Consider the following 57,671-nt stretch of genomic DNA (forward strand, 5'->3'; position numbering starts at 1 on the left):
TTGTGGATCTGCAGATGATAGCAGAGTTGGCGAAAGAGAATAATATTATTACTGCCATTGATAATACATGGGCTACGCCACTCTTCCAAAAGCCATTGACTCTTGGTTTCGATTTAGTGCTCCACTCTTGTACTAAATATATCGGCGGTCACAGTGATTTAACGGCGGGTGCTGTGGTAGGCGCAAAAGTCTATCTTGATATTATTCGTGATTTTTCACATCAGCTTCTTGGCGCAGTGCTGGCCCCGGATAGTGCATGGCTAGTGATTCGCGGTTTACGAACGTTGCCGCTGCGCATGAGACAACATCAGAATAATACCTATGCAATTCTTACTTTTCTCAATAGCAGAGCAGAGGTTGAGAATATCTGTCACCCTCTTATGGCTGATGCAAAACAACGTGAAATTGTTTCACAACAAATGTTTGGTACTTCTGGTCTCATTAGTTTTGAACTTAAAGATGGCAGTTTTGAAAAAGTAAAAGCCATTATTGATAGTTGTAGAATTTTCAAACCGGGATGCAGTTGGGGGGGATATGAAAGCCTGATTATTTCTCCAAATCGCGGTTATAACCAGGATGTAATATGCAAAGATGGGATGGCGCCTGGTTTAATTAGGATTTCAATTGGACAGGAATCTCCAGAGATGTTAATTGCGGACTTAGAGAATGCGTTTGATTCTATAAAAACATATTAATAGCGGGAAAATAACATGGTAAGCACAAATAAGCAACCGAGCTTTTATGCAGCATTGATGTTATTAGTGGCTATTTTCCTGGTTTTCTTTATAGGTATTGGGGTTTTAAATTACCCAGTTGAATTTATCTTAATTGTTATTACGATTATTACAGGTTTTTTTGCCAGATACTATGGCGCGGGCTGTAAGGAAATTCTACAGACTTTTATAGAAAAAATTAAAGATGCCGTCCCTGCGATGTTAATTTTACTGTCGATCGGTATGTTGATTGGATGCTGGATGGTTAGTGGTACCATTCCGTTAATGGTCTATTATGGCCTGGAAATTATCAACCCAGCTTACTTATATCTTACAGCTTTTTTAGTGACGGTTTGCATCTCGACATTTACAGGCACTTCATGGGGTTCCGCAGGAACAATTGGTGTGGCGTTGGTTGCCGTTGCTGCGGCGATGAATGTGTCATTGCCGATTACTGCTGGAGCCGTTATCTCCGGTGCCTACTTTGGTGATAAATTATCTCCTTTATCAGATACCACAAACATGGCCGCGTTAGCTGCGGGGGCTGAACTTTATCAAAGTATTAGAAATATGTTGTATACATCGGTTCCTGCTTTTTTGTTTGCCTGCCTGGGGTTTTATATCGCGGGGTTGGATTTAAATGTGGTAAATTCAATCCAACTAGATACTATCCCGGTCATGAAAAAAGCGCTAAACTCATTATTCTGGCTTAACCCCTTATTAATATTACCGACATTGCTGGTCTTTATTGGTGCGATAAAAAAATGGGATACCATTATTGTCTTGATCGCATCTTCTTTTTTTGCTCTGGCAATATGCGCAATTTTTCAGCCGTTTACCATGATGGACCTCGTTCAAGCATCGATTAATGGCTTTAATACCAATATGATCAGCAATTTTTCAGATGTCGCGATGAATGAATCTACGACTAAAAATATTAATATATTGCTTAATCGTGGCGGTATGTATTCAATGGTTAGCCCGATTGTGGTTATGCTTTGTGCATTTATGTTCGCTTCGGCACTTGATGTTTCTGGTGGCCTTAATGTACTGCTTGGGCGACTGGTTCAGAAATTAAAAACGGTGACCAGTACTCTGTTGGCGACAATGTTCACAAGTTCTTTATTAGTTGCCTGCACTGGCAATGCAGTCATCAGTTTCTTTCTGGTGAAGAATATTTATGATCCTTGTTTTAAAAACAAAAAATTGCATATGGTTAATATGTCCCGATCAATGGAGTCTGGAGCCACGCTACTTGAAGGACTTTTCCCTTGGACAATATCTGGTATGTTCATGGCGAAGACGCTGGGGGTAGCGACGCTGGATTATGCACCCTGGGTTTTGTTCAATTTAAGTTGCCTGGTTATGGCCGTATTCTTTGCCATTCTTGCCCGGTGGTCTAATTTTGGCACAAGATACGAAGAGCCAATATCCGCCGAGCAGGTACCTGTGCTGAGAGGTTAATGCAGTAAGCCATAAGTACAATCCTCATTACGATGAGGATTGTATGCTAATCACGCGCTTGGTATCACCCCAGAGCCTGTACCGCTTTCTCCAGCGCGTAATGCAATAGCTGGCGGTCATGGCGGTAGGGAATGTCGCTGGCTTCCAGCACTTCCTGAATAACAACGCGGTCGGTAACGGTGGATACATCCACTTTCGGGCCCACAACCACCGCATCAATCACTTTCCTGCCAACGTACTGTTCAATGATTGCCAGCTTATCGTTAAGCGTCAGGCTGGCTGCTGGCAGGCTTAACTCACGACCCAGATTGCCGATGTAGACCATCGGGGCAGGTGTGCGACGTAATGCCTGCGCCAATTCGTCGAGTAGCAGGAGCGGCATCAAGCTGGTGTAAAAACTGCCGGGTCCGATCAAAATCAAATCCGCTTCGGCGATAGCTTCAACTGCCTCCCGCGTGGTGGGGACTTTTGGCGACAGCATCAGTTCCTGAGGCGGGATGGTGAGCTGATCGATATTCACTTCGCCATAGACTTCATGTCCCTGATCGTCGATAGCCATCAGATCCACCGGCAGCTCCGACATCGGAATTAAATGCGCGTCAACTTTCAGCAGACTACGAATTAAATTGATGGCTTCCAGAGGCCGCACACTGAGGTGATCGAGCGCCTTTAACATCAGATTTCCGAGGTTATGCCCGGAAAGCTCACCATTACCGCCAAAACGATACTCAAACATGGCGGATGCAACGCTGGGTTGAGTAATTAACTGGTTCAGACAGTTACGCATGTCTCCCCAGGCAATGCCTCCTTCAGAGCGACGAATACGACCTGTCGACCCGCCGTTATCGGTCGTGGTGACGATCCCTGTCAGGCGTGAACCTAAAGGGGAAAGAGAGGAGAGAACGCGTCCCAGTCCATGCCCTCCGCCGAGAGCGACAACGCGGTCCAGATCTGCCAGCGTGCGAGTGCGCATATATTTTCCTGATATCAATTGATCGGCGCTACAGTAACGTAAATAGTGTGTTTTCAGCAATTATCCAGGCGGAATCTGGCGTAATTTTTTTCTGCGATCTACTCCTTTCTGACGAGATTCACCTGCCGGCAAGATGATGTATATCAATGCAAAACTGTGGTTTTTGCTTATTCTGTAGCGAAATTGCACGATCATGTCGCTATGTATGTGTTTATACAGCGAAAGTGTACATGGCAAAAGCGTCATTTACACGCTAGTATCGGCATAACCACAATGTACTCTGAATAATTTGAGTTGCAGGAAGGCAGTGAGGGAGAAAATCCCCCGTAAGCGGACATAAGTACGTGACTGGGGTGAACGAATAAAGCCCACGCTTCTGCAATTTGAAGTATGACGAGAATAAACACTCTAGCCTCTGCACCTGGGTCAAATGATACGGTGCTTTGGCCGTGACAATACTTGAATAAGTTTGTCACCAGGGCGTAAGAAGAAATGACTACGTCTCCCGTATTTGGAAAGGTGTACATGGGCTCTCAACTTACCGATGCTTTCGCACGTAAGTTTTACTACTTACGTTTGTCGATTACCGATGTGTGTAACTTTCGTTGCACCTACTGCCTGCCGGATGGCTATAAGCCCGGCGGTGTCACCAATAACGGCTTTTTGACCGTTGATGAAATTCGCCGCGTTACGCGCGCGTTCGCCAGTCTGGGAACGGAAAAAGTGCGTCTGACAGGGGGCGAACCTTCATTGCGTCGCGACTTTACCGACATTATCGCCGCCGTGCGCGAAAACCACGCCATCCGTCAGATTGCGGTGACCACTAATGGTTATCGTCTGGCGCGTGATGCTGCTGCCTGGCGCGATGCCGGACTGACCGCACTTAACGTCAGCGTCGACAGCCTCGATGCCCGTCAGTTTCACGCCATTACCGGGCAGGACAAATTTCAGCAGGTGATGGCAGGCATTGACGCCGCCTTCGATGCGGGTTTTGAAAAAGTGAAAGTCAATACCGTGCTGATGCGCGACGTAAACCATCATCAACTGGACACCTTCCTGGCGTGGGTTCAGCCCCGTCCTATCCAACTACGCTTTATTGAACTGATGGAAACGGGTGAGGGCAGCTCTCTCTTCCGTAAACACCATATCTCAGGCCAGGTCCTGCGCGATGAGCTGCTGCGTCGCGGCTGGATCCACCAGATCCGACAGCGCAGCGACGGCCCGGCTCAGGTTTTCTGTCATCCTGACTATGCTGGTGAAATTGGTCTGATCATGCCTTATGAGAAAGACTTCTGCGCCACCTGCAACCGTCTGCGCGTTTCCTCTGTCGGCAAACTGCATCTGTGTTTATTTGGTGAAGGCGGCGTAAGCCTGCGTGATTTGCTTGAAGATGACGCTCAGCAGTCGGCGCTGGAAGAACGCATTTCAGCCGCGCTGCTGGAGAAAAAGCAGACTCATTTCCTGCATCAGAACAATACCGGTATTACGCAAAACTTATCTTACATTGGCGGCTGATCGCTAAAAGGAGTTTTTCATGAGTCAGGTAAGCGCTGAATTTATCCCGACACGCATTGCTATTCTTACTGTTTCCAACCGTCGCGGCGAACAAGATGACACCTCCGGCCATTATCTGCGTGACTCGGCGCAAGAGGCGGGTCATCAGATTGTCGACAAGGCGATTGTCAAAGAGAACCGCTACGCCATTCGCGCCCAGGTTTCTGCATGGATTGCCTGTGAGGATGTGCAGGTTGTGCTCATTACAGGCGGCACGGGCTTAACCGAAGGGGACCAGGCGCCAGAAGCGCTGCAACCGCTGTTCGACAGAGAAGTCGAAGGGTTTGGTGAAGTATTCCGTATGCTGTCGTTTGAAGAGATTGGCACCGCGACGCTGCAATCCCGGGCGATTGCCGGAGTGGCCAACAAAACGCTGATTTTCGCCATGCCGGGGTCGACTAAAGCGTGTCGTACCGCATGGGAAAATATCATTGCGCCGCAGCTCGATGCCCGTACGCGTCCGTGTAATTTCCACCCACATTTGAAGAAATAAGTATGTCGCAACTGACTCATATTAACGCCGCTGGCGAAGCGCATATGGTGGATGTCTCCGCCAAAGCGGAAACCGTACGCGAGGCGCGTGCAGAAGCATTCGTTACCATGCGTAGCGAAACGCTGGCGATGATTATCGACGGCAGCCACCATAAGGGCGACGTTTTCGCCACGGCGCGTATTGCCGGTATTCAGGCCGCCAAACGGACCTGGGATCTTATCCCGCTGTGCCATCCGCTGATGTTGAGCAAGGTTGAAGTTAATCTGCACGCCGAGCCGGAACACAACCGCGTACGCATTGAAACGCTGTGTCGCCTGACCGGGAAAACCGGCGTCGAAATGGAAGCGTTAACGGCGGCCTCCGTGGCAGCGTTGACCATCTATGATATGTGCAAAGCGGTGCAAAAGGATATGGTAATTGGTCCGGTGCGTTTGCTGGCTAAAAGCGGCGGCAAATCGGGAGATTTTAAGGTGGATGCGCATGATTAAGGTTCTTTTCTTTGCTCAGGTACGGGAATTGGTGAACACGGATGCCATAGAGGTCGCCGCTGAGTTTGCAACGGTAGAAGCGCTGCGCCGGAGTCTTGCGGCAAAAAGCGATCGCTGGGCGTTGGCGCTGGAAGACGGCAAGCTGCTGGCCGCGGTAAATCAGACGCTGGTCAGTTTTGACCATCCCCTTAATGCGGGTGACGAAGTGGCTTTCTTCCCACCGGTAACCGGAGGCTAAGATGGCTGAAACGCGAATTGTTGTTGGTCATGCGCCGTTCAGCGTCGGGGATGAGTATCCCTGGCTGGCCGAACGCGATGAAGACGGCGCGGTGGTCACTTTCACCGGTAAAGTCCGCAATCACAATCTCGGCGATAGCGTGCAGGCGTTAACGCTGGAACACTATCCGGGAATGACCGAAAAAGCCCTGGCGGAGATTGTCGACGAAGCGCGTGCGCGCTGGCCGCTGGGACGAGTAACGGTCATTCATCGCATTGGCGAACTGTGGCCGGGTGACGAAATCGTTTTTGTTGGCGTGACCAGTGCGCATCGCAGCAGCGCGTTTGATGCCGGGCAGTTCATTATGGATTATCTGAAAACCCGCGCACCGTTCTGGAAGCGCGAGGCCACGCCAGAAGGTGAGCGCTGGGTTGATGCCCGCGACAGCGATAAGCTAGCAGCAAAACGCTGGTAGAGTACAATTGGTGTAGGCTCATACTGATTCAGGAGATTGTCATGGACCGATTCCCACGATCCGATTCTATTGTACAGGCCCGTTCCGGCCTGCAAACGTATATGGCGCAGGTGTACGGCTGGATGACCTGCGGATTGTTGCTGACGGCGTTTATCGCCTGGTATGCAGCAAATACGCCCGCGGTGATGATGTTTGTCTTCTCCAGCAAAATCACCTTCTTTGGACTGATCATCGCCCAGCTAGCGCTGGTGTTCGTCCTGTCCGGCATGGTGCAAAGGCTCAGCGCGGGAATGGCGACCACGCTGTTTATGCTCTATTCGGCATTAACCGGGCTGACGCTATCAAGCATTTTTATCGTCTATACCTACTCGTCTATCGCCAGCACCTTCGTGGTCACCGGCGGGATGTTCGGGATCATGAGTTTGTACGGCTACACCACCAAACGCGATCTCAGCGGCTTCGGCAATATGCTGTTTATGGCGCTGATCGGTATTGTGCTGGCCTCGCTGGTTAACTTCTGGTTGAAGAGCGAAGCGCTGATGTGGGCGGTGACCTATATTGGGGTGATTGTGTTTGTCGGCCTGACCGCTTATGACACGCAGAAGCTGAAAAATATCGGTGAGCAGATCGACCTGCGTGACAGCTCCAATCTGCGTAAATACGCAATTCTTGGGGCCTTAACGCTGTATCTGGACTTCATCAACCTGTTCCTGATGCTGCTGCGTATCTTCGGCAATCGTCGTTAATTCTCTGTTGCCGGATGGCGTAAGCCGCCATCCGGTGAATCATTTCGCCATCGCCTTCTCGTTTTTTACCCGCAACTTTTTCGCCCGACTCTCCAGCAGCAAATAGCACATCAGCGCCAGCAGCAGCGGAATAAAATAGTACAGCACGCGATACGCGAGCAGGGCGGCAATGATTGTTCCCTGAGAGGTGTTCTCTCCTGCCAGCAGCGCCATAAAGACCGCCTCCAGCACGCCAATCCCCGCCGGAATATGCACGATAACACCGGCAATACTGCTCACCAGCAGCACGCCCAGCACGAAGAAATAGTTGATATTCTGACCCAGCAACAGCCAGATAATCGCCCCCATTACCATCCAGTTAGTACCGGATATCGCCATTTGCGCGAGGGCAAATCTCCAGGAGGGCAGTACCAGTTTTTGGCCCTTGATGGTGATGTGGCGATGTTTAGCGAAAGCGCAAAACCACAGATAAACAACAATCATCAGCAGCAGCGCAATGCCTAAGAGGCGTAGCGTACCTTCATCGATATACCAGTGCGCGGGCAGTTCAACGACGCCGAAGGTGAAAATAAAACCGCCCAGCAGAATATAGCCCAGCCAGTTGGTGGTAATGCTCAGTGAAAAAATTCGTGTAATTGTGCTCCCCGGTAATCCGAGACGCGAGTAGAGACGATAACGCATCCCAATACCGCCCACCCATGTGCTTAACGTCAGGTTGAAGGCGTAACAGATAAACGACACCAGCATGACCTGGCGTTTTGCCAGCTTGTGCCCGCAGTAGTAGCGCCCGAGCAAGTCATAGCAGCCGTAAAGTAAATAACTGACGATCACCAGCCCTACGGCGCTGAGCAGGGCGATCCGATTGTAATCGCGAATTACCGTCCATACTTCCTGCCAGTTGACCTTGCTGGCATAAACGACCAGCAATGCGATGACCGCAATAAAAAATAGCCATGTGAGGATCTTTTTCGCTAAGCGCCAGCGTCGGTGGTTTTTTGGCATCAGGTTTCCCCTCCTGCATCCTCAGTCGGAATACGATCCTGGGTTTCCAGAGTTGGCTGTGCGGGTGGTTCTACCTCGGCCAGATGCGGGGTATGCGCCGGTAGCCAGCCGACCAGCGCCGGGAAGTGGCGTAAAAAGTGGAAGGCCAACACGCTTTTGGTCAGGTTCCACCAGGTGCGTTTTGGCAGCATTGATTCATCAACTCGCTTGCAGTCCTGCGCAATAATGGGGTTCAGGTTGTCACGCAGGGTCTGGTTAAACGTGCGGTCATGAATAATAAGATTCGCCTCCAGATTGAGCGACAGACTGAGCGGGTCGAGATTGCTGGAACCTACCGTCGCCCAATGATCGTCCATCAGCGCGACTTTACCATGCAGGGGCTTACGCCGGTATTCATAGACATGGACGCCGCCTTTAACCAGATAGTTATACAGCAGGCGGGCACCCACTTTTACAATCGGCATATCCGGTTCACCCTGGACGATGAGTTTTACCCGAACGCCGCGTCGCGCAGCTTTTCGTAGGGCATGCAGCAGGCGATAACCCGGAAAGAAATAGGCATTGGCAATGATCACTTCCCGCCGGGCCTGGGTCAGCATTTTCAAATAGTGGCGTTCAATATCATCGCGATGCTCTTCGTTATCGCGCCAGACAAACAGCGCCTGCGCTTCGCCAGGCCGATGATTCTCAATTGCCCGGTGATGACGTCGCCACCAGCGTCGTACGGCGCTCTGTCCTGGTAAGTTATCCAGCACGAATTTCAGGATGTCGGCCACGACTGGACCTTCCACGCGAACGGCGTAATCCTGCTTGGCCTCGGGACCGTAATCAGACATGTGTTCAGCGGAATAATTAATACCGCCGACAAAGGCAACACGATCATCAATGACCACAATTTTGCGATGCATACGGCGAAAGAGATTGGTGCGCATACCGAACAGACGCGGGCGCGGATCGTAGTAGCGGAAAATAACGCCAGCTACGGTCAACTCTTCGACAAAACTGTCGCTAAGATCCGGCGAACCGTAACCGTCCAGCAGCACCTCTGCTTTGATTCCGCGCTGGGCGGCTCCGAGCAAGGCAGCATGCAGCTGTTTTCCGACCGCATCTTCAAACCAAATAAAGGTCTCAAGGATAATTTTTTGCTGTGCCTGTTCAATGGCGTCAAAGACGGCGGGATAGTATTGATCGCCGTTTTCCAGCAGTTGAATTTGATTGCCTTCACGCCAGCCATTTTTCATAAATGAATCTCCGCACTCAGGGGGGCATGATCGGACAAATGTCGCCAGTGACGCAGCGCCAGCGTCGTTGGAGTACTGGCATTCGCGTTTTTCACGTAGATCCTGTCCAGACGCAGCAGGGGAAAATGCACCGGAAACGTCCGCGCCGGGCGACCGTGGGCGCGGGTAAAAATCTCGTCAAGGCCGGCCCTGGCTTTCAACGGGTGATTGGCCGTTTGCCGCCAGTCGTTAAAATCTCCGGCGATCACCACGGGCTCCGCGTCGGGCAGGGCATTGACCCAGTCAGCCAGCATAGCGAGCTGGGCCTGGCGGTGTGCTTCACGCAAACCGAGATGCACGCACATGACATGGATTGGGTGCGAGAGCATTGGCGGCACGATGCGGCAGTAGAGGACCCCGCGCTTTTCACTCGCGCCGACGGACACATCGCGATTTTCATAATGTTCAATAGGATAACGCGACAGCACCGCGTTACCGTGATGCCCTTGCGGGTACACGGCGTTACGCCCGTAGGCGAAGTCGCTCCACATGGTGTCCGCCAGAAATTCGTAGTGGGTGGTATCCGGCCAGTTCTCAATCTGCAGCGAGTGAGCATCGTGCGCGCCCATAACTTCCTGTAGGCACACAATGTCTGCACCGACCGTTCTGACAGCCTCCCGTAGTTCAGGCAAAATAAAACGCCGGTTGAAGGCGGTGAACCCTTTGTGAGTATTAATGGTGAGCACATTGAATGAAAATTGAACTCCCGATCCGCTCATGAGCCTCCCGTTGGCGTCACTTCCTAAATAAAATAGTGTAGTCGTCGTCACAAAAAGATGCGGTGTTGCGGAATTTTCCGTAAAGTCCGGTACTCTGAATAATTAGTTGAAAATCCTTCAGGAGAAAAGCCATGAGGTGGCAACAACGTGTTCGTGTCGCAACGGGTCTAAGTTGCTGGCAGATTGTGTTGCATTTACTGGTAGTGGCGTTGCTGGTAATGGGCTGGATGAGCGGTACGCTGGTGCGCGTCGGCCTGGGATTATGCGTCGTTTACGGCGTAACGGTTTTATTAATGCTGGCCTTGCAACGTCACCATGAACAGCGCTGGCGCGACGTAGCTGATGTGCTGGAAGAGCTGACTACCACGTGGTATTTCGGTGCCGCGATGATCGTACTGTGGTTGCTGTCGCGCGTGCTGCAAAACAACGTCTTGCTGGCCCTGGCGGGGCTGGTGATCCTTGCCGGACCCGCCGTGGTCTCGCTGTTGGCGAAAGACAAAAAGCTACATCACCTTGCGTCTAAACATCGCATACGCCGCTGAGCCGGTCGTGGCCGCTATTACCAACAGCGGCCACAAACTTCCCCACACAATCTGCAGACTCGCATCCTTCAGGTAAATCTGTTTCGTGATGTCCGTAAAATGGCGGATTGGGTTTATCCACGTCAGATTCTGTAACCAGACCGGCATATTTTCGACCGGCGAGACGTAGCCTGAAAGTAAAATCGCCGGCATCATAAACACAAACACGCCGATAAACGCCTGCTGCTGGGTGGCGCACAGTGATGAAATCAGCAGACCAAAGCCGACCAGCGACAGCCCGTAAATCACCATCGTGAAATAGAACAGCACCAGTGAACCGGCAAACGGGATGTGATAAGCCCAGATGCCGATCGCCAGCACAATGGTGGCCTGAAACGTTGCCACAATTAACGCGGGCACCGCTTTACCGATGAATATCTGCCAGGTGGTAAGCGGGGAGACCAGCAGCTGATCCAGCGTGCCTTGCTCGCGCTCGCGGGCAACCGAGAGCGAAGTGACGATCATGACGCCGATGGTGGTGATCATGGCGATCAGCGACGGAACCACAAACCATTTGTAATCCAGATTCGGGTTATACCAGTTACGCACCACCAGCTCGCTGTTGTTCGGTTTCGGCTTGCCGTCCATCAGCTCCTGCTGATACTCCTTAACGATTTGTTGCAGGTAATTCGCGGCAATTTGCGCACTGTTAGAGTTACGCCCGTCGAGAATAATCTGCATGGGAGCCTGCTGGAAGGTATCCAGATTACGCGAAAAGTTGGCCGGGAAGCGCACCAGCAACAGGGCTTTTTGCGTGTCGATGGTGGGCTGGATCTCCTGCGGGCTTTTCAGCAGCAGAACGTGCGTAAAGGCGCTGGCGCGAGCGAAGCGCTGGGTTAGCTCCACCGAATGTTTACCGTTGTCTTCGTTATAGATAGCGATAGTGGCGTTGGTGACTTCCAGCGTGGCCGCGAACGGGAACAGAATAACCTGAATCAGCACCGGTAAAATCAGAATGGCTCGCGTCTGCGGTTCACGTAACAGCGATTGCAGCTCTTTACGAATTAATGTCCATAAGCGATGAAACATGCCCGTCCCCTTAATCCAGCCGACGTTTGGTTTTAAGCCACGTCAGGCCAATAAACATCACCGCCGAAGCGATTAAAAACAGCACGTTGATAATCAGCACCACCGGAATATTTCCCGCCAGAAACAGGCTTTGTAGGGTGCTGACGAAATAACGAGCCGGAATAATATAGGTTACTGCCCGGATAATCGCCGGCATGCTGTCTATCTGGAAGATAAAACCCGACAGCATAATCGAAGGCAGGAAGGCGGCGTTTAGCGCGACCTGCGCGGCGTTAAACTGATTGCGGGTGATGGTGGAGATAAGCAACCCCATGCCGAGCGTGCTGAGCAGAAACAGACTGGTAATGAAAAACAGGATCAGCAACGAACCGCGATAGGGCACGCCGAGAATAAACACCGACACCAGCATACACAGCAGCATCGCCAGCATGCCCAGAAAGTAATAGGGGATCAGTTTGCACAGCAGCAGTTCGACGCGGGTGACTTCGGTAGACAACAGCGCTTCCATGGTTCCGCGCTCCCATTCGCGCGCCACCACTAATGAGGTGAGGATAGCGCCAATAACCGTCATGATGATGGTTACCGCCCCGGGAATAATAAAATGTTGGCTGATGGCCGCCGGGTTAAACCAGTAGCGGGTCTGCACGTCGATCAAAGGTTCAAATGATTCTCCGCGATCTTCCGCCCGCTGTTGTTGCCAAATCTGCCAGATGCCTTCGACATAACCCTGTACAAAGTTAGCGGTATTCGGTTCACTGCCGTCGGTGATCACCTGGATCGGCGCCACGTCGTTGGGTCGCGCCATCTGCTGGGCGAAATCCACCGGGATCACCACCAGCCCGCGAATGCGCCCGGCCTGCATTTTCTCAATCAATTCTTGACGGTTATCGCTGATGGTGGCGTCAATATACGGTGAACCGGTCATGGTATGGGTAAAATCCAGCGCCTCTTCGCTTTGCTGTTCGAGCAAAATCCCTACCCGCAGCTTGCTGGAGTCGAGGTTGATCCCGTAGCCGAAGATAAACAGCAACAGCAGCGGGATCACCACCGCAATCAGCCAACTGCTGGGATCGCGGACGATCTGGCGCGTCTCTTTCACGCACAGCGCGCGTACGCGACGCCAGGAGAGAACGGAGTTACTCATGCGTATGCTCCTTATCCCAGTCATTGATTAGCGTGATAAACGCCTGTTCCATGGTCGGGTCTGGCGTCTCACTGTCAGCAGCCTGAGCTTTCAGGTCGTCCGGTGTACCGCTGGCAATCAGTTTGCCGCGATACACCAGCCCGATGCGATCGCAGTATTCTGCCTCATCCATAAAGTGGGTGGTCACCATCACCGTGACGCCTTTTTCCACCATACTGTTGATATGTAACCAGAACTCCCGACGGGTGAGGGGATCGACCCCGGAAGTGGGTTCATCGAGGAACAGAATGTCGGGTTCATGCATCAGCGAACAGGCCAGCGCCAGGCGCTGTTTAAAGCCCAGCGGCAGTTCGTCGGTGGCGTGGGAGGCGATACTCTTCAGGCCGAATGCCTCGCTCATCCGCTCGATTTTCTCCTTCTGCGCCCGACCGCGTAGGCCGTAGACGCCGGAGAAAAAGCGCAGATTCTGTTCAACGGTCAGGTTGCCATACAGGGAGAATTTCTGCGCCATATAGCCCAGATGCTGGCGCGCTTTACCGGAGCTGACCTTCAGGTCCATGTCCAGCACCAGCGCTTTACCCGAGGTGGGGACCAGCAGGCCGCACATCATTTTAAAGGTAGTGGATTTGCCCGCGCCGTTGGGCCCTAACAAACCAAAAATCTCGCCGCGCTGCACGGCAAAGTCTACGTGGTCGGTAGCGGCAAAATCGCCAAATTTTTTGGTCAGCGCTTTGGCTTCGATCACCGTTTCACCTGGCGTGCCTTCCACGGTATGCAGGATAGCGCCCAGCGGTGACTCCGATGTTCCGGCCCCGCCGAGTAAATCGATAAAGGCATCCTCGAAGCGGGGGGCGGTTTCGTTGATGGTTATCTCCGGCATGCCGTCAGCGTTTTGAATCTGCTGGGCCGTCGCTTCTTTTTTCAGGATTAAGCGGACGGATTTCCCCTGAATCATCCCGTCGCTAACCTGCGGCAGTTTTAACGTGCGTTGCAGCAGTCGGCGGTTATTTTCCTGCGAACTGCTCATCAGGAAGCTGCGACCCGACATGGTTTGCGTAAGCTGAGTGGGATCGCCCTGATACAGCAATTCACCTTCGTTCATCAGCAGCACATCACGGCATTGTTCAGCTTCATCCAGATACGACGTGCTCCAGAGGATCAGCATGCCGTCCCCGGCCAGTTCATGAACCATTTGCCACAGTTCGCGACGGGAAATAGGGTCGACGCCCACGCCAGGCTCATCCAGCAGTAACACGCTGGGTGAGCCGACCAGCGTACAGGCAAGTCCGAGCTTCTGTTTCATGCCGCCGGAAAGCTTGCCGGCCAGGCGTCCGGTAAACGGCCCCAGCGAAGTAAATTCCAGTAACCGGGCAAAGGTTTTTTCTCGCGCTTCACCGGTAACGCTACGTAAATCTGCATAGAGATTGAGGTTCTCCATGACGGTCAAATCTTCATACAGACCAAATTTCTGCGGCATGTACCCCAGTACCGCATGCAGCGCGCTGTCGTCTTTGATGGGATCAAAACCAATTACCGTTGCGCTACCGGCGTCGGGTTTCAACAGCCCTGCAAGCATTCGCATCAGCGTGGTTTTGCCAGCGCCATCCGGCCCGACCAGCCCGGTCACGTAGCCCGCATGAACGGTACAGTCGAGTGGGGCGACGGCCGGTTTATCCATTCCGGCAAAGTTTTTCGTCAGTCCATTCAGCGTAATGACGGCGTCATTCATGCCGTGCCTCATCGCTGAACTTTATCGTTACCGGCATTCCCTGGCGCAGCGCATCGTCCGCGTCGGTCACCACAATACGCAGGCGATAAACCAGGTCGGTGCGCAGGTCAGGGGTCTCGACTGTTTTTGGGGTAAACTCGGCGGTGGGCGACACGAAGCCGATTTTACCGTGATACGGTTTATCCGGACGGCCATCGGTGTAAAGCAGGATTTCGCGTCCTGGCTGCGCCTGGCTCAGATTTCGTTCGTCAACGTAGGCGCGAACCCATACCGGACGCGTGAGTGACAGCGTCAGTACCGTGCCCCCTTCGTTCAACATGCTGCCGGGTTCGACCGCACGGGTGAGTAACGAGCCGTCAGACGGCGAGGTCAGCGTGGTGTCATGCAAATTAAGCTCTGCCTGGGCCAGCTCGGCCTGAGCTTGTTCGAGCGTGGCTTTCGCCTGCTCAATGTCCTGCACACGATTACCGCTGCGGTATTGGCTGAGTTTATCCTGTGCGGACTTCAGAGAGGCCAGCGCCTGATCGCGTGATGAACGGGCGTTTTCCAGATCGTTGGCGGAGATAGTGCGGCTTTTCCACAATCCCACCTGCCGATTGTAAAAGTTTTGCGCGTAATCATAGGCTGCCTGCGCCTGTTTGACTGCCGCTGCGGTTTGCGCGATCTCTTCTTCACGATACCCTGCCAGCATCAGATCGTATTGCGCCTGCGCGGCGGCAACATTCGCTTTTGCCTGCATTAATGCGTTTTCGTACGGTGCACGGTCCAGTTCGCCCAGCACCTGACCGGCGGTAATGGCATCGCCTTCGTCAACCGCCAGCGAGGCCAGCCTGCCGCCGACGCGAAAACTCAGGTTGACGCTACGGATATCGACATTGCCGTACAGCGTCAGACCGTTATCTTGCCGACTTTGATACCACCACGTTCCACCGGCAATCACGGCAACGAGGGCCGCGATGACCAGCCCGAGAACGACAGGTTTTTTCATGACTCCAGACTCCTTTGCGTTAAACCTTGCAGAATAAGATCGATGTGACAGGTGATCGTTTGGTCAATCAGCGCGGTTTTATCCTCATCAAATTGTGACCAGCCCGTACGCAACAGAATGGTTTCTTTCCCCAGACGAAAGGCCAGTACCTCGCCGAGTAGGGCGTGGGTGTGCAGGATCATTTGGGTATCGTTGGCATCGCCGCCGGTATAGGCAGCAATCAGGCGCGTCAGGTGAGTATGCAGCGGATTGATAACCTGGTCGTGCACCAGTTGATAAGCCGCGGTGGGTGAAAGCTGTTCGCGCGAAATAAATTTGCTCAGGTTAACGGTATCGTCCTGGGTTAACAGCATGATCATATTTTTGCAGGCGCGGAGGATCAGTTCGCGCATCGCGCCACGATCCGGTTCCGGCTGAGCAAACAGACGCTCGGCTTCTTCAGCGTGCGGGCGAAACTGTGAGCCGATAAAATCCGCAATCCACTGGGCGCAGGCGAGATATAAATCCTCTTTTGAGCCAAAATAGTAGGTGATAGCAGCAATATTTTGCCCGGCCTGCGCGGCGATATCGCGAGTAGTGGCGTGCAGACCATACTCGCCAAACTGCGCCAGCGCGGCGGCAATGAGCTGATTTTTCGCCTGTTCACCTTTGGTTGTCATGGTGGGTGTATTCATAGCACGACTCAGATCTTAATCAATCGATTGATTAAGATTATGACTGATGTGTAACCTTGTCCAGTCCGGACCGTTATTTTTCAGCGCAGGGATAATTTATGCGGCACATCACAAAAACTGCTACACTCCGCCCCTTCATGACATTGTGGTTTTTGTCATCTTTATTATATGTATCTCCCTGAAAACGACACCGGTAACGGTCAGGGTGGTTCGGAGTTGTTATGTCTTTTGATTCCCTTGGTTTAAACCCTGAAATTTTACGTGCCGTTGCCGAGCAGGGTTACCGTGAACCTACCCCTATTCAGCAGCAGGCGATCCCTGCCGTGCTGGAAGGCCGCGATCTGATGGCCAGCGCCCAGACCGGTACGGGGAAAACGGCAGGTTTTACCCTGCCGCTGTTGCAGCACCTGATTACCCATCAGCCGCATGGCAAAAGCCGTCGTCCGGTGCGTGCGCTGATCCTCACGCCAACCCGCGAACTGGCGGCCCAGATTGGCGAAAACGTACGTGATTACAGTAAGTATCTGAATATTCGCTCGCTGGTGGTCTTCGGCGGCGTGAGCATTAACCCACAGATGATGAAGCTGCGCGGCGGTGTGGATGTGCTGATCGCCACGCCTGGTCGTTTGCTCGATCTGGAACACCAGAATGCGGTGAAACTGGATCAGGTTGAGATTCTGGTACTGGATGAAGCTGACCGCATGCTGGATATGGGCTTTATTCATGATATCCGTCGCGTTCTGGCGAAACTGCCGGCAAAACGCCAGAACCTGCTGTTCTCAGCAACATTCTCTGATGATATTAAGTCGCTGGCCGAAAAGCTGCTGCACAATCCGCTGGAAATCGAAGTGGCGCGCCGTAATACCGCGTCAGAGCAGGTGACTCAGCACGTTCATTTTGTTGATAAAAAGCGTAAACGTGAACTGTTGTCGCAGATGATCGGTCAGGGCAACTGGCAGCAGGTGCTGGTGTTTACCCGTACCAAACATGGTGCGAACCATCTGGCGGAACAGCTGAATAAAGACGGCATTCGCAGCGCGGCGATCCACGGTAATAAATCTCAGGGGGCGCGTACGCGTGCGCTGGCTGATTTTAAATCCGGTGATATTCGTGTGCTGGTGGCGACCGATATTGCCGCGCGCGGTCTGGATATTGAAGAGCTGCCGCACGTGGTGAACTACGAGCTGCCAAACGTCCCGGAAGATTACGTGCACCGTATTGGTCGTACCGGTCGTGCGGCCGCTACCGGCGAAGCGTTGTCTCTGGTGTGCGTCGATGAACACAAGCTGCTGCGTGACATCGAGAAGCTGCTGAAAAAAGAGATTCCGCGAATTGCGATGCCAGGCTACGAGCCAGACCCGTCCATCAAAGCCGAGCCGATCCAGAATGGTCGCCAGCAGCGTGGCGGCGGTGGTCGCGGTCAGGGTGGCGCAAGGCGTGGTCAGCAGCCGCGTCGTCAGGATGGCGGTGCGCCAAAAGCGAAACCGCGTAGCGGCGAAGGCAAACCGGCGGGCGATAAGCCTCGTCCACCGCGCCGTCCGCGCAAACCGTCTACAGCGCAGTAATTGCGAGCCCGGCCGAAAGGTCGGGCTTTTCTTTTTGCGACACGTATCAGAAAGTGCCACAATAGTGGCTGTTTATACAGTATTTCAGGTTTTCTCATGGCACTAACGGCTGCGCTAAAAGCGCAAATTGCCGCCTGGTATAAGGCGCTTCAGGAACAGATCCCCGACTTTATTCCCCGTGCGCCGCAGCGGCAGATGATTGCTGACGTCGCGAAAACGCTCACTGGGGAAGAAGGGCGGCATCTGGCGATTGAAGCGCCGACCGGGGTGGGGAAAACGCTGTCGTACCTGATTCCCGGTATTGCCATAGCGCGTGAAGAACAAAAAACGCTGGTGGTCAGTACCGCCAACGTTGCTTTACAGGATCAGATCTACAGCAAAGATTTACCGCTGCTGCGCAAAATTATCCCCGATCTACGTTTTACCGCCGCGTTTGGTCGCGGGCGTTACGTCTGCCCGCGTAATTTAGCGGCGCTGGCCAGTAGCGAACCCAATCAGCAGGATCTGTTGGCCTTTCTCGACGATGACCTGACGCCCAACAACCAGGAAGAACAAAAGCGCTGCGCCAGGCTAAAAGGCGATCTCGATAGCTACAAGTGGGACGGGCTGCGCGATCACACGGATATCGCTATCGACGACGGACTCTGGCAGCGCCTGAGCACTGATAAAGCCAGCTGTTTGAATCGTAACTGTCACTACTATCGTGAATGCCCCTTTTTTGTCGCCCGCCGTGAGATTCAGGAAGCCGAAGTGGTGGTGGCTAACCACGCGCTGGTGATGGCGGCCATGGAAAGCGAAGCTGTTTTGCCGGAGCCGAAGAACCTGCTGCTGGTCCTTGATGAAGGTCACCATTTGCCGGACGTCGCGCGCGATGCGCTGGAGATGAGCGCAGAAATCAGCGCCCCCTGGTATCGACTGCAGTTGGATCTGTTTTGCAAATTAGTAGCCACCTGCCTGGAACAGTTTCGTCCAAAAACCACGCCGCCGCTGGCGAATGCCGAGCGTCTGAGCGGTCACTGTGAGGAACTGTATGAGCTGATTTCATCGCTCAATAACATTCTTAATTTGTACATGCCTGCGACCCAGGAGGCGGAACACCGCTTCGCGATGGGCGAACTGCCTGCGGAAGTGATGGAGATTTGTCAGCGTCTGGCGAAGCTAACAGAAATGCTGCGCGGTCTGGCGGAACTGTTCCTCAACGATCTCAGCGAAAAAACCGGCACCCACGATATTGTGCGTCTGCATCGGGTTATTTTGCAGATGAATCGGGCGTTGGGCATGTTTGAGGCGCAAAGCAAACTGTGGCGGCTGGCTTCGCTCGCGCAGTCGTCAGGCGCGCCGGTGAGTAAATGGGCGACGCGCGAAGTGCGTGACGGGCAGATCCACGTCTGGTTCCACTGTGTGGGGATCCGTGTGAGCGATCAGCTTGAACGACTGCTGTGGCGCAGCGTACCGCATATTATCGTGACCTCTGCCACGCTGCGTTCGCTCAACAGCTTCTCGCGTTTGCAGGAGATGAGCGGGCTGAAAGAAAAAGCAGGGGACAGGTTTATCGCGCTGGATTCACCGTTTAATCACGTTGAGCAAGGCAAAATCGTCATTCCGCAGATGCGCTACGAACCGTCAATTGATAACGAAGAGCAGCATATCGCGGAAATGGCCGCCTATTTCCGCGAACAGCTGGAAAGTAAAGAGCATCAGGGCATGCTAGTACTCTTTGCCAGCGGTCGGGCAATGCAGCGTTTTCTTGAGCACGTTACCGATCTGCGTCTGCTGTTGCTGGTACAGGGCGACCAGCCGCGCTATCGACTGGTGGAGCTGCACCGCAAGCGGGTGACCAACGGCGAGCGTAGCGTACTGATTGGGCTGCAATCTTTTGCCGAAGGTCTGGATTTGAAAGGCGACTTGCTGACCCAGGTGCATATTCACAAAATTGCTTTTCCGCCTATCGACAGCCCGGTGGTGATCACCGAGGGCGAGTGGCTGAAAAGCCTGAACCGCTACCCCTTTGAGGTGCAGAGCTTGCCCGCGGCGTCATTCAATTTGATCCAGCAGGTTGGGCGACTCATTCGTAGCCACGGCTGCTGGGGAGAAGTGGTTATTTATGACAAGCGTTTATTGACCAAAAGCTATGGCAAGCGTTTACTGAACGCATTACCCATATTTCCGATAGAGCAACCTGCTGTGCCAGACGTTATAGTAAAACCAAAAGAAAAAGCGAAACCCACGCGTCGCCGTCGGCGTTAACGATGCGAGCAACAGGCAAGGAGTTATCGATGGATTACCGCAAAATCATCAAAGAGATTGGGCGAGGAAAAAATCACGCGCGTGACCTGGATAAGGATACTGCTCGCGGACTGTATACCCATATGATGAACGGCGAGGTACCCGATCTTGAGATGGGCGGTGTACTGATTGCGCTGCGTATTAAAGGCGAAGGCGAAGCGGAGATGCTGGGCTTTTACGAAGCGATGCAGAACCACACCATTCGCCTGACTCCGCCAGTGGCCAAACCCATGCCGATTGTCATTCCCAGCTACAATGGCGCGCGCAAGCAGGCAAATTTGACTCCGCTGCTGGCGATTTTACTGCATAAGCTGGGCTTCCCGGTGGTGGTGCACGGTGTCAGCGAGGATCCAACCCGCGTGCTGACTGAAACCATTTTCGAACTGATGGGGATTGCGCCGACGCTGCATGCCGGGCAGGCGCAGGCAAAGCTGGATGGTCATGAGCCGGTGTTTATCCCGGTGAGTGCGCTGTGTCCTCCGCTGGAAAAACAGCTGGCGATGCGCTGGCGAATGGGCGTGCGTAACAGTGCGCATACGTTGGCTAAATTAGCCACGCCGTTTGCCGAAGATGCCGCGCTGCGTCTTTCCAGCGTTTCCCACCCGGAATACGTATCGCGCGTGGCGAAATTTTTCGGCGATATCGGTGGGCGTGCCCTGTTGATGCACGGTACCGAGGGTGAAGTGTACGCCAACCCGCAGCGCTGCCCGCAGATAAGCCTGATAGATTCGTCCGGCGTGCGAGTGCTACAGGACCGGCAGAGCGAGATGCCCGATGAGCCGGTCCCGCTGCCGGTGGCTAAAGACCCGGAAACTACCGCGCGCTGGATTGAGCGTTGTCTGGCGGGCAGTGAGCCGGTTCCGGCATCGCTGAAAATCCAGATGGCCTGCTGTCTGGTAGCAACCGGTGAATCCGCGACGCTGGCTGAAGGACTTGGCCGCGTCGAGCAAAGCTTCTGATTTTTCTTTCTCTCGACGGGTCATTTGCCAGGCCCGTCGGTTCACGCTTTCCGGCAACGTGAAATTTCTGCACGTTTATTGATCTCCTGAGCGCTGTGGCGCAGCATAGTTTGTTGAAAAATAAGAAACACAATCAACACGCGACTCAACAGGAGATAACAATGAACAGTGGACATCGCTTCCATGTGCCAACGCTGCACGCCTTTATCCAGGCCGTTTTTCACCAGATGGGAAGCAATGAGCTGGAGGCGCGGCTGGTAGCAGATCATCTGATAGCCTCTAACCTCGCCGGCCACGACTCCCACGGTATCGGCATGATCCCAAGCTATATTCGCTCATTTTCGCAGGGACACCTGCAGATCAACCGCCATGCCAAAGTGGTCAACGATGCGGGAGCGGTGATTACGCTTGACGGCGACTGCGCATTTGGTCAGGTGGCGGCCCACGAGGCAATTACGCTTGGGATCGAAAAAGCGCGCCAGTACGGTATCGCTGCCGTGGCATTACATAATTCGCACCATATTGGACGCATTGGCTACTGGGCGGAGCAATGTGCGGCGGCGGGTTTTGTTTCGGTGCACTTTGTGAATGTGGTAGGGATCCCGATGGTCGCACCGTTTCATGGCCGCGATAGTCGATTTGGCACTAACCCCTTCTGCGTGGTGTTCCCGCGTAAAAATACGTTCCCGTTGTTGCTGGACTATGCAACCAGCGCCATCGCGTTTGGCAAAACCCGCGTGGCATGGCACAAGGGTGAGCTGGTGGCTCCGGGATGCCTGATTGATGCTAATGGGGTACCCACAACCGATCCTGCCGTAATGCAGGTCTCTCCGCTGGGGTCGTTGCTGACCTTCGCCCAACACAAAGGTTATGCGCTGGCGGCAATGTGCGAAATTATGGGGGGAGCGCTTTCTGGTGGTAAAACCACACATGAAGAGAGCCTGCAGACCAGCGCGGACGCCATCATTAACTGTATGACGACCATCATTATGAATCCGGAACTGTTTGGCGCGCCGGACTGCGACAACCAGGTCGCGGCCTTTGCTAAGTGGGTGAAAGCGTCCCCCCATGCTGAAGATGCCCCGATCCTGTTGCCAGGGGAGTGGGAGGTGAATACTCGTGAAGAACGGCTGGAGCAAGGTATTCCGCTGGATGCCGGAAGCTGGCAGGCGATTTGCGAGGCGGCGTTGCAAATAGGGATGCCAGACGCCGTGTTGCAGGAATTCCGTCAACGACTGGAACACTAAGCAAAAAAAAGCCCGTCCAGTGGCGGACGGGCAAACAAAGGGTAACAAACAGGGTCAATGAGGGTTGGAGCATTGGGTCGTACAGGTAATCTTTCGGTTATTTATAGATAACCGCGGTGCCGCTCATTTTGTCTTTGCCGATAGCAGAAGTGATGCTGTAACCCGTTGCGCCAGCAGCGGTCGCTTTTTCAGCCAGTTTTGCTTCCAGGCCGTCCAACGTGGTGGCGCCGTCAGCAGATACCACACCAATTTTGTTCATGTTTTGCGCCTGAGTAGAGGAAACTGGCTCGGCAGCAAAAACGCCAAATGACAGGGTAGACAGAGCGATGGCGGCAACAGCAAATTTGATATTTTTCATGATTAATTTCTCGCAGGTTTGTTCTGTTAGTCAGTGTTCTTTAAGAAGACGTTGTTTCGTCGATGTGAGAAGTATCACGTTTTTTTATGCGAGATAAAATCGAATAGAATTGACGACATCAATCAAAAAAATTGAATGACAAATAACTTATTGAATATTAATAAATTCGAAAGAGGGATTTACAGTTCTTGTCATTGCGCTTTACAGAGAAACCGACAACGGCACATTTTGCTACACAGAGTGCAAAAAAGCGTGCTCGTAAAGGAAATCGTATGCGCTGAAACTTTCGGTAAAGATAAGTCAACGTAGCTGGCTGTCTTTCGAACCTCTGCGATTATATCCTGAAAATGCTGCGCTATGTGAATCTTTATCCTGCTGGCATGTGATGCACAAGCGTACGCCGGGCACCGCCTTCCGTCTGGCCTGAGGGATTGGATTGCCACATTCTTCGCATTCATACAGACTTTCCCCGTCGGTAACTCACCGCGGGCGCGGGCAACAGCATCTTCAATAGTATTGTTGATCTGTTCGTTAACAGCGTCGTCATTTGCCCATCCGGATGCCATACCTACCTCCTGCTGATGTCTACAAAATAAGTATAGCGAATGTGATGGCTGAAAAACGACCACGTGTCAGCGGTATCAGATTTCAGACCATTCGCGCAGCAGGTTATGGTAGAGATTGAGAAGCGACAGGATCTCGCTACTCTCCCCATGACGTGTCTTCAGGGACTGGATGTTTTTATCCAGTTCAAAAAGCATGGCGCGATTTTTATCGTCCCGGATCATCGACTGGATCCACATAAAGGATGCCACCCGAACCCCACGGGTCACCGGCGTAACGCAGTGCAGGCTGCTGGAAGGGTAAAGTACCAGATCGCCTGCCGGAAGTTTTACCGCATGCTGGCCGTAGGTGTCATTGACCAGCAGCTCTCCTCCCTCATAATCGTCGGGATTACTCAGGAATAAGGTGGCGGAAAGATCTGTGCGCATCCAGCCGTTTTGCGGATGACTACGCACCGCGCCGTCAACGTGAAAACCGTAGGTCTCGTTGTCCTGGTAGCGATTGAACAGCGGTGTGGAAAGCGTTTTCGGTAATGCAGCGGCGAAGAATAACGCGCTGTTGTTCACCGCGTTTTGTACCGCCTGTTGTAAAACGCCGTAACGCTCACTTTGCGTATCCACCTGCTGGTTGTTTTTAACCTGCGCGCCCTGAGCTCCGGTGGTTGCTCGGCCATCAACCCAGTCGGCAGCGTCCAGTTGTTCGCGAAACCAAGCGACATCCTGCGCCGACAGAATGCCGGGAATGTGATACATCATCAGTGTTTCTCCTGAAAGTGGGGCTTACGCCCCACGTAAAAGATCAGAAATGCATATTTGCCGTGAGCAGGAAGGTTCTTGGCTCGCCCGGATGGTAACGGTATCCGCTCTTGTTAATGGAGGATACATAATCGGTGTCGAACAGGTTATAGACGTTCAACTGGAAATCGAGATTGCGATTCACGCGATAACCCAGTTTCGCGTCGGCGACCCAGTAACCTTCGGTGTAGGATGGCGTACCCACGGCCCCGTCGGAACCGCGATGCATACTGCCCACGTAGCGAGCGCCCGCGCCAACGGAGATATCATCGGTAGCCTGATACTGGTTCCACAGCGTGAACGCATGTTCTGGCGTGTACGGCAGGGATGAAGAACCATCCTGAGCAACGTTTTTGCCGCTGTGGATCGTCGCGCGCTGCTGGGTGTAACCCCCAATAACCTGCCATGCGGGAGTGATGTTCCCTGCTACCGAGAGTTCGTAACCTTCAACGCGCTTCTCCCCGTACTGGGAATATGTGCCGTCGTCGTTCTGCTCAACTTCGTTCTCAATATCCGTACGGAAAATCGCGGCAGTTAACAGCAGGCGCTTATCCAGCACCTCCCATTTGGTGCCGATCTCGCTGGTTTTCGCTTTCTGCGGTTTGAAATCGGTACGGTTCGCACTGTTACCACTTCCGCCCTGAGCGAGGGCAAAGTTGCTGCCGCCCGGCGGTTGCTGAGAAACGGCGTAGTTAATGTAAACGTTACCGTTATCGGTCAGGTGATACAGCGCGCCCGCTTTCCAGTTCACCAGATTGCCTGATTTGGCAGTATCCACGGTGGTGACCGGAGAACCTTTCGCCACGCCTGTCGGACACGCGACCGCGCCGCGACCAGAAGCGCCGCAAGCGGTGGCGCTGTCATATTCCGTGCGGTAATTGTCGAGGCGAATACCACCGTTCAGTTCAAACTCACGGGTAATCTGTAGCGTATCAAAGGCGTATACACCGAAGGTATCGGTTTGCCCGTTAGCATTAGCGCCGTTACGAGACAATCCGCCGATATTCACATTGCTGTCGGGGTGATAGATATTTACCGGCGGCGGGGTGATCGGGTTTACACCATAGTTGGTTTGCGTTTCACGCGTTAGCTCCACGCCGGTGCTGATGTCGTGACCGATGGCTCCCGTGTAAAATTTTGAGGTCAGGTTGGTCTGGTTGGTCAGGATCTTATTGCTGACATCTTTGGTATTTGCCAGGCGTGACCAGGTCCAGGTGTCGACGCTGCTGGAGGGTTGAGTGATGTTAGTCGCGCCGCCCATCACCGCCGTCATCAGATAATCCTGCTTAATGCGTGACCAGCGGGTGGTGTTGCGAATAGTGGTGCTGTCGTTCAGGTCATGTTCAAAACGCATCGTTGCGGTATCGGTCGTTGAATCGTCGTAATCCGAGTTGGTACCGTAGAAGTTATGCGTATCCACTTTTCCTGACTGATTCAGTGCAGCAGTCCCCGCGGAAGGCGCGGAATATCCCGGCAGACCGATGGTCGGGACACCGCCATCCGGGGTGTTGTGCTGGGTGACATGCAGATAGTTCAGATACAGTCGGTTCTCAGTGCCTAAGCCAAAGGCGAGAGAGGGGGCCACACCATAACGTTCATTCTTAACGTTATCGCGACCGGCATCATGCGTTTTTTCACCCATCAGGTTTAACCGTGCAGCGGTGGTCTCGCCGATGACCTGGTTAATGTCCAGCGTACCACGGCGGAACCAGGCGCTACCGACGCTGGCCGAGGCATCGATCCCTGAGTCAGTGCGCGGCTGTTTGCTGATCATATTGATGGAGCCCGTTGGCGCGCTACGGCCATAGTCGGTGCCGGAGGGGCCTTTGAACACTTCAACCTGTTCGGTATTGAAAGTGTCGCGCGTAACGCTGCCAATATCTCGGATACCGTCGATATAAATACTGTTCGAGGTATCCGCACCACGCATGTACACCGCGTCACCGGTGGTGGAGTTACCGTTCTCACCGGCGAAAAACGCGCCAACGCCCGGTACGTTTTTCAGCGCATCGGTCAGATTGGTTGCACCTTGATCCTTAATCACCTGCTCAGAAATCACTGTCATGGTGCGGGTTGTATCCGCTACCGGGCGGGAGAACTTAGGGTCGGCAGACTGCGTTGGGGCGTATAACGAAGGTTTGGCCGCTTCAACAACCAGCGTATCTTCTTGTTTTTTATCTTGATCGCCCGCGGCGACAGCCTGAGCTACCGGACACAGGCCAATACACAGACCGGCAAAAAAAGTCAGTGAATGAAAACTACTGGCAGGCAAATTGCGATTTTTATCCATGTTAGTGAGTGACTTATTATTTTTTGAGTAGACGGTTTCACTCGCGTGAAGGGACATCTCTGTGGATGTTATACCCTGCAGGCCTCGCGGGAGTGAATGTGTAATTGATAATGATTTTGATAAGCATTACTAATCAGTGCGACGTTTTAGCATTCATTAATTCAAAAATAAATACATTTATTTACATTGGATTCAAAATTGCTACACGATGATTACAATTTGAGCGGTGAACGACGTGAACAGTAGGTAGCAAACTGCATTCGGGGTGAATGCAGTTGGGCTAAGGTGAGGGACTACTTATAGATAGTTGCGCTGCCGTACATCTGGTTTTTACCGCCCGCAGAATTGACGACAAAGCCTTTTGCGCCTTGCTCTTTCGCTTTCTCTGCCAGCTTGTCTTCGAGATCGCTCAGGTTAGAAGCTCCGGTAGCGAAAACAGTGCCGGAAGCTTGTAGCTGGCCGGTTTGAGGGCTGGTGTAGGGCTGTGCAGCAAAGGACGCAAATGTCATGCCGGTCAGTACGGTAGCGGCAAGGAATGTGAGGCATTTCTTCATGGTGATATCCTCTGAGAAACAACAGGTCGTGCCTGATAAGTTTAGGCCGTCAGCGGATGACATTTACCGCAAAAAACTGGTGATGAGCCGTCTGTTTTTTGAACAATCAGCAAGCCATCAAATAGGTATAAAAAAAGCAAATTTCCTTGCTGTGTGTTTACCGCGTGGCGTTATGCGGGTATCTTACGCCGCTGTTAAAAGGAGAATGCTATGTCCCCCCAGAAACCGGGATTACACCCACGTAACCGCCACAATGGCCGTTATGATCTTGCGACTTTATGCCAGGTTACACCCGAGTTGACGCAATTTCTCACCCTCACGCCGGGCGGCGAGCAGAGTGTTGATTTCGCGAATCCGCAGGCAGTGAAGGCGCTCAATAAAGCACTGCTGGCGCATTTTTATGCGGTGAAAAACTGGGATATTCCAGACGGTTTTCTGTGCCCGCCGGTTCCTGGTCGCGCTGACTACATTCACCATCTGGCCGACCTGTTAGGTGAAACCAGCGGAACCATTCCGGCAAATGCGAGCGTGCTGGACGTGGGAGTTGGGGCAAACTGTATTTATCCGTTGATCGGCGTGCATGAATATGGCTGGCGATTCACCGGTAGTGAGACCAGTAGCGAAGCGTTTAACAGCGCTCAGGCGATCGTAAATGCCAATCCGGGGTTAACTCGTGCTATTCGTCTGCGTCGCCAGAAAGATGCTACGGCAATCTTCAACGGTATCATTCACAAGAATGAGCAATATGAAGCCACATTGTGTAACCCGCCTTTCCATGATTCTGCGGCTTCAGCCCGCGCCGGAAGCGAGCGCAAACGTCGTAATCTGGGGCAGGATAAAGATGATGCGCTGAACTTTGGCGGGCAGCAGCAGGAGCTGTGGTGTGAAGGCGGTGAAGTGGCGTTCATCAAAAAAATGATCGCCGAAAGCCAGGCCTTTGGCCGTCAGGTGATGTGGTTCACCACGCTGGTTTCGCGCGGTGAGAATTTGCCTCCGCTGTACCACGCGTTAACGGATGCGGGTGCGGTGAAAGTGGTTAAGAAAGAGATGGCCCAGGGGCAAAAGCAGAGTCGCTTTATTGCCTGGACCTTTATGGATAACGATCAGCGTCGCCGTTTTATGGCGCGTAAACGCTAAAGCGTTGGCTCGGTTGGCGGCAGCGGTTCGCTTGCTGCCGACGCAGGGCCATTCACCGGTGCAGGCAAAACCTGATACGTCTGTACCGGCGCGCGTACGTTGGCCAGATCGAAGTATTTCTTCACCTGGCTGTCGAGCGCGAAACGTACCGTCCACTGTTTCAGCGGTAATGTGGTAAATGAGACCCGTAGCGTGAAGGCCGTATTGGTTAACCCCACAATCCCGGCAAACGACGGTTCGCCAATAATCAGCCCGCGAATATCGTCCTGTTCCATCACTGCAGCCACAGCGTCTTTCAACGCCTGATTCGCTTTATCTGCATCCTCATGGCGGTCTACGTCGTAATTGGCGACGACCGATCCAATCCCGCGCACAAAGTTGGCGAAGGTCGTTATCGATGACCAGGGAATGATATGGTACGCCCCGGTGTCCTGACGGACGCCCACAGAGCGGATGGACATCCGTTCAACCGTACCGGTGAGTGGACCGATGGTCACCAGGTCGCCGGTGTTCATGCCATTTTCGAACTGAATAAAGATCCCGGTAATAATATCTTTTACCAGCGTTTGCGAGCCGAAAGAGATAGCCAGCCCCAGCGCCCCGGCCCCGGCCAGTAAGGGCGCTATATTGACGCCAATTTCGGATAGCACAATCATGATGGTGATCGTGCTGATGATCACCGCCAGCGCGTTGCGAAACAGCGTCAGCAGGGTGCGGGTACGGGCGCTGGGGAGCGGGCGGCCGTGAATATCGGAAGCCAGACGATTTTCAATCAGGCTGGCAAGGATCGTCCAGCCGATGGCGGAGAAGAATAAAATCAGCGCGATACGGATCAGAATATCCACCGTTTTTTCTCCTGCGCCGTAATGCAGCCAGTTCCAGAAGTCGAACAATCCCCAGGCATTCAGTAGCAGCATTACCGCGACGCACACCGTCAGGATCCTGGCCACGCTTAACGCCGTCGACAGCCAGCCATTCAACCGTTTTTGTAATTCCGGATAGCTGCGCTGGGTGTGTGGCGAAAGGGTAATAGTTTTGGCTATCCAGCGGGAAAGCATACCGGAAACAAAGGCGGCGATTCCAATGATCACCAGGCTACGCAGCGTAGCGCCCATCATGAATTTCAGGCTGTTGCCAGGATCAAACAGCGAGAAGAAAAACAGCACAATGAAGTAGGCGCTGGCCAGCCAATGCCATACCAGCGCAAAGGCGCGGATAAACAGGCTGAAAAACGCTAACGATCTTTCCGCCAGATTCAGCAAATGCTGCGTTATCTCTTTCTTGTTTCTGAAAATCAGGTACAGCGCCCATAGCGTGATACAGAGCATGATGATGACGTTTGCCATCGCGCCGACCTGCACGTTGACCTGATTCGAGATAATGGGAACGGCAACGATAAGTCCGTATCCAATCAGGCTGCTCAATGAACTTAAACGGCGATTCCAGTAGCGCGCACCGGCATCCTGAATGTTAAACGGGCGCAGTTCGGCCACCGTTGGGCAAAATATCAGGCGTAGAATGGCTTTGAAGAACTCAATCAACGCAAAGGCATTGAGAAACAGGCTTTGCTGAAAGGCGATAGTGCGGCTACCGGCGTTCATTCTGTCACTCAGTATCTGCCCGACAAACAAAGTCAGCGCCAGCAGAAGCAAATCGATAATGAATGCGCCGACGATCATCGCCGGAAGCTGGAGCCAGTTGCTGCGTTCGCGGTTTTTCCGTCGTGCCCATTGCCCCATTTTGCGATACAGCGGCAGCGCGCACAGGCGAAGCAGCCAGAAAAAACCGAACACTGACGCCGCCAGCATTAAAAAATGGGTCAGGGCATTGGTGAACGTTTGCGGGTTGAAGGTCTTGTGTGGTGCATCGGTAATATTGCGGTAAAGCTGAGCAAAGCGGCTGGAGAGCGCCTCACCGTAGTGGCGGGTGACATCCGTGACGTTTTCCAGCACCGTTTTTTCTTCCGTTAACGTGGGCGGAACAATGGTTGGCACCGGCTCGGCAGGGGGCGCTGTCGCCACTTTGCGTAACTGACCGATCAGTTCCTGGCGCGAGGCGTCATTTTCCAGCACATCAGCCAGTGCGCCGTAGGCCGCTTTCTTCTGTTCAACATCCGGCTCTTTCGCCGGCGCGGTTTGCGCGTTGGTTGACGTTGGCGTAGTGACGCCAGGTATCGTCACCGCCTGAGTCGGGAGACTCACCAGACAAACAAAGATGAACAGGATCCAGCGCATGACTCCTCCCATGAGAAAATAAATTCAAAAGGATAAGTATAGATGTCAGGGCGGGGGAGAAATGAAATGAGAGGATTCTGGTGAAAAACCTCCCTTCAGGCGAAGGGAGGGAGAGCTATCAGGAAACGTGCTGCAAGAATTCCTGTAAACGTTGGCTGGGCGGATTTTCAATCAGGGCCTGCGGATTACCGTCTTCGGCAATACGTCCTTTATCGATGAAAATCAGGCGTGAAGCCACTTTTTCGGCAAAGCCGATTTCGTGGGTCACAATCACCATGGTCATCCCTTCCTCCGCCAGATCCTGCATAACTTTCAGAACTTCGTGGCGCAGTTCCGGGTCCAGCGCTGAGGTTGGCTCATCAAACAGCATCATTTTCGGCTTCACCGCCAGCGCACGGGCGATCGCCACACGCTGCTGTTGACCGCCAGACAGCTCAGAAGGGTAGTGATGCGCACGCTCGGCCAGACCTACTTTCGCCAGCAGCTCTTTAGCCAGTTTCTCGGCCTGTTCTTTATTCGCCCCGCGTACGCGCTGCGGTCCGAACATGACGTTTTCCAGCGCCGTCAGATGCGGGAACAGGTAGAACTGCTGAAACACCATCCCGGCTTCCTGGCGGATTAACCGCTCGTCTACCTTTGGATCGTTTACCTTCAGACCGTCGACGATCAGATCGCCAGAGGTTATCTCTTCCAGTTTGTTAATGCAGCGCAGCAGGGTTGATTTGCCGGACCCGGATGGTCCGATAATTACCACCACTTCGCCCTGCTGAATGTTCAGGTCAATATTGTGCAGCACCTGGGTTGGGCCAAAGTGCTTAGAAACGTTTTTAAATTCAATCACAGGATTTTCATCCTTCTTTCCAGACGACGCAGAATGAAGCTCAGCACCAGCGTAATGATCAGATAGAACACCGCAACGGCGCTCCAGATTTCCAGTGCGCGGAAGTTACCGGCAATGATTTCCTGGCCCTGACGGGTCAGTTCAGCGACGCCAATGACAATAAACAGCGAGGTATCTTTAATGCTGATGATCCACTGGTTGCCCAGCGGTGGCAGCATACGACGCAGCGCGAGAGGTAAAATAACGTGGCGGATAGTCTCTGTACGTGAAAGCCCAAGCGCCAGTCCGGCTTCGCTGAATCCTTTATGGATTGAGAGCACCGCGCCGCGGGTGATTTCCGCAATATAGGCGCCGGAGTTGATCATGATGGTGACAACGGCGGCGCTAAAGGGATCAATGCGTAAATCGTTAAATGCCATTGGGAGGGCAAAGTAAATAAACATCACCTGCACAACGATTGGCGTACCGCGAATGACTTCGATAAACACCAGCGCTACGTGGTTGGCTATCCAACCGCCGAAAGTACGCGCAAACCCTGCTGCAAGCCCGATTATCAGACCGCCTGCCAGACCGAGGACCGAGATCCACAGGGTCATTTTGGCGCCTTCAATCAAAAGCGGGATGGCGGGCCAGATGGCACTCCAGTCAAACTGCATATTTCGTTCCTGTTACCGTGGTGAGAAAAGTAATGAGCCATAACGCGATGACTTAAAATTGCAGGCCCGGCGGCGCTGGCGCTACCGGGCGTTACAGAACGTTCTTGTTATTTAGGTTCGGTACCGAACCATTTTTTGTAGATTTCGTTGTATGTGCCGTTCTCTTTCAGCGTTTTCAGCGCGCCGTTCACTTTCTCACGCAGTTCATCGCTGCCTTTCGGGAAGGCGATACCGTACTGCTGGGCTTCCAGGGATTCGCCTACAGCTTTGAACTGACCGTTGCCAGCGGTTTTGATGAAGTAAAGAATGTTTGGCGTGTCGTGCAGCACGGCGTCTGCGCGGTTGGTGCCCAGTTCCATATATGCGTTATCGATATTCGGGAACTGACGCAGATCTTTGGTTTTGATGTTAGCTTTCGCGTAATCAACGGAACCCGTGCCGCTCTTCACAGCGACGACTTTACCATCCAGATCTTTCACGCTTTTCACGTCGTTATTATTCGCTTTGACCATCACTAACAGACCGCTTTTGTAGTAGCCGTCAGAGAAGTCGATCGCTTTTTTACGCTCATCAGTGATGGTGATACCCGCCAGCGCCAGGTCGATATTCTTGGTTTGCAGAGCCGGGATGATGCCGCTGAAATCCATTGGTTTCAGTTCATAATCCAGCTTCAGTTCTTTGGCCACGGCAGCCCACAGATCCACATCAAAACCAACGTATTTGTCACCCTGTTTGAATTCGAACGGTACAAATGCGGTGTCGGTTGCGACAACCAGTTTCTTATCTGCGGCATGGGAGGACACCGCAAAAGCCAGGGTAAGTGCAGCCAGTGAGACTTTTAATACAGACTTCATAGGATTTCCTTTTTTATCCACGGGGCGATCCCCTGCGAGAACATATGGCTTAATGAAAAAATCGTGCCAGTTTTGCAACTCATTGTTTTAACAAGAGGGTGTCTCGTTTCTCTGCACAATAAGTAGGGCAAAGTGGGTAATCTGCACTGTTTTGGGGCACTCATTTGGTGCGTACCTGACACAGTGCAAACGGTATGACTATTTAGCGTAAAAATTGTTGATAAAACAATCTTTCGTTAACGATTGTGTGAAGTGATTATTACAAATAATTTACTTTGGAGTGACGAACGATCAATGTCATGCACCATAGATGTGCAAAACCCCCGCCAGGGCGAGGGTTATATAGGTAATTCTTATGTCTGCTGTTATTCAATGTTGGCTTCGATAAACCACAGGAATTTGTCGAGGTCGCGTGAAGCGGCGGTGAAGATATCTGCTGTATCTTCGTCTTTTGCTTCGCTAATGGCTTTACGGACGCTGTTAGCGACGACGGCATAACGATCGGCCAGCTCTTTTAAGTGGTCCTGAACGCTATGGATATCCAGTGGATAGCTTTTCAGAGGCGTTTTGCTGTTAATAACCTGGGTGGTACCCAATGCCACACCGCCTAACTGTACGGCGCGCTCAGCCATGGTGTCGAGGTGATCGGTCAGGGCAGTACGGAAGCCATCGAGCATTTCATGCACAGCAATGAAGTTCGCGCCGCGCATGTTCCAGTGAGCCTGTTTGGTGATCAAAGACAGGTCGATGAACTGGATCACTTGCTGATTCAGCAGCTCTACGGTCGCTTTCTTTTCGCTATCTGTTACATCGTTGCGGGTATAAAGGAGGGCAGATGCTTTTGTTTTTACCAGTTTTGCGGTACTCATATTTTCATATCCTCTTGATAATTATGTCCCAGCTCTTCAACGGGAATAAGTATAGCGTGAATTTTGGATTTATTTTTCTGGTGTTACCTATCACTTTAATAGCGAAGAGAGGGGTGGGTATGAAATAACTAATAAAATCATATAGATATGATGGTTACTAATGGAGGTGTGTTATTTTTATGTTAATGTAAAAATTTCAAGAAATATGTAGATGAGAAAATTATATTTATTAGAATAATTATCACGCAGATTTACAATTGAATATTCTGCATGATTATGCAAACCATGCAGAATATTAAGTAGTTAATTCACGTCAACTTGCTTAATTTGTGGTTCTTTGCGAATAGTGAGCGTCGAACCCATTGATGCGACAATAATGGCGCCCAGAGCGAGCGTCTGGACAAGCGTCAGCGTTTCACCGAGGAAGATCATTCCTGAAACCGCAGCCAGTGCAGGTTCCATACTCATCAGAGTACCAAAAGTGCGTGTTGGCAGCCGCGTCAACGCAATCATCTCCAGCGAGTAGGGAAGCGCAGTGGAGAGGACCGCAATGGCCAGGCCTAACGGCAGAATGGACCAGTGCCACAAGGCATCCCCAGCCTGGAGCGCGCCGATGGGTACAAAAATCAGCGCCGCAATTAATGACCCTACCGCAACGGTCGCCGGACCATGTTCCGCGCCGGCACGCTGCCCGGTAAGAATATAGATTGCCCAGCAGGCGCCAGCGCCCAGCGCCAGCGCAGCGCCGGTTAAATCCACGTGAGAAACGTCCTGACCTAACGGCAGCAGGAACCAAAGTCCGAGTACAGCCAGTGCAACCCAAATGAAATCCACCGGACGTCGGGATGAAAACAGCGCTACCGCGAGCGGGCCGGTGAACTCCAGCGCTACGGCAATTCCCAGCGGGACGGTCTGGATTGACAGGTAGAAGAGATAGTTCATCCCGCCCAGAGACAGACCATAAAACAACAACGGCAGGCGTTGTTCTTTGGCGAATCGCAAACGCCAGGGTTTAAAGAAGGCAATAAGGATGAGGGTGCCCAGCGCAAGGCGCAATGCGGTAACGCCCGGCGCACCGACGAGTGGGAATAGCGATTTTGCCAGAGATGCTCCGCTTTGAATGGAGGACATAGCAATAAGCAAAACCAAAATAGGCAACCAGACTGGCGCTTTACGTGACGACCCCGGCATCCTTTCTCCTGTCAAATGATAATTACACGCCTTCATCTGCGTGACGTTGCAAATTTGCTACGACACGGATGACGTGATGTATAGAAAAGTAAAACAGCGAGTGTAATGGAAATACGCACCGCTGGTTGAGTATTCGTTGAAAAAAAAATTGCTCAGTTCCGTACAATGGCATGAAAGTGATGGATTAATAATCTGTGTGATTAGGAATATTCTGGATGAATGTGCCATATTTTGCGCGCAATAATGGCATTTTAGGTTAGAAAAGTGATGTTAATTGAAAGAGATAGCGGGTTTCTGAAACGTTCTGTTACATGAAAGACCCCGTTAGACATCGCGAATCGCAAAGAGTTTCCCATCAATTTTTGGTATATTTAAAACTTAGGATTTACTTGAAGCACATTTGAGGTGGTTATGAAAAAAATTGCATGTCTTTCAGCACTGGCCGCTGTTCTGGCTTTCTCCGCAGGTACTGCTGTAGCTGCGACTTCTACCGTTACCGGTGGTTACGCTCAGAGCGATGCTCAGGGCGCAGCGAACAAAATGAACGGTTTTAACCTGAAGTATCGCTACGAGCAGGACAGCAACCCGCTGGGTGTTATCGGTTCCTTCACTTACACTGAAAAAGATCGTACCGATGCGTCTGGCGACTACAACAAAACCCAGTACTACGGCATCACTGCTGGCCCGGCTTACCGTCTGAACGACTGGGCAAGCATCTACGGTGTAGTGGGTGTTGGCTACGGTAAATTCCAGAACGCAGCATCCCCGGCTGATAACCACACCACCAGTGACTACGGTTTCTCTTACGGTGCTGGTCTGCAGTTCAACCCGATCGAAAACGTTGCTCTGGACTTCTCCTACGAGCAGAGCCGTATTCGTAGCGTTGACGTTGGCACCTGGATCGCTGGCGTGGGTTACCGCTTCTAATCACTTCGGTGATACAAAAAATCCGCCTCTCGGGGCGGATTTTTTTTGTGTGCAATTCAGAGATTAACGAGATTTGGTCTCAAAGATGTCGGTACCCAGATGGTTGTAGTCCACCTTCTGCAATTTGAAGTTGGTGATGTACACCGGGCCAGCCTTTTTCTCAGAAATAAAGCGGTAGCTGTTGGTGATTTCCTTCGCGCTTATCCCCGTCCACTGCGAGAAAAAGCTGAGGAAATCATTGGCGGAGCGACGGGCTTTAATCACCCGGTGCGCTTTATCATCGCTCGACAGCACCATAAATGGTACCTGGAAATTCTGCTGGAACTGATCGTCATGCGCCAGGTACTGCACCTCTTTCCCCCGCTCTTTAAACGCGAGGCCATGATCGGAGAAATAGACCATTGAGAAGCTGTTACCGCTGTTACGTAACTGATCGTAAAGCTGGCGCAGCAGGTCATCCGTCTGCGTCATGGTGTACAGATAGCAAGATGTCTCTTTCGACTGGACGAAAGTCTCGTATTTACCCTGCGTCCGGTCGCAGGCCTGCGGATGCGAGCCCATTAAATGCAGCACGATAAGCTGTGGCTGAGTGCGCTCGGTTGCCAGCACCTGGGCGGTCATCTTCAACAACGCTTCGTCACGGGTATTTTTATCCGCTTCGAAATCACCGCTTTTGAGGAACTGAACTTCATCAGCTCGCTTCGCAATGCTGGCGATGGCCGTATCGTATTCACCAATCTGTCCCTGATTGGAGAACCACCACGTCTGGAATCCCGCGCGGTTGGCCAGAGTGACAAAGTTATCCTGGAACTGGGGTTTATTGTCGACCACCCGATTTAGCGTCAGGCCGAGTGATTTTTGTGTCGAACCGCTTGCCGCGATGTAATCCGCGAAGATGTAGCCGTTAACGGAACTGGCAAACGGCGTGTTATCCCAGTGACCACCAAAAGCGCCTAACGCATCGCGGCGGGCGCTTTCGCCGATGACCACCACGTAGGTATGATACTTCGGCTTCACGGCGGTTACCGTCCAGCTGTCTTTCACGCTCGCCAGCTTCGCCATACGCTCTTGTTCGTCGAGCACTTCGTTGTTATTAACGATAACGTCCTTGGCAAAGCGGAAAACCGGATAGCCGGTGTCTTTCAGCTTGAACACGCCGCCCCAGGCCAGGTTTTGCACCGGGGTTACAAAGAACGCGACAACGCTGAACAGCAAACAAATGCTGTCGAACTTATTCCAGCTACGCTGCGGCACCTCTTTTTTACGGCGTACAGCGATAACACCGAGGGCGAAAATAAACACCCCAACCAGATAACTGTACCAGGGGAAGATGGTCAGGATTTCAGTAGACTCTTCCATATTGGTTGAGTGCAGCGCCAGCAAGGTATTGAAGTTCGGTGAACCGTAAGCCTGGCCAAACGGGAAGTACATTGCCGCTACCAGCGAGCAAATGCCAATCAGCACTTTCTGCGCACGCGGGGCGCTGCGCCACAGCAGCATCAATATACAGGTGAAAGCAACGCTATAGAGCAGGCTAAGCGGATAGCCCAGCGCAAGGTTGATCAGCAGAGACTGTAAGAAATAGAGGCCAGTCCACGGACTAATCGCCCGGCTACGAGCAATGATTGAATCTTTGAGGGTTAAATTCATATGCCACTGTTACAAAAACGCCATGTGCTTACCCTGGCGCTAAGGGTCATTGCCTGCCTGAGAGAGCGAGAAGGGGGATAGGGTCCGCATCCGCGAGCCGCAATATATGCAGGGCTGCGAAAAGATAGAGTGTGTGCAAGAGAAGGTCAACTACTACTAAGAAATTGTTTTGCGAGGGGCGTGGCAAATCTGACAAAAAGAAGGGTTATTGGCACGAAAACGATCACCGTATCCGAGTTACGGCAGGAAAATGAAGCGGCGTACCGCGACGCCGCATTATTTATCTGCAGGCTTATCCTGCTCTGGTTTGCTGTTAATCATGTCGCACAGCATAGAGATCAGCATTAACCGTACTTTAAAGGGAGAGTGGCTAAACACGCGTATACACCTCTTAAATTCATTCATATAAACCTCCTGACTTCACGATCCCATCAGTCCTTGAGGGATGTCTTTATTATATACAGATATAGCACAGGCTATATTATATAGCTATTGCTAAAACGTTAATTTTTTGTGCCCACGCAACTCTGGTTTACAATGAGCGTTCTCTAATCAGATGCCGTTAACGCGTCACAGTAACGAGGAAGCAGAATGAGTCGTCGCGCAGGTATGCCAACAACAAAAAAAGTGACGCAATTGGTGAATGTCGAAGAACACGTTGAAGGATTTCGTCAGGTCCGGGAGGCACATCGCCGTGAGCTGATTGATGACTACGTAGAGCTGATTTCCGATCTCATTATTGAGGTGGGTGAAGCGCGCCAGGTAGATATGGCCGCACGGCTTGGGGTTTCCCAGCCGACGGTTGCTAAAATGCTTAAGCGTCTTGCTTCAGTTGGGTTGATTGAAATGATCCCCTGGCGGGGCGTGTTTTTAACCGCAGAAGGTGAACGACTGGCTCAGGAGAGTCGGGAGCGTCACCAGATTGTGGAGAATTTCCTGCTGATGTTAGGTATCAGCCCGGAAATTGCCCGTCGCGATGCGGAGGGAATGGAGCATCACGTCAGTAAGGAAACGCTGGAGGCTTTTAGCCGGTTTACGCAACAGCAAGGCACAGGCTCTGAATGAGTTTTCCTTTACTACGCGCCTTACAGCGCGATCGCTTTTTTCAGCTGTTAATCATCGTCGGGGTTGTACTGAGCCTGTTCGTGCCATTTACGCCACGGTCGTGGCCGGGGGCGATAGACTGGCACACGATTATTACACTTAGCGGCCTGATGTTACTGACCAAAGGCGTGGAGCTAAGCGGTTACTTCGATGTGTTAGGGCGCAAGATGACCCGGCGCTTTAACACCGAACGTCAATTGGCGATATTTATGGTGCTGGCGGCAGCGCTGCTGTCGACGTTTCTGACCAACGATGTTGCGCTGTTTATTGTTGTTCCGCTGACGATCACCCTGAAAAAATTGTGCGCCATTCCTGTAAATCGCCTGATTATCTTTGAGGCGCTGGCGGTAAACGCCGGATCGTTGCTCACGCCAATAGGTAATCCGCAAAACATTCTGATGTGGGGACGCTCCGGCTTATCGTTTACCGCGTTTACCTGGCAGATGGCGCCGCTTGCGGGGACCATGATGCTGACGTTGGTGGTGCTGTGCTGGTTCAGTTTCCCGCATAAAGCTTTGCATTATCATACCGGTACGCGCGCGCCTGACTGGCAACCGCGCCTGGTGTGGAGCTGTCTGGGGCTGTATATCATTTTCCTGGCGGCACTGGAGTTAAAACAAGAACTGTGGGGCCTGGCGATCGTCGCGGCAGGATTCATGGTGCTGGCTCGCAGCGTGATCCTCAGCGTGGATTGGACACTGCTGTTGGTGTTTATGGCGATGTTCATTGATGTGCACTTGCTGACGCAACTCCCGGCCTTGCAGGAGATTACCCACCAGATTGGCACGCTTTCAGCGCCGGGGCTTTGGTTGACGGCCATTGGCCTGTCGCAGTTTATCAGTAATGTTCCCAGCACGATTTTGCTGCTGAACTACGTCCCGCCAACGCTGCTGCTGGCCTGGGCGGTCAATGTGGGCGGTTTTGGGTTGTTGCCGGGATCGCTGGCGAATCTTATTGCTTTACGGATGGCAAACGATCGACGGATCTGGTGGCGTTTTCATTGGTATTCGGTGCCGATGCTAATATGGGCGGCGCTGGTAGGGTATGGTTTATTGCAGGTGATGTGAGGATGGTGCCCGATGGGGCTGGCGCTTATCGGGCCTACAGGTTAAGTAGGCCCGATAAGGCGAAAGGGCAGTTTTGATGCTTAGTTCAGACGAACCGGCATACCTGAACGGTTCTGTACCGCCTGCTCAACGACGGCCTGATCGACGTCAGACTGACCGGTGATGCTGGTAATGCTCTTGTTCAGCGTAATCGGTACGATTTCCCCGCCTTCGAACTGTGCTTCAGTGGTAGACAGTGGGTTGTGTACCTCGATGTAACGGCTGCCGTCTGGTTCAGTCGTGGCTTTTACCGGCTCATCGATAAACTGTACGCGGGTGCCGACCGGCACATTTTCAAACAGGAATTTGATGTCGTCGTTACGCAGACGCACGCAACCGTGGCTTACGCGTAAGCCGACGCCGAAGTTAGCATTGGTGCCGTGGATGGCGTACAGGCGACCGATATACAGCGCGTACAGGCCCATCGGGTTATCCGGACCTGCCGGAACAACGGCTGGCAGCGGTTCGCCCGCAGCGCGGTATTCCGCATGCATTTTTGCCGTTGGCGTCCAGGTTGGGCCCGCTTTTTTACGTTCTACTTTGGTGGTCCAGTTGATTGGCGTGTCTTTGCCCAACTGACCAATACCGATCGGCAGAACAATAACGGTGTTGGTGCCTTTCGGGTAGTAGTACAGACGCATTTCAGCGCTGTTAATAACAATACCTTCATGCACGGTATCCGGCAGGATCAATTGCTGAGGTATGTTCAGTACAGTGCCGCCCTTCGGCAGGAAGGTATCCACGCCCGGGTTGGCTTCCAGCATATTAGACAGACCCATCTGATACTCCGCCGCAAAATACTCCAGCGGTTGGGTGTTGCCTTCAGGAATAGTGATGACCTGGTTTTGGCCGATCAAACGGCTGCCATCGGTAGGCAGCGGGTACGTGACGGCAGAAGCGGTGTTACAAAAACCAACTATTGCGAGTGCCGCCGCGAAAAGCGTTGTTAATTTCATATTCATGTTCATGTATGCGAGATTCAGTGCCAGGCAGGCTAGTGGGTTGAGATTTATGTAGTGTTGGGCACGCATTATATGTGCAATCTGAGCAACAAGGAATTCGGATGTGTACTAAATCACATTTTTTTCCTTTTGCTTTCACTTTATCCCTTCAGCATCAAGGCGCGATCTTATTGCAGACTTATGGCATAATAAGCGGTTCGTCACATATTTCTTTCTCTTTCAGGATACGCCAGTGTTAGTTTCCAGCAACGTCACCATGCAGTTCGGCAGTAAGCCGCTGTTTGAAAATATTTCCGTCAAATTTGGCGGCGGCAACCGTTACGGCCTGATTGGCGCGAACGGTAGCGGTAAATCCACTTTTATGAAAATTCTCGGCGGCGACCTCGAACCGACGCTGGGCAACGTTTCCCTCGAGCCGAACGAGCGTATTGGTAAGCTGCGTCAGGATCAGTTCGCCTTTGAAGAGTTCACCGTGCTTGACACCGTGATCATGGGTCACGGTGAACTGTGGGAAGTAAAGCAGGAGCGCGATCGCATTTACGCCCTGGCCGAAATGAGCGAAGAAGACGGCTATAAAGTTGCTGACCTTGAAGTTCAGTATGGCGAAATGGACGGCTACTCTGCGGAAGCGCGTGCGGGTGAACTGCTGCTGGGCGTAGGTATTCCGGTAGAACAGCATTACGGCCCGATGAGCGAAGTCGCCCCCGGCTGGAAGCTGCGTGTGCTTCTGGCACAGGCGCTGTTCTCTAACCCGGACATTCTGCTGCTCGACGAACCAACGAACAACCTGGATATCGACACCATCCGCTGGCTGGAACAGACGCTGAACGAGCGTGACAGCACCATGATCATCATTTCGCACGACCGTCACTTCCTGAACATGGTCTGTACGCACATGGCGGATCTGGACTACGGCGAACTGCGTGTTTATCCGGGTAACTACGACGAATATATGACGGCGGCAACCCAGGCGCGTGAACGTCTGCTGGCCGATAACGCCAAGAAGAAAGCGCAGATTGCCGATCTGCAATCCTTCGTCAGCCGCTTTAGCGCCAACGCATCTAAATCTCGTCAGGCGACTTCTCGTGCGCGTCAGATTGATAAGATCAAGCTTGACGAAGTGAAGGCGTCCAGCCGTCAGAACCCGTTCATCCGCTTCGAACAGGATAAGAAACTGTTCCGTAACGCGCTGGAAGTGGAAGCGCTGACGAAAGGGTTTGATGAAGGTCCGTTGTTTAAAAACTTTAACCTGCTGCTGGAAGTCGGTGAGAAAATTGCCATTCTGGGTGCCAACGGCGTGGGTAAATCAACCATGCTGAAAACGCTGGTCGGCGAATTACAGCCGGATAACGGTACTGTGAAATGGTCTGAAAACGCCCAGGTTGGTTACTACGCGCAGGATCACGAGTACGAATTCGAAAACGATCTGACGGTCTTCGAGTGGATGAGTCAGTGGAAACAGGAAGGCGATGATGAGCAGGTAGTACGTAGCTTCCTTGGTCGCTTGCTGTTCAGCCAGGACGATATCAAGAAACCTGCTAAAGTGCTGTCCGGTGGTGAAAAAGGACGCATGCTGTTCGGTAAGCTGATGATGCAGAAACCGAATATTCTGGTAATGGATGAACCGACCAACCACCTGGATATGGAATCTATCGAATCGCTGAACATGGCGCTGGAAATGTACCAGGGCACGCTGATCTTCGTTTCTCACGACCGTGAGTTCGTCAGTTCGTTGGCAACCCGCGTGATTGAAATTACGCCGGAACGCGTAATCGACTTCACCGGTAACTACGAAGATTACCTGCGTAGTAAAGGTATTGAATAAGTCTCTCCCCGCACTTTTCTGAAAAAAAGTTCTGCTTATTAATCTTAGCCACAATTGTGGCTAAGATACTTTCCATAACTACCTACACAGGGAAAGGAAATAAGTCAGATGGAACCGCTTTCTTTAGCCAATCTTAAATTAAACTTACTAAGTTTAAACAACAGCAACGAGCATCCTTTCATTTTACGTGAAGATGGCGATGATATTGTTGCATCCTGGAATATCGTAGATGCTGAGTGGATAGATTACTTCAGTCAATACGGATTGCAAAAACAATATGAGTTAAGACTGTTCTTCGATGAAAGTAAAAAGCAGATTAGCTATCGGGAAAAAACTACCGATGTGGAGTGGGATGCAGATTTGGGTGGGTTCAGATTGAGCAAATCTGTCCAAATCGGGCAACGTCTTGAGTTTTCTGCTGGGGGATCCTTGGGTAAAAAAGAAGATGGTAGCTTTGGTAAAATTGATGGCTATAAATTTGCATCAACGGAAATTACCGACCCTGTTTTTGATATGGTTCGTGATGCTGGATGGCAGGTTCGTGGTGTGTTAGCAGACAAGAAAAAAAGGAAATTTGTTATTGCGGGAGCGGTGATTGCCGCACTAATTATTTTTATTGGTATTGGCACTTTCCTTTTTTCCACGATGGGTGATTTGAAGGATGCTGCGCGAACAGAGATAGATTTGCTCCGCGATGGACAATATGTTCAGGCTTATCAGGCAAGCTCTTCTTTTCTGCAAAGAAAAATGAACAGCGAGGATTTTAAGCTTGTAACCGAGTTTGTTCATTTTGATGATATTAGCGAATACAGTTTCGATAGTTTCAATGTAGTAAATGATGTTGGTTCTTTGTCTGGAAGCGTAGAGTTTAAAAACGGAGAGTCTGGCGAGATTAACGTTACAATGCTCAAAGAAAATGATAAATGGAAACTGGCAGCAGTATCAATAGAATAAAAAAGTATCCGGTTTTTGTCATGTAGTGAAGAAAACCGGACTGTTTTAAAGGCGTTGGAAGGGGACGGATTATTCCATCCCCAGCGCACGCTTGCCATGGATATTCAAATCATCCAGCGTGAAGCGTCCTTCCCAGTTAGTTTCATAATCCTCGCGTGGGAAATCACCCGGCGATACGCCTTTTTCCAGCGCGGCCTTCACTTTATGGGCGTAGGCCAGATTCTTTTCGCACATCGGTGCGGCAGGGATGTACATCACGTTGCCCCAACCCTGCTGATTTTCTACCGGTGCGACGGAGTGGATCACATCACAATGCCACCATACGGAGTCTCCGGCGTCCAGTTGCGGAATGCTGGTTAACGCTTCAATCAGCAGCGGATGCCATTGCGCAGAAATCGGCAGAACTCTGCCGGGCGCTACGCCGCAAAGTTCATCTTCCGGCACATCGTCAAGCAATGGACGTAACAGTACCCAGGCCATCGCTTCAGGGATAGGGACCACGTGCAACAACCCCTGACCTGGCAGCATATCAGAGAGAGCAGTCCAGCCCTGGAAGGTACGGAATACTGAACATTTGGTGGTGTTATCCACCGTGTACTCTTCTACTTCAGTGCGATGCGCGGCCTGCCACGGGTCGTAATCTTCCAGCTTACCATTGAAAACATTAGCAAAGACCTGCTGATATGCCGGCAGAAGCCAGCGTTCCAGCGCACCGGAATCCGTATGCGCGCCCAGCCCTTTGGACGTCGTTCCCGGTGGACGACGGCGTATGCGGTCGGGGTAGATAACGCTGACATCCGGGTTAAACCATTGCTTACCTTCGCCTGCAAATGTCCAAAGACGGTTGAGAAATGACTGCGCATTTGCCATTTCTTCACTCTGACGGGCCTGCATCTGCGCCTGGGACCAGTAGATGGGGTAGATTTCAGGTCGCGACGCGCTCAGGGTACCAAAGAAATTATCGCCCGGTCCTTGGTAAACGTCGTCAAAATGGTTGCGGTCCAGATAGTCCAGCATTGACCTATCCCAATCGAGGGCTTGTTCGCGAGAGAAATGGCCTTTAATGACCGCGCATCCGCGACGCTTAATTTCTTCACGCTGCTCAGCACTCACGCGACCTGCCTTGATATCCGCATAGGACAACACAGGCCATACTGGAGAGCCTTGCGCTTTGAGGTCGTTGATTTCCGCCACGCGATTAGCAATGGCCTCGCTCAACTGATTGAAAATCGACTGAACATCTCCAAGCTGTTCACGCAATTGCTTTTTCATCTGCCGGATTGCCGCTTTGTGATCGGTGGGCAACGTGTCGCTGGTAAAAGTAAAAGCCATATCCACCTCGCATTAACTTTCATTCGAAACTTATTTAACTTACAGGTGATAATATAAGTTAAAATTTAGTTAACGCAAGTTTAAAATTTGATGGTGTGAGAAACATGAAAAAGCGTGGAAACCGGGGCAAGGGGATACCCCGGTTGGGCAGGATTAGCAATTAAAAGGGGAAGTGTTATCCAGCACCGCCTGAATCACGTTCAGCGCGCCCTGATGGTTATTGTCATCGGTCTGATAGCGGGCAATCGATTTGATACTCTCTGCCGCGTTGGCCATGGCGAAAGAGTAGCGCGCCATTTTCAGCATTTCTGCGTCATTGCCGCTATCGCCAATGGCGACCACGTTTTGCGGGGACAGGTTCCAGCGCTTTAGCAGACGGCTGATTCCGTTGGCTTTATGCAAACCTGGAATGATCAGGTCGATAAACCCAAAGCCGCTGGTGACAGGCTTCATTATACCGTCAAGGGCAGAATGAAGGTGATCGATCACTAATGGGATTTGTTGGTCCGGTAAATTCAGCGAGAACTTGAACAGCACATCATCGATGTCCTGATAATCCTTCACGGGTTTCAGGCGATGGTAGTGTTTTGACATCAATGCGACAAAGGACTCGGGGGCATTTTCGCTAACGTAGGCGTTTTGCAGGCCGCAAGCCACAAAGTTGAGATGCGTATCTTTGAGCAGTTCGCCAATGACAATGCGGGATTCGTGGCGGGTCAGCTCACCGTGAAACAGCTGTTTGCCATGTTCAAAGACTAACGCCCCGTTCTCGGCAACAAAAGAGATCTCATCTTTGAGTTCCGGGAAAAAGGAGATCAGTTGGTAATACTGATTGCCGCTGGCCACGACAAATTCAATATCTCGTTTTTTTAGTTCCTGATACTGCGCCATAAAACGTGCATGATCGTATTTTTTGGCGTCGTCGAGAAAAGTTCCGTCCATATCAGTGACGATAACTTTGATGGTCATACTTGCTCCTGGCTCATAACTGCGACCAGAAACATTTTAATAACAATGTGAGCTAAAGCACAAATTTATTTCATTCGAAAGAAGAATACCCGGCAAGCGAAATGCCGCCGGGTAAGGGGGATTACAGCATATGTTCAGTACGTGCGATGATATCGTCCTGCGCATCTGGAGACAGCGCGGTGAAGAAGGCCGAATAACCTGCTACACGGACCACCAGGTCACGATACTGATCCGGGTGCTTTTTGGCTTCCAGCAGCGTTTCACGGGAGACAATGTTGTACTGAATATGCCAGCCTTTGTGCTCTTCAAAGAAGGTACGCAGCAGGATCATCAGCTTTTGCTTATCGGATTCATTCTCCAGCGTGGCCGGGTTCAGCTTCTGGTTTAACAACACGCCGCCGAGGATTGAACCGGTCGGCAGTTTACCCACCGAGCCAATTACCGCTGTTGGGCCGAGATGGTCCGTTCCGGAAGCCGGGCTTGCGCCTTCTGCCAGCGGAGTGTGCGCCTTACGACCATCCGGCGTGGCCATCGTTGCCGCGCCAAACGGTACGTTTGCGGAGATCGATGAGGTACCCGCGTAGTAATTGCCGCCAACCGGGCCACGTCCGTAACGTGGATTATGATACTGTTTCAACTCATTGATATAGGTCTGATAAGCGCGGGCCAGCAGCGTATCAACGCTATCGTCATCGTTGCCGTATTTCGGTGCGCCGTTGATCAGCCGCTGGCGTAATTGTTCGTGGGTCAGACCGTCAAAATCGGCGGCCAGCGCGGCGGCCAGTTGCTGCTGACCGATAGCGCCTTGTTCAAAGACCAGTTTCTTCACCGCAGCCAGGCTGTTGCCGAGGTTGGCAATACCCACCTGCAAACCCGATACCCAGTCGTATTTCGCACCGCCTTGCTTAATACTTTTCGCGCGTTCAATACAGTCATCTACCAGCGCAGAGCACAGAATATCGTGTACGTTCTCTTCCAGCATGGTGTCGACAACATACTCAATTTCGATAGATTTACGCGTGTAGTAGCGAATCTGCGCATCCCAGGCGTCCATCACTTCGTCAAAATTGTTGAAGTTACCAGACGAGAGCGCTTTTTCCTGTGGCAGAAATACTTTACCGCTGGTGGCATCGCGACCACCTTCCAGCGCTGCCAGCATCACGCGGGCAAAGTTAATAAAGCTCATACCGGTACAGCGGTAGCCCCATTTGCCGCCAACGGCGGTTTCGATGCAACCAATGGCCGCATAGTCATAGGCGTCCTGCGGTTCAATGCCAAGCTTAATGAATTCAGGTATGACGATTTCGTCGTTATTAAAGGCAGGCATCCCGAAGCCGCAGCGGATCACCTGTACACAGGCATCCAGGAAATCATTACTCATCCCTGCATGATAACGCACGCTCAGGTTTGGCTGAGTAGAACGCAGGCGACCGCAGGATTCCAGAATAGCGTAGGAGAGCGGATTGACGGCATCCATTGCCTGACCGTTAACCAGGTTTTGGCCACCAATGGTCACGTTCTGATACAGCGGGCTACCCGCCGAGGCTTTCGAATGGGAGCCGGAGCGGATTTTGTTCACTTCCAACAGTTTCAGCCAGCAGCTGTGCAGCAGCTCAATGGCGTGCTCACGATCGAGGCTCTGGTTCAGTTCTACGTCACGACGGTAGAACGGATAGAGGTACTGATCCATGCGACCAAACGACACCGAGTGACCATTTGATTCAATTTGCAGGATCAACTGGATGAAATAGCACAACTGTAGCGCTTGCCAGAACGTTTTTGGCGGCTCATGGGCGATAACATCGCAGTTGTCCGCCATGGTCAGCAGTTCATCACGACGACTGGCGCGAGTTTCCGTGGCCGCCATTTTACGTGCCAGCGCGGCAAAGCGCTCAATGTGCAGACTGACGGCCTCCAGCACGATATCAATCGCTTTCAGAAACTGATCGCCATGGAGGTCTTCCAGACATGTCAGATCGATGCGGGAACGACGTTCATCAACTTTGTGGCGCAGGCCGTCGAGACCTTTTTCCAGCAGCAGCGGGAAATTTACCGCCAGGTGTGCGTCACCGGAGGTCATGTTACCTTCGGCTTTGATAATGCCGGTTTCCAGCAGCCCTTTCTGCTCGTCCGTAAACATCCCGTAGCAGCGATCCTGCACGGTCTGACCACGCCACCATGGACACACCTCGTGCAACACGCGTTTGTTCTCTTCGCTTACCGCAAAGCCCGCGCCCGGCCTGTCGGCGAGGTCATCGATCTCTTTTTCAATCCACGACACGGTGTATTCCGGGAAGATTGGCGCGGCACGCACTTCGCTTGCCTGGTTACCAATGATCAGTTCGTCATGCTTGATCCAGATGGTGCGTTCCGCCAGATGATGGGCCAGCGCCAGCGCGCGGCGGACCGGGATAGGTTTATCCAGATGCTGTTGGTACATCTCGGTATAGTGCTGGGCGCGCTCGGTACAAACCGGCGGCTTCACGATGTGAATCAGGGCCGTTTTATGCGCTTTGATACGGTCGCTGAGTGTGTCCAGTTTCAGAGTGGTCATGGCGATTATCCTCGTAGGGTCGCGGTTAAACCTTTCAGGCTGGCGTACTGCTGGGCAAATTCGAGCAGCGCAGGCGCATCAAGCGGTTTATCCGGTGCGTTGTAGGGTTGACTGAGTAAGTGGTATTTGTTGATGCCCAGCGTGTGGTAGGGCAAAAAATGGATCTCATCGACGTGAAGCTCGTCGGCAGCAAAATCGGTAATGGCCTGAATAGCGGCTTCGTCAGCGTTGAACCCCTGAATCAGGGGGACGCGGATAACCATTTTTTTACCGGCGGCGGCCAGTTTTTTCAGATTTTCCAGTACGCGAGAGGCGCTGCCATCGGTCCACTGTTTAAACGGCGCGTCGGCGACATGTTTTAAATCGGCCAGGAACAGGTCGACGTCAGGTAATGACGGTTCAATATACTTCCACGGGACATGCAGACAGGTTTCAACCGCTGTATGAATACCTGCATCGTGGCTGGCTTTGAGCAGCGCTGCCGCCAGTTCTGGCTGCATAAAGGGTTCACCGCCAGACAGGGTGAGACCCCCGCCGCTGCGATCGTAAAACGGTTTATCACGCACTACGGTCGCCATGATGTCGTCCACGCTTTTTTCCTCTCCGCAGACGGTCAGCGCCTGGGTTGGACAGCAGAGGGTAAGCGCCGTGAGCGCATCATCGGTCAGTTTTTCGCGATGAATCAGCAATCCACTCAGCGCGCGTTCAATCACCTTCGGTGCGGCCTGAGCACAGAGATCGCAACCGTCGAGGCACAAACGCGCGTCATAGAGCAGATCCTGCGTGCGGGCGCGGCTTTCCGGATTCTGGCACCACCGACAGCCCAGAGAGCATCCTTTAAGGAACACCACGGTACGGATACCGGGACCATCATGTGTGGAATAGCGCTGGATATTGAAAATCATAAGCGGCCTCTCATCTTTCGTATAAAGATTAAATTACTTTCGAATGAAAGTTATATTGACGTACGTCAACTAACCGTGAGGTTTCGCCGTGCTACCTTTTATTCATGCTAATTATTCGTTTGAGGAAAGGTTATGGAACTCTATTTAGATACGTCTGACGTTGACGCGGTAAAAGCTCTGGCGCGGGTTTTTCCGCTGGCAGGGGTGACCACTAACCCAAGCATTGTGGCGGCAGGTAAGCAGACGCTGGACGTGTTACTGCCGCAACTGCAGGAAGCGATGGGAGGGCAAGGACGCCTGTTTGCTCAGGTAATGGCGACCACCGCCGAAGGCATGGTCAGTGATGCGCGTAAGCTGCGGGCAATCATTGCGGATATCGTGGTCAAAGTGCCGGTCACGGCAGAAGGTCTGACGGCCATTAAATTGCTGAAAGAAGAAGGGATCCCGACGTTGGGTACCGCGGTATACGGCGCTGCTCAAGGGCTATTAGCTGCGCTAGCGGGGGCCGAATACGTTGCGCCATACGTTAACCGTGTGGATGCGCAGGGGGGGGACGGCATTCAGACGGTGACCGATCTGCAGACCTTACTGAAAATGCATGCCCCGCACGCCAAAGTACTGGCCGCCAGTTTTAAAACGCCGCGTCAGGCGCTGGATTGCCTGCTGGCAGGCTGCGAGTCCATCACGCTGCCGCTGGATGTCGCTCAGCAGATGATTAGCTCTCCGGCCGTTGATGCTGCCGTAGCGAAGTTCGAACACGACTGGCAGAGCGCATTTGGACGCACTTCTCTGTAAGTCTGTTTTGCCGGATGGCGGCTGACACCTTATCCGGCCTACACAATGCGCTGTTGTAGGCCTGATAAGAGGCATTAGCATCGCCCTCTGGCAATAGTGCGGTGCCGACGATTTCTCTGCTAACTCCCGCAGACCTCACAGGTGGGATTGCGCATCAGCTTCATTTCGCGAAACTGGCAGGTCATGGCGTCGTACATGACGATTTTTCCTGAAGCCGGTTTACCGTAGTTAGCCAGTAGCTTAATGGCTTCCATCGCCTGTAACGAGCCGATCACGCCGATCAGCGGGGCCATCACTCCGGCCTCTACGCAGGTCAGGGCGTTTTCACCGAACAGACGGCTCAGGCAACGGTAGCAGGGCTCTCCTTCCTGGTAGGTAAATACGGTAATTTGTCCTTCCATGCGAATTGCCGCACCGGAAACCAGCGGAACCCTGGCGGCGAAGCATCCGGCATTCAACTGATTGCGGATGCTGACATTATCCGTACAGTCCAGCACCAAATCGTGTTCGGTAATAAGCATGTGAATCTCGCTCTCGTCCAGCAGCGCATTCACCGGCGTAATGGCGATATAAGGGTTAATCCGCGCCAGTGCGTCGCGGGCGGATAGCACTTTTGGCTGTCCAACGGTCGCATCGCTGTGCAGCGTCTGGCGCTGGAGGTTCGACACGGAGACTGTGTCAAAGTCGAGCAAGGTTAAATGCCCGACGCCAGCGCCTGCAAGGTACTGAGTTGCTGCGCATCCCAGTCCCCCCACACCAACGACCAGTACCCGCGCCTCCTTGAGCGCTTCCTGACCTTCGAAATCGAAGCCGCGCAGAATGATTTGCCGGTTATAGCGCATCATCTCCTGGTCGCTGAGTTCTGCCATTACAGGCCTCCAAACAGTGCGTTAAACGGCTCGACCTCAACCCATTCGCCGGCTTCGACGTTACCGCGATCGCGCTCCAGCACGATAAAACAGTTACCCTGGCTAAAAGAGCTAAAAATATGCGAGCCCTGGTGCCCGGTAGTGGTGACTTCCAGTTCGCCTTCAGCGGTACGCTGCAATACACCGCGCTGAAAATCCAGACGGCCAGGTGTTTTCTTCAGGCGTGAGGCGGTGCGCACGCGCTGGCGAGGCGGTAGTCCACAGGCGGTGTTGCCGCTGAGTTTCGCCAGGAGCGGTTGTACCAGTTGATAGAAGGTGAGGGCCGCAGACACTGGATTACCCGGCAGACCGCAAAACCAGCTGTTGCTCAGTTTGCCAAACGCGAACGGTTTGCCCGGTTTGATGGCCAGCTTCCAGAAGGCAATTTCTCCCAGCTCTTCCAGAATAGTTTTAGTGTAATCCGCTTCGCCTACTGAAACGCCGCCGGAGCTGATGACGACATCGGCCTGGCTGTCGGCTTCGATAAACGCGGCGCGCAGCGCGTTGGGATCGTCGCGAATAATCCCCAGGTTGATCACTTCGCAGCCCAACTGTTGCAGCATCAGGTGAACGGTCAGACGGTTAGTGTCATAAATCTGCCCGTCTCCCAGCGGCTGACCTGGCAACTGCAGTTCATCACCGGTAGAGAACAGCGCCACGCGGACTTTGCGTACAACGGGTGCATCGGCAACACCGAGCGAAGCCAGAACGGGAAGCTCGCCGGTTGTCAGGCGAGTCCCGGCGGGAAACACCACCGCGCCGTTTGCAATATCTTCACCGCGCAGACGAATATTTTGCCCGCGGCGGACTTCGGCGGTAAAACGCACCCCGTCGTCAGTTTGTTCCGTTTGCTCCTGCATCACCACCGCTTCACAACCAGCTGGCACCGGGGCGCCGGTCATAATACGGATGCAGGTTCCCGCAGGCCACTCGCCATGGAAAGGCTGACCGGCAAAGGCTTTACCCGCCACCGCAAGCGGCTGATCAGATTGTAAATCGGCTAATCGTACCGCATAGCCATCCATTGCTGAGTTATCGAATCCCGGTACATCAATGGGGGAGACAACGTCGGTAGCCAGAATACGGCCAAAGCATTGAACCAGCGGCAGCGTTTCGACGGCGGTGAGCGGGGTAATACGCGAAAGCATCTGAGAGAGAGCCGTTTCAAGCGGCATCAGTCCGGCGGTAAATTCCATGAGAAGACTCCTGCGGGGCAAAATCGAATCTGCTCATTATGTCAGAAAATGGACGCGGGCAGTATGCTACCTCAGGCTTAGAATCAGATCTGGTAAAGGTTTTGTGCCAGGGATAGCGCTGCAGGAAGAATGCAGTATAGACTCAATATTTCCGCTCATTTTTCCCTGGGGGCTAAATGGCTAATATTATTCCAGACGCAATTCGACGACAGGTGGAGGCCGCCAGTGCGTGCATCCGCCAGATTTTCGCGGGGAATCTCATTGCCCTTCATTTGTATGGCTCTGCGGTTGAAGGCGGCTTAAAACCCCAAAGCGACATTGATTTATTGGTCACCCTGCGTGAACCAATAAATGCCCGACAAAGAAAAAAACTGATGCAGGATTTGCTGACCATTTCAGCGCCTCCCGGCACCTCCGGGCCATATCGTGCGCTGGAAGTGACCGTGGTTCTGCACTCGCAGATCGTGCCGTGGCGATTCCCACCGGCGAGAGAAATGCAGTTTGGCGAATGGCTGCGTGATGATATTCGCGCTGGCGTGTTTGAACCGGCAATGGTGGATCCTGATCTTTCTATTCTGCTAACCCAGGCCCGGCGCGCCAGCGTACCGCTGTTCGGTGAACCTGCTGAGACGTTATTTAACGTCATTCCGTTTAGCGATGTATTGCAAACATTTCGGCATATCCTTGAGATGTGGCAGAAACCGGCTGATTTAGAGGGGGACGAGCGTAATATCATCCTTGCTCTGGCACGTATCTGGTATAGCGTGGTTACGGGTAATATTGTCGCTAAAGATGAGGCCGCATCCTGGCTTCTGCCGCAATTACCCGCTGAGCATGCTGATTTGCTGCAAGCGGCGCGTGCGGAATATCTGGGGTTAACCAAACATAACTGGGCAGCGTGTATGCCGTCTGTAGAACGCTTTGTGTTTTATGCAAAAAAACAGATTACCGATCGGCTTGAATAATTTAGCACCAACGTCGAGAGATCTCCTTTCCGTTAAACACATCTGAATGACCTGATGAGACGGGGTGTGAGGTGCGGGCCTTTACCTTTACATGACGTCTGCATCTTTCTATATTCAAAAATCGAATCAATAAGTCACCGAAATTCTGATATTTATAACCCCCCGGTACCCGCCACCTAATGGACGAATAAAATGGGTAAAGCAGTCATTGCAATTCACGGCGGCGCAGGGGCTATCACCCGCGCGTTACTGAGCCAGGAGCAAGAATTGCGTTATATACAAGCGCTGTCGGATATCGTTGAAACCGGCCAACGGATGCTTGAAGACGGTCGTAGCGCACTGGATGTGGTCACCGAAGCCGTGCGTTTGTTGGAAGAGTGTCCGTTGTTTAATGCCGGAATTGGCGCGGTGTATACCCGTGATGAAACCCATGAACTGGACGCCTGTGTGATGGACGGTAATACGCTAAACGCGGGAGCCGTCGCCGGGGTTAGCCATCTGCGCAACCCAATTCTCGCGGCTCGCCTGGTGATGGAGCACAGCCCCCACGTCATGATGATAGGTGAAGGGGCTGAAAACTTTGCCATTGCGCAGGGGATGGAGCGCGTTTCGGCGGATATTTTCTCGACGCCAGAACGCTACGCTCAACTGCTGGCAGCGCAATCGGCGGGTGAAACGGTGCTGGATCATAGCGCGACCCCGCTGGATGAAAACAACAAAATGGGTACTGTGGGGGCGGTCGCGCTGGATATGTTTGGCAATCTGGCGGCGGCAACATCGACCGGCGGAATGACCAACAAATTACCGGGGCGGGTAGGTGACAGTCCGCTGGTCGGCGCAGGCTGTTATGCCAATAACGCAAGTGTGGCCGTTTCCTGCACCGGAACCGGTGAAGTCTTTATTCGTGCGCTGGCGGCGTATGACATTGCGGCGTTGATGGACTATGGCGGCCTGAGTTTATCGGAGGCGTGCGAACGCGTAGTAATGGAAAAATTACCGGCGCTCGGCGGCAGCGGCGGTTTAATTGCCGTCGATCACGAGGGCAACGTCGCCTTGCCGTTTAACAGCGAAGGCATGTACCGTGCCTGGGGATATGCAGGCGATACGCCAACCACCGGTATTTATCAGGAAAAAGGAGATACCGTTGCCACACAGTGATGAGCTTGACGCCAGCGACGTGCTGGCAGTCAGCAACCTGAACATTGCCTTTGAACAGGAGCAACAGCGCATCAGTGCGGTGCGTAATCTGTCATTTCGCCTGAAGCGTGGTGAAACGCTGGCGATAGTGGGTGAATCCGGTTCAGGAAAGTCGGTAACAGCCTTGTCGCTGATGCGTTTGATTGAACAGTCAGGCGGCGAGGTGAGCTGCGATGAAATGCTCCTTCGACGCCGTAACCGACAGGTTATTGAGCTGGGTGAACAGAGCGCGTCGCGGATGCGTCACGTGCGTGGCGCGGATATCGCCATGATCTTCCAGGAGCCCATGACATCGCTTAATCCGGTATTTACCGTGGGTGAGCAGATTGCTGAGTCAATCCGTTTGCATCAGGGGGCCAGCCACGAAGAGGCGATGGTGGAAGCGAAACGGATGCTCGACCAGGTGCGTATCCCCGAGGCGAAGGCTATTTTATCGCGCTATCCGCACCAGCTTTCTGGCGGCATGCGCCAGCGGGTAATGATCGCCATGGCGCTATCGTGTCGCCCTGCGGTTTTAATTGCCGATGAGCCGACCACCGCGCTGGATGTCACTATTCAGGCACAGATCCTGCAACTGATAAAAGTGTTGCAGCAGGATATGTCGATGGGAGTGATCTTTATTACCCACGATATGGGCGTCGTGGCGGATATTGCCGATCGCGTGCTGGTGATGTATCAGGGCGAGGCGGTAGAAACCGGCAGCGTTGAGCAGATTTTTCACGCTCCCCAGCATCCTTACACCAAAGCGCTGCTGGCAGCCGTGCCGCAGCTTGGGGCGATGACCGGACAAGCGTACCCGCGCCGGTTTCCTCTCATTTCGTTACACGATCCCAGTCATGTAGAACCACAGACTGAACAGGATACCGTGGTTGAAGGCGAGCCTATTTTGCAGGTACGTAATCTGGTGACGCGTTTTCCGCTGCGCAGCGGCATTCTTAATCGGGTGACCCGCGAGGTGCATGCGGTGGAAAACGTTAGCTTTGACCTGTGGCCCGGAGAGACGCTCTCGCTGGTGGGGGAGTCGGGCTGCGGGAAATCCACCACCGGTCGGGCGCTGCTACGTCTGGTAGAGTCTCAACGCGGGGAGATTGTTTTCAACGGACAGCGTATCGATACCCTGGCCGCCAGTAAGCTACAGCCGCTGCGTCGGGATATTCAATTTATCTTCCAGGACCCCTATGCTTCGCTCGATCCGCGTCAGACCGTGGGATATTCCATTTTAGAACCGCTGCGGGTGCATGGGCTACTGCAAGGCGATGCGGCGGCAAAACGGGTTGCATGGCTGCTGGAACGCGTAGGATTGCTCCCTGAGCATGCCTGGCGCTATCCGCATGAGTTTTCCGGTGGTCAGCGTCAGCGTATCTGTATTGCCCGGGCGCTGGCGCTCAATCCCAAGGTGATTATTGCCGATGAGTCAGTCTCGGCGCTGGATGTCTCAATTCGCGGGCAAATTATCAACCTGTTGCTCGACCTCCAACGAGAAATGGGGATTGCGTACCTGTTTATTTCCCACGATATGGCGGTGGTGGAGCGGATCAGTCATCGGGTGGCGGTGATGTACCTTGGGCAAATCGTCGAGATCGGCACCCGACGCGCGGTGTTTGAAAATCCGCAGCATCCGTACACCCGCAAACTGATGGCGGCAGTCCCGGTCGCCGATCCCTCACATCACCGGCCCCAGCGCGTGCTGTTGTCGGATGATATCCCCAGTAATATCCGCAAACGCGGTGAAGAGATTTCCCCCGTTTCACTCCAGCAAGTTGGCCCGGGGCATTATGTTGCGCGTCCGCAACCAGAAAATGCGCTTTCGCGTTTATAACAGGCAGGCAGGGTTTAAGGAGAATAACATGACAAAAATTGTTGCTCGAAAATGGCTGGTTGCTGTGGGAGTGGCCTCTACGCTGGCCGCCACACCTGGCTGGGCCGCCAAAGATGTAGTAGTGGCGGTAGGATCCAATTTCACCACCCTCGATCCCTACGACGCAAACGACACGTTGTCGCAGGCGGTAGCGAAGTCGTTTTACCAGGGGCTGTTTGGCCTTGATAAAGAGATGAAGCTGAAAAATGTGCTGGCGGAGAGTTATACGGTTTCTGATGATGGCCTGACTTATACCCTTAAGCTGCGACAGGGCGTGAAGTTTCAGGACGGCACCGACTTCAACGCCGATGCGGTTAAAGCTAACCTCGACCGGGCCAGCAACCCGGAAAACCATCTGAAACGCTACAACCTGTATAAGAATATCGATAAAACCGAGGTCGTCGATCCGTCGACGGTGAAGATAACGCTGAAGCAGCCGTTCTCTGCATTTATCAATATTCTGGCGCACCCGGCTACGGCGATGATCTCTCCCGCCGCGCTGGAGAAATACGGCAAGGAGATCGGTTTCCATCCCGTGGGGACCGGGCCGTATCAGCTTGAGACCTGGAATCAGACGGATTTTGTAAAGGTTAAGAAGTTCGCGGGTTACTGGCAGCAAGGGCTGCCAAAGCTGGATACGATTACCTGGCGTCCGGTGACCGACAACAACACGCGTGCGGCAATGCTGCAGACCGGGGAAGCGCAGTTTGCCTTCCCGATCCCTTACGAGCAGGCGGCGCTACTGGCGAAGAATAAAAACCTGGAACTGGTGGCCAGTCCGTCTATTATGCAGCGTTACATCAGCATGAACGTCACGCAAAAACCGTTCGATAACCCGAAGGTGCGTGAAGCGCTGAATTATGCCATCAACCGTCAGGCGCTGGTGAAAGTGGCGTTTGCCGGTTACGCGACGCCAGCAACCGGCGTTCTCCCTCCGTCGATCGCCTATGCGCAAAGCTATACGCCATGGCCATACGACCCGGCAAAAGCGCGCGAACTGCTGAAAGAAGCGGGTTATCCGAACGGTTTTACCACCACGCTATGGTCTTCTCATAACCATAGTACCGCGCAGAAAGTGCTGCAATTTACCCAGCAGCAACTGGCGCAGGTGGGCGTTAAGGCTCAGGTGACGGCGATGGATGCCGGTCAGCGCGCGGCGCAAGTTGAAGGTAAAGCGCAGAAAGAGAGCGGGGTACGCATGTTCTACACCGGCTGGTCTGCCTCTACGGGTGAAGCAGACTGGGCGCTGTCACCGCTGTTTGCATCTCAAAACTGGCCGCCAACGCTGTTTAATACGGCGTTCTACAGCAATAAGCATGTGGACAGTGATTTAGCAGCAGCGTTGCAAACCAACGATCCGGCCCAGAAAGCGAAGCTGTACAAGGATGCGCAGGATATTATCTGGAAAGAGTCGCCGTGGATCCCACTGGTAGTGGAACAACTGATTTCGGCGCACAACACCAGATTGACCGGGTTCTGGATCATGCCGGATACCGGATTTAGCTTTGATGATGCGGATTTAAAATAAGCTATTCATCCGGCCCCGCCACACAGGGGCCGGCGAAGGGAGTGTGATGCTTAACTATGTTTTCAAGCGCCTGCTGGGGTTGATTCCAACTCTGTTGATTGTAGCGGTGCTGGTATTTTTATTTGTTCACCTGCTACCCGGCGATCCGGCCCGGCTGATTGCCGGACCGGAGGCTGATGCTGAGGTGATCGAACTGGTGCGCCAGCAGTTGGGTCTGGATCAGCCGCTGCATATTCAGTTCTGGCATTACATTACTAACGTGTTGCAA

General features: G+C 52.8%; 53 protein-coding genes, 1 pseudogene and 1 riboswitch (2 of these 55 cut by a window edge). Of the genes and pseudogenes, 25 read left to right on the top strand and 29 right to left on the bottom strand.

Features of this window, described 5'->3' with window-relative positions; genetic code table 11:
* Positions 1–695, top strand: partial view of a PLP-dependent aspartate aminotransferase family protein gene (locus tag N0B36_RS02970; protein ID WP_047501285.1) — the 3' portion only. The gene continues 517 nt to the left of window position 1, outside the view; 695 of the gene's 1,212 nt are visible here — the last part of the coding sequence; the start codon falls outside the window, past its left edge; it ends in the stop codon at positions 693–695.
* A gap of 15 nt (positions 696–710) precedes the next feature.
* On the top strand, positions 711–2,177 hold the full coding sequence (nhaC, locus tag N0B36_RS02975; protein WP_047501283.1) for a Na+/H+ antiporter NhaC: 1,467 nt from the start codon (positions 711–713) through the stop codon (positions 2,175–2,177).
* Between the two features lie 64 nt (positions 2,178–2,241).
* Here nhaC and yvcK read toward each other — a convergent pair whose 3' ends face one another.
* A complete protein-coding gene (yvcK, locus tag N0B36_RS02980) occupies positions 2,242–3,150 on the bottom strand; it encodes a uridine diphosphate-N-acetylglucosamine-binding protein YvcK (protein ID WP_016152345.1) in 909 nt (302 codons plus the stop codon).
* Between the two features lie 392 nt (positions 3,151–3,542).
* Positions 3,543–3,688: riboswitch (molybdenum cofactor riboswitch) on the top strand.
* Between yvcK and moaA the strand changes: the two genes are divergently transcribed.
* The 6 genes from moaA (at position 3,676) to N0B36_RS03010 (ending at position 7,123) form a co-directional block, all read left to right on the top strand.
* Positions 3,676–4,665 (top strand): GTP 3',8-cyclase MoaA, encoded by a 990-nt coding sequence (gene moaA, locus N0B36_RS02985; protein ID WP_016152346.1) that lies wholly within the window; start codon positions 3,676–3,678, stop codon positions 4,663–4,665. (Overlaps the previous riboswitch by 13 nt.)
* 19 nt (positions 4,666–4,684) lie before the next feature.
* Entirely contained in the window at positions 4,685–5,197 is a 513-nt protein-coding gene (gene moaB / locus N0B36_RS02990; RefSeq protein ID WP_259686046.1) for a molybdenum cofactor biosynthesis protein B, read from the top strand.
* Between the two features lie 2 nt (positions 5,198–5,199).
* Positions 5,200–5,685 carry a cyclic pyranopterin monophosphate synthase MoaC gene (moaC, locus tag N0B36_RS02995; RefSeq protein WP_003035188.1) on the top strand — a complete coding sequence of 162 codons (486 nt, stop codon included), beginning with the start codon at positions 5,200–5,202 and terminating at the stop codon, positions 5,683–5,685.
* Positions 5,678–5,923 carry a molybdopterin synthase sulfur carrier subunit gene (moaD, locus tag N0B36_RS03000; RefSeq protein WP_016152348.1) on the top strand — a complete coding sequence of 82 codons (246 nt, stop codon included), beginning with the start codon at positions 5,678–5,680 and terminating at the stop codon, positions 5,921–5,923. The genes moaC and moaD overlap by 8 nt, the downstream gene beginning before the upstream one ends.
* Before the next feature lies 1 nt (position 5,924).
* Positions 5,925–6,377 carry a molybdopterin synthase catalytic subunit MoaE gene (gene moaE, locus N0B36_RS03005; RefSeq protein ID WP_046274634.1) on the top strand — a complete coding sequence of 151 codons (453 nt, stop codon included), beginning with the start codon at positions 5,925–5,927 and terminating at the stop codon, positions 6,375–6,377.
* Between the two features lie 41 nt (positions 6,378–6,418).
* A complete protein-coding gene (locus N0B36_RS03010) occupies positions 6,419–7,123 on the top strand; it encodes a Bax inhibitor-1/YccA family protein (protein WP_003831536.1) in 705 nt (234 codons plus the stop codon).
* Between the two features lie 39 nt (positions 7,124–7,162).
* On the opposite strand, the gene N0B36_RS03015 is transcribed toward N0B36_RS03010, so the two are convergent.
* The 3 genes from N0B36_RS03015 to N0B36_RS03025 are packed head-to-tail and all read right to left on the bottom strand — an operon-like array spanning position 7,163 to position 10,124.
* On the bottom strand, positions 7,163–8,125 hold the full coding sequence (locus N0B36_RS03015) for a YbhN family protein (protein WP_259686047.1): 963 nt from the start codon (positions 8,123–8,125) through the stop codon (positions 7,163–7,165).
* Entirely contained in the window at positions 8,125–9,366 is a 1,242-nt protein-coding gene (gene clsB, locus N0B36_RS03020; protein WP_019076341.1) for a cardiolipin synthase ClsB, read from the bottom strand. Before clsB ends, N0B36_RS03015 begins: the two co-directional genes overlap by 1 nt.
* Positions 9,363–10,124, bottom strand: coding sequence for an endonuclease/exonuclease/phosphatase family protein (locus N0B36_RS03025; RefSeq protein ID WP_049282686.1), 762 nt, complete (start codon positions 10,122–10,124; stop codon positions 9,363–9,365). Before N0B36_RS03025 ends, clsB begins: the two co-directional genes overlap by 4 nt.
* 131 nt (positions 10,125–10,255) lie before the next feature.
* On the opposite strand from N0B36_RS03025, the gene N0B36_RS03030 reads away from it, so the two are divergent.
* A complete protein-coding gene (locus N0B36_RS03030; protein ID WP_016152353.1) occupies positions 10,256–10,666 on the top strand; it encodes a YbhQ family protein in 411 nt (136 codons plus the stop codon).
* On the opposite strand, the gene N0B36_RS03035 is transcribed toward N0B36_RS03030, so the two are convergent.
* Genes N0B36_RS03035 through cecR form a run of 5 tightly spaced genes read right to left on the bottom strand, consistent with a single transcriptional unit; the run spans position 10,628 to position 16,269 of the window.
* On the bottom strand, positions 10,628–11,734 hold the full coding sequence (locus N0B36_RS03035) for an ABC transporter permease (protein ID WP_047501272.1): 1,107 nt from the start codon (positions 11,732–11,734) through the stop codon (positions 10,628–10,630). The genes N0B36_RS03030 and N0B36_RS03035 overlap by 39 nt on opposite strands.
* A 10-nt stretch (positions 11,735–11,744) precedes the next feature.
* Positions 11,745–12,878 carry an ABC transporter permease gene (locus N0B36_RS03040; RefSeq protein ID WP_016156059.1) on the bottom strand — a complete coding sequence of 378 codons (1,134 nt, stop codon included), beginning with the start codon at positions 12,876–12,878 and terminating at the stop codon, positions 11,745–11,747.
* On the bottom strand, positions 12,871–14,607 hold the full coding sequence (locus N0B36_RS03045) for an ATP-binding cassette domain-containing protein (protein WP_259686048.1): 1,737 nt from the start codon (positions 14,605–14,607) through the stop codon (positions 12,871–12,873). The genes N0B36_RS03040 and N0B36_RS03045 overlap by 8 nt, the downstream gene beginning before the upstream one ends.
* Positions 14,600–15,595: a secretion protein HlyD gene (hlyD, locus tag N0B36_RS03050; RefSeq protein WP_259686049.1), complete on the bottom strand. Its 996-nt coding sequence runs from the start codon at positions 15,593–15,595 to the stop codon at positions 14,600–14,602. Before hlyD ends, N0B36_RS03045 begins: the two co-directional genes overlap by 8 nt.
* Positions 15,592–16,269, bottom strand: a complete 678-nt coding sequence (gene cecR, locus N0B36_RS03055) for a transcriptional regulator CecR (protein ID WP_016152358.1) — start codon at positions 16,267–16,269, stop codon at positions 15,592–15,594. Before cecR ends, hlyD begins: the two co-directional genes overlap by 4 nt.
* Positions 16,270–16,490: 221 nt before the next feature.
* Between cecR and rhlE the strand changes: the two genes are divergently transcribed.
* From rhlE to N0B36_RS03075, 4 genes are all read left to right on the top strand, one after another.
* The gene (gene rhlE, locus N0B36_RS03060) at positions 16,491–17,834 is read left to right on the top strand and encodes an ATP-dependent RNA helicase RhlE (protein ID WP_259686050.1); all 1,344 of its coding nucleotides are present in this window, start codon (positions 16,491–16,493) and stop codon (positions 17,832–17,834) included.
* A 96-nt stretch (positions 17,835–17,930) separates the two neighbouring features.
* On the top strand, positions 17,931–20,081 hold the full coding sequence (gene dinG / locus N0B36_RS03065; RefSeq protein ID WP_259686051.1) for an ATP-dependent DNA helicase DinG: 2,151 nt from the start codon (positions 17,931–17,933) through the stop codon (positions 20,079–20,081).
* 29 nt (positions 20,082–20,110) lie between these two features.
* The gene (ybiB, locus tag N0B36_RS03070) at positions 20,111–21,079 is read left to right on the top strand and encodes a DNA-binding protein YbiB (RefSeq protein WP_016156063.1); all 969 of its coding nucleotides are present in this window, start codon (positions 20,111–20,113) and stop codon (positions 21,077–21,079) included.
* A 161-nt stretch (positions 21,080–21,240) separates the two neighbouring features.
* A complete protein-coding gene (locus tag N0B36_RS03075; protein ID WP_200079522.1) occupies positions 21,241–22,326 on the top strand; it encodes a malate/lactate/ureidoglycolate dehydrogenase in 1,086 nt (361 codons plus the stop codon).
* A 97-nt stretch (positions 22,327–22,423) separates the two neighbouring features.
* Here N0B36_RS03075 and ybiJ read toward each other — a convergent pair whose 3' ends face one another.
* From ybiJ to mcbA, 5 genes and pseudogenes are all read right to left on the bottom strand, one after another.
* Positions 22,424–22,684: a DUF1471 family protein YbiJ gene (gene ybiJ, locus N0B36_RS03080; RefSeq protein WP_016152363.1), complete on the bottom strand. Its 261-nt coding sequence runs from the start codon at positions 22,682–22,684 to the stop codon at positions 22,424–22,426.
* A gap of 300 nt (positions 22,685–22,984) precedes the next feature.
* Positions 22,985–23,250, bottom strand: a pseudogene (locus N0B36_RS03085) (DksA/TraR family C4-type zinc finger protein).
* A gap of 75 nt (positions 23,251–23,325) precedes the next feature.
* A complete protein-coding gene (ybiX, locus tag N0B36_RS03090; protein WP_046274640.1) occupies positions 23,326–24,003 on the bottom strand; it encodes a PKHD-type hydroxylase YbiX in 678 nt (225 codons plus the stop codon).
* A gap of 43 nt (positions 24,004–24,046) precedes the next feature.
* On the bottom strand, positions 24,047–26,332 hold the full coding sequence (locus tag N0B36_RS03095; RefSeq protein WP_259686052.1) for a catecholate siderophore receptor Fiu: 2,286 nt from the start codon (positions 26,330–26,332) through the stop codon (positions 24,047–24,049).
* Positions 26,333–26,625: 293 nt separating this feature from the next.
* Positions 26,626–26,886 (bottom strand): DUF1471 family periplasmic protein McbA, encoded by a 261-nt coding sequence (mcbA, locus tag N0B36_RS03100; RefSeq protein ID WP_016152367.1) that lies wholly within the window; start codon positions 26,884–26,886, stop codon positions 26,626–26,628.
* Between the two features lie 210 nt (positions 26,887–27,096).
* Here mcbA and rlmF point away from each other — a divergent pair, with 210 nt between their 5' ends.
* Positions 27,097–28,023 (top strand): 23S rRNA (adenine(1618)-N(6))-methyltransferase RlmF, encoded by a 927-nt coding sequence (gene rlmF / locus N0B36_RS03105; protein WP_016152368.1) that lies wholly within the window; start codon positions 27,097–27,099, stop codon positions 28,021–28,023.
* Here the strand turns inward: rlmF and ybiO are convergent.
* The 6 genes from ybiO to rhtA form a co-directional block, all read right to left on the bottom strand.
* Positions 28,020–30,257 carry a mechanosensitive channel protein gene (gene ybiO, locus N0B36_RS03110; protein ID WP_046274641.1) on the bottom strand — a complete coding sequence of 746 codons (2,238 nt, stop codon included), beginning with the start codon at positions 30,255–30,257 and terminating at the stop codon, positions 28,020–28,022. The genes rlmF and ybiO overlap by 4 nt on opposite strands.
* Positions 30,258–30,375: 118 nt before the next feature.
* Positions 30,376–31,098: a glutamine ABC transporter ATP-binding protein GlnQ gene (gene glnQ, locus N0B36_RS03115; RefSeq protein ID WP_003035246.1), complete on the bottom strand. Its 723-nt coding sequence runs from the start codon at positions 31,096–31,098 to the stop codon at positions 30,376–30,378.
* On the bottom strand, positions 31,095–31,754 hold the full coding sequence (glnP, locus tag N0B36_RS03120) for a glutamine ABC transporter permease GlnP (RefSeq protein WP_003035248.1): 660 nt from the start codon (positions 31,752–31,754) through the stop codon (positions 31,095–31,097). Before glnP ends, glnQ begins: the two co-directional genes overlap by 4 nt.
* Before the next feature lie 107 nt (positions 31,755–31,861).
* Positions 31,862–32,608 (bottom strand): glutamine ABC transporter substrate-binding protein GlnH, encoded by a 747-nt coding sequence (gene glnH / locus N0B36_RS03125; RefSeq protein WP_016152370.1) that lies wholly within the window; start codon positions 32,606–32,608, stop codon positions 31,862–31,864.
* Between the two features lie 365 nt (positions 32,609–32,973).
* Positions 32,974–33,477 carry a DNA starvation/stationary phase protection protein Dps gene (dps, locus tag N0B36_RS03130; protein ID WP_006685362.1) on the bottom strand — a complete coding sequence of 168 codons (504 nt, stop codon included), beginning with the start codon at positions 33,475–33,477 and terminating at the stop codon, positions 32,974–32,976.
* A gap of 303 nt (positions 33,478–33,780) precedes the next feature.
* Entirely contained in the window at positions 33,781–34,668 is an 888-nt protein-coding gene (gene rhtA, locus N0B36_RS03135) for a threonine/homoserine exporter RhtA (protein ID WP_016156069.1), read from the bottom strand.
* A gap of 411 nt (positions 34,669–35,079) precedes the next feature.
* Between rhtA and ompX the strand changes: the two genes are divergently transcribed.
* Positions 35,080–35,595 carry an outer membrane protein OmpX gene (gene ompX / locus N0B36_RS03140; protein WP_016152372.1) on the top strand — a complete coding sequence of 172 codons (516 nt, stop codon included), beginning with the start codon at positions 35,080–35,082 and terminating at the stop codon, positions 35,593–35,595.
* A gap of 63 nt (positions 35,596–35,658) precedes the next feature.
* Here ompX and N0B36_RS03145 read toward each other — a convergent pair whose 3' ends face one another.
* Together N0B36_RS03145 and mntS are read right to left on the bottom strand one after the other, a co-directional pair.
* Complete coding sequence (locus N0B36_RS03145) at positions 35,659–37,245, bottom strand: phosphoethanolamine transferase (RefSeq protein WP_016152373.1); 1,587 nt, start codon at positions 37,243–37,245, stop codon at positions 35,659–35,661.
* Positions 37,246–37,521: 276 nt separating this feature from the next.
* Positions 37,522–37,650 (bottom strand): manganase accumulation protein MntS, encoded by a 129-nt coding sequence (gene mntS, locus N0B36_RS03150; RefSeq protein ID WP_016152374.1) that lies wholly within the window; start codon positions 37,648–37,650, stop codon positions 37,522–37,524.
* A gap of 186 nt (positions 37,651–37,836) precedes the next feature.
* On the opposite strand from mntS, the gene mntR reads away from it, so the two are divergent.
* Together mntR and N0B36_RS03160 are read left to right on the top strand one after the other, a co-directional pair.
* A complete protein-coding gene (gene mntR / locus N0B36_RS03155) occupies positions 37,837–38,310 on the top strand; it encodes a manganese-binding transcriptional regulator MntR (protein ID WP_003831586.1) in 474 nt (157 codons plus the stop codon).
* Positions 38,307–39,416 (top strand): anion transporter, encoded by a 1,110-nt coding sequence (locus tag N0B36_RS03160; RefSeq protein ID WP_259686053.1) that lies wholly within the window; start codon positions 38,307–38,309, stop codon positions 39,414–39,416. The genes mntR and N0B36_RS03160 overlap by 4 nt, the downstream gene beginning before the upstream one ends.
* A gap of 80 nt (positions 39,417–39,496) precedes the next feature.
* Here N0B36_RS03160 and ldtB read toward each other — a convergent pair whose 3' ends face one another.
* The gene (gene ldtB / locus N0B36_RS03165; RefSeq protein ID WP_003035268.1) at positions 39,497–40,417 is read right to left on the bottom strand and encodes a L,D-transpeptidase; all 921 of its coding nucleotides are present in this window, start codon (positions 40,415–40,417) and stop codon (positions 39,497–39,499) included.
* A gap of 232 nt (positions 40,418–40,649) precedes the next feature.
* On the opposite strand from ldtB, the gene N0B36_RS03170 reads away from it, so the two are divergent.
* Positions 40,650–42,242 (top strand): ABC-F family ATPase, encoded by a 1,593-nt coding sequence (locus N0B36_RS03170; RefSeq protein ID WP_259686054.1) that lies wholly within the window; start codon positions 40,650–40,652, stop codon positions 42,240–42,242.
* Between the two features lie 108 nt (positions 42,243–42,350).
* Positions 42,351–43,196 carry a hypothetical protein gene (locus N0B36_RS03175; RefSeq protein ID WP_103766074.1) on the top strand — a complete coding sequence of 282 codons (846 nt, stop codon included), beginning with the start codon at positions 42,351–42,353 and terminating at the stop codon, positions 43,194–43,196.
* A 69-nt stretch (positions 43,197–43,265) separates the two neighbouring features.
* On the opposite strand, the gene N0B36_RS03180 is transcribed toward N0B36_RS03175, so the two are convergent.
* From N0B36_RS03180 to N0B36_RS03195, 4 genes are all read right to left on the bottom strand, one after another.
* The gene (locus N0B36_RS03180; RefSeq protein WP_235116579.1) at positions 43,266–44,528 is read right to left on the bottom strand and encodes a DUF1479 domain-containing protein; all 1,263 of its coding nucleotides are present in this window, start codon (positions 44,526–44,528) and stop codon (positions 43,266–43,268) included.
* A gap of 153 nt (positions 44,529–44,681) precedes the next feature.
* Positions 44,682–45,497: a Cof-type HAD-IIB family hydrolase gene (locus tag N0B36_RS03185; RefSeq protein ID WP_259686055.1), complete on the bottom strand. Its 816-nt coding sequence runs from the start codon at positions 45,495–45,497 to the stop codon at positions 44,682–44,684.
* A gap of 121 nt (positions 45,498–45,618) precedes the next feature.
* The gene (locus N0B36_RS03190) at positions 45,619–48,051 is read right to left on the bottom strand and encodes a formate C-acetyltransferase/glycerol dehydratase family glycyl radical enzyme (protein ID WP_259686056.1); all 2,433 of its coding nucleotides are present in this window, start codon (positions 48,049–48,051) and stop codon (positions 45,619–45,621) included.
* Positions 48,052–48,056: 5 nt separating this feature from the next.
* Positions 48,057–48,956 (bottom strand): glycyl-radical enzyme activating protein, encoded by a 900-nt coding sequence (locus tag N0B36_RS03195; protein WP_259686057.1) that lies wholly within the window; start codon positions 48,954–48,956, stop codon positions 48,057–48,059.
* 132 nt (positions 48,957–49,088) lie between these two features.
* On the opposite strand from N0B36_RS03195, the gene fsa reads away from it, so the two are divergent.
* The gene (gene fsa / locus N0B36_RS03200; protein WP_019076360.1) at positions 49,089–49,751 is read left to right on the top strand and encodes a fructose-6-phosphate aldolase; all 663 of its coding nucleotides are present in this window, start codon (positions 49,089–49,091) and stop codon (positions 49,749–49,751) included.
* Positions 49,752–49,870: 119 nt separating this feature from the next.
* Here fsa and moeB read toward each other — a convergent pair whose 3' ends face one another.
* Together moeB and moeA are read right to left on the bottom strand one after the other, a co-directional pair.
* Entirely contained in the window at positions 49,871–50,620 is a 750-nt protein-coding gene (moeB, locus tag N0B36_RS03205) for a molybdopterin-synthase adenylyltransferase MoeB (protein WP_259686058.1), read from the bottom strand.
* Positions 50,620–51,855, bottom strand: a complete 1,236-nt coding sequence (gene moeA / locus N0B36_RS03210; protein WP_115190784.1) for a molybdopterin molybdotransferase MoeA — start codon at positions 51,853–51,855, stop codon at positions 50,620–50,622. The genes moeB and moeA overlap by 1 nt, the downstream gene beginning before the upstream one ends.
* A 176-nt stretch (positions 51,856–52,031) precedes the next feature.
* Between moeA and N0B36_RS03215 the strand changes: the two genes are divergently transcribed.
* From N0B36_RS03215 to gsiC, 5 genes are all read left to right on the top strand, one after another.
* Complete coding sequence (locus N0B36_RS03215) at positions 52,032–52,820, top strand: aminoglycoside adenylyltransferase family protein (protein WP_103766079.1); 789 nt, start codon at positions 52,032–52,034, stop codon at positions 52,818–52,820.
* 192 nt (positions 52,821–53,012) lie between these two features.
* Positions 53,013–53,978 (top strand): beta-aspartyl-peptidase, encoded by a 966-nt coding sequence (gene iaaA / locus N0B36_RS03220; protein ID WP_047501231.1) that lies wholly within the window; start codon positions 53,013–53,015, stop codon positions 53,976–53,978.
* Entirely contained in the window at positions 53,965–55,836 is a 1,872-nt protein-coding gene (gene gsiA / locus N0B36_RS03225; protein ID WP_019076365.1) for a glutathione ABC transporter ATP-binding protein GsiA, read from the top strand. Before iaaA ends, gsiA begins: the two co-directional genes overlap by 14 nt.
* Before the next feature lie 28 nt (positions 55,837–55,864).
* Positions 55,865–57,403: a glutathione ABC transporter substrate-binding protein GsiB gene (gene gsiB / locus N0B36_RS03230; RefSeq protein WP_259686059.1), complete on the top strand. Its 1,539-nt coding sequence runs from the start codon at positions 55,865–55,867 to the stop codon at positions 57,401–57,403.
* Between the two features lie 46 nt (positions 57,404–57,449).
* Positions 57,450–57,671 carry the start of a glutathione ABC transporter permease GsiC gene (gene gsiC / locus N0B36_RS03235; RefSeq protein ID WP_016152391.1) on the top strand. Its footprint extends 699 nt past the window's final position, so 222 of the gene's 921 nt are visible here — the first part of the coding sequence; the start codon lies at positions 57,450–57,452; its stop codon lies off the right edge, out of view.

The sequence above is a fragment of the Citrobacter sp. XY323 genome (genome assembly GCF_025106035.1).
Lineage (GTDB): Bacteria > Pseudomonadota > Gammaproteobacteria > Enterobacterales > Enterobacteriaceae > Citrobacter > Citrobacter braakii.

Coding starts and splice junctions, on each gene's coding strand:
- dps (WP_006685362.1), bottom strand. CDS start 33,477: ATGAGTACCGCAAAACTGGTAAAAACAAAAGCATCTGCCCTCCTTTAT.
- N0B36_RS03030 (WP_016152353.1), top strand. CDS start 10,256: ATGAGGTGGCAACAACGTGTTCGTGTCGCAACGGGTCTAAGTTGCTGG.
- ldtB (WP_003035268.1), bottom strand. CDS start 40,417: ATGAATATGAAATTAACAACGCTTTTCGCGGCGGCACTCGCAATAGTT.
- yvcK (WP_016152345.1), bottom strand. CDS start 3,150: ATGCGCACTCGCACGCTGGCAGATCTGGACCGCGTTGTCGCTCTCGGC.
- fsa (WP_019076360.1), top strand. CDS start 49,089: ATGGAACTCTATTTAGATACGTCTGACGTTGACGCGGTAAAAGCTCTG.
- glnP (WP_003035248.1), bottom strand. CDS start 31,754: ATGCAGTTTGACTGGAGTGCCATCTGGCCCGCCATCCCGCTTTTGATT.
- gsiB (WP_259686059.1), top strand. CDS start 55,865: ATGACAAAAATTGTTGCTCGAAAATGGCTGGTTGCTGTGGGAGTGGCC.
- mntR (WP_003831586.1), top strand. CDS start 37,837: ATGAGTCGTCGCGCAGGTATGCCAACAACAAAAAAAGTGACGCAATTG.
- N0B36_RS03185 (WP_259686055.1), bottom strand. CDS start 45,497: ATGACCATCAAAGTTATCGTCACTGATATGGACGGAACTTTTCTCGAC.
- moaA (WP_016152346.1), top strand. CDS start 3,676: ATGGGCTCTCAACTTACCGATGCTTTCGCACGTAAGTTTTACTACTTA.
- N0B36_RS03040 (WP_016156059.1), bottom strand. CDS start 12,878: ATGAGTAACTCCGTTCTCTCCTGGCGTCGCGTACGCGCGCTGTGCGTG.
- mntS (WP_016152374.1), bottom strand. CDS start 37,650: ATGAATGAATTTAAGAGGTGTATACGCGTGTTTAGCCACTCTCCCTTT.
- ybiJ (WP_016152363.1), bottom strand. CDS start 22,684: ATGAAAAATATCAAATTTGCTGTTGCCGCCATCGCTCTGTCTACCCTG.
- ompX (WP_016152372.1), top strand. CDS start 35,080: ATGAAAAAAATTGCATGTCTTTCAGCACTGGCCGCTGTTCTGGCTTTC.
- moeB (WP_259686058.1), bottom strand. CDS start 50,620: ATGGCAGAACTCAGCGACCAGGAGATGATGCGCTATAACCGGCAAATC.
- N0B36_RS03045 (WP_259686048.1), bottom strand. CDS start 14,607: ATGAATGACGCCGTCATTACGCTGAATGGACTGACGAAAAACTTTGCC.
- N0B36_RS03215 (WP_103766079.1), top strand. CDS start 52,032: ATGGCTAATATTATTCCAGACGCAATTCGACGACAGGTGGAGGCCGCC.
- N0B36_RS03195 (WP_259686057.1), bottom strand. CDS start 48,956: ATGATTTTCAATATCCAGCGCTATTCCACACATGATGGTCCCGGTATC.
- moaB (WP_259686046.1), top strand. CDS start 4,685: ATGAGTCAGGTAAGCGCTGAATTTATCCCGACACGCATTGCTATTCTT.
- N0B36_RS03010 (WP_003831536.1), top strand. CDS start 6,419: ATGGACCGATTCCCACGATCCGATTCTATTGTACAGGCCCGTTCCGGC.
- cecR (WP_016152358.1), bottom strand. CDS start 16,269: ATGAATACACCCACCATGACAACCAAAGGTGAACAGGCGAAAAATCAG.
- moaD (WP_016152348.1), top strand. CDS start 5,678: ATGATTAAGGTTCTTTTCTTTGCTCAGGTACGGGAATTGGTGAACACG.
- N0B36_RS03015 (WP_259686047.1), bottom strand. CDS start 8,125: ATGCCAAAAAACCACCGACGCTGGCGCTTAGCGAAAAAGATCCTCACA.
- rhtA (WP_016156069.1), bottom strand. CDS start 34,668: ATGCCGGGGTCGTCACGTAAAGCGCCAGTCTGGTTGCCTATTTTGGTT.
- rlmF (WP_016152368.1), top strand. CDS start 27,097: ATGTCCCCCCAGAAACCGGGATTACACCCACGTAACCGCCACAATGGC.
- ybiO (WP_046274641.1), bottom strand. CDS start 30,257: ATGCGCTGGATCCTGTTCATCTTTGTTTGTCTGGTGAGTCTCCCGACT.
- dinG (WP_259686051.1), top strand. CDS start 17,931: ATGGCACTAACGGCTGCGCTAAAAGCGCAAATTGCCGCCTGGTATAAG.
- mcbA (WP_016152367.1), bottom strand. CDS start 26,886: ATGAAGAAATGCCTCACATTCCTTGCCGCTACCGTACTGACCGGCATG.
- ybiB (WP_016156063.1), top strand. CDS start 20,111: ATGGATTACCGCAAAATCATCAAAGAGATTGGGCGAGGAAAAAATCAC.
- ybiX (WP_046274640.1), bottom strand. CDS start 24,003: ATGATGTATCACATTCCCGGCATTCTGTCGGCGCAGGATGTCGCTTGG.
- iaaA (WP_047501231.1), top strand. CDS start 53,013: ATGGGTAAAGCAGTCATTGCAATTCACGGCGGCGCAGGGGCTATCACC.
- N0B36_RS03175 (WP_103766074.1), top strand. CDS start 42,351: ATGGAACCGCTTTCTTTAGCCAATCTTAAATTAAACTTACTAAGTTTA.
- hlyD (WP_259686049.1), bottom strand. CDS start 15,595: ATGAAAAAACCTGTCGTTCTCGGGCTGGTCATCGCGGCCCTCGTTGCC.
- N0B36_RS03180 (WP_235116579.1), bottom strand. CDS start 44,528: ATGGCTTTTACTTTTACCAGCGACACGTTGCCCACCGATCACAAAGCG.
- glnH (WP_016152370.1), bottom strand. CDS start 32,608: ATGAAGTCTGTATTAAAAGTCTCACTGGCTGCACTTACCCTGGCTTTT.
- moeA (WP_115190784.1), bottom strand. CDS start 51,855: ATGGAATTTACCGCCGGACTGATGCCGCTTGAAACGGCTCTCTCTCAG.
- N0B36_RS03025 (WP_049282686.1), bottom strand. CDS start 10,124: ATGAGCGGATCGGGAGTTCAATTTTCATTCAATGTGCTCACCATTAAT.
- N0B36_RS03190 (WP_259686056.1), bottom strand. CDS start 48,051: ATGACCACTCTGAAACTGGACACACTCAGCGACCGTATCAAAGCGCAT.
- moaE (WP_046274634.1), top strand. CDS start 5,925: ATGGCTGAAACGCGAATTGTTGTTGGTCATGCGCCGTTCAGCGTCGGG.
- moaC (WP_003035188.1), top strand. CDS start 5,200: ATGTCGCAACTGACTCATATTAACGCCGCTGGCGAAGCGCATATGGTG.
- N0B36_RS03075 (WP_200079522.1), top strand. CDS start 21,241: ATGAACAGTGGACATCGCTTCCATGTGCCAACGCTGCACGCCTTTATC.
- N0B36_RS03160 (WP_259686053.1), top strand. CDS start 38,307: ATGAGTTTTCCTTTACTACGCGCCTTACAGCGCGATCGCTTTTTTCAG.
- rhlE (WP_259686050.1), top strand. CDS start 16,491: ATGTCTTTTGATTCCCTTGGTTTAAACCCTGAAATTTTACGTGCCGTT.
- nhaC (WP_047501283.1), top strand. CDS start 711: ATGGTAAGCACAAATAAGCAACCGAGCTTTTATGCAGCATTGATGTTA.
- N0B36_RS03145 (WP_016152373.1), bottom strand. CDS start 37,245: ATGAATTTAACCCTCAAAGATTCAATCATTGCTCGTAGCCGGGCGATT.
- N0B36_RS03035 (WP_047501272.1), bottom strand. CDS start 11,734: ATGTTTCATCGCTTATGGACATTAATTCGTAAAGAGCTGCAATCGCTG.
- N0B36_RS03095 (WP_259686052.1), bottom strand. CDS start 26,332: ATGGATAAAAATCGCAATTTGCCTGCCAGTAGTTTTCATTCACTGACT.
- clsB (WP_019076341.1), bottom strand. CDS start 9,366: ATGAAAAATGGCTGGCGTGAAGGCAATCAAATTCAACTGCTGGAAAAC.